We start from the raw sequence: 57,671 nt of genomic DNA, 5'->3' as shown, positions 1-57,671 counted from the left end.
GATGGTTTTGACTCCAGAGGATAGTTCATACTCATTTCAAGTAATTAGTTTTGATAGCTCTTCTAGCTCTACCAATGGTAGTAGTTCTTGGGATCTGCATGCTACAGGCAAGATTTCTCCTATTACGGAGTCCTCCCAGCATTCTCTAGAAACCATCAAAGAAATTCAATCTCGTTGTAGTCAAAAAGTTGAAGGCGCAGAAATTTACCAGGTTCTATGGGATAGACAAATTCACTTAGGGGATAGTTTTAGATGGATAGACCAAGTCTGGTTAGGAGAGGGAGAAGTTCTTTGTCAAATGAAAGTACCTGAAACAGTGTTAGATGCACTTCAGTATCAAATACATCCAGCCTTAATTGATTCATGTTTTCAGTCGTCATTGGCTGTATTTTACTTCGGTCTTTCTGGTGATGAAAGTGAGACTTTTGTTCCCTTCAGTATAGAGAAGTTTACTTTTTATCAGCGTCCTGAAAATCGTAGGCTTTGGTGTTATGGCCGTCAAGTTAAAGATGGAACATCAGAAGAAAAACTGCTTAAAACAGAAATACAGTTATTTGACCAAACTGGACAATTAGTGGCTCAGGTTGATGGTTTCAAAGCTAGGAAAGCGAATCCCAAAGCCTTACTAATGACTCTGGATTCAGATTTAAATGATTGGTTTTATGAAATTAACTGGCAAGCTCAACCCTTAACAAAAACTGCAAAATCTGATGAAAATATCTCTGGTAAATGGTTAGTCTTTGCACTTAATGATGAATTGATGGAGTCTGTTGGGAAGAATTTACAACAGAAAGGGGAGGACTATATTTGGGTCTCCCCAGGTTCAGAGTATAGGCAATTAGATGCTCAACATTATCAAATTAATCCCACTATTGCTGAACAATTTCTTAAATTGCTGCAAGATAATTCTGAAATTAAGGGAATTTTGCATTTATGGGGTATAAATGAAGTTGAAGATTTACAAACAGTTCAACAACTAGGTTGTGCGACAGGGTTACATTTACTGCAAGCTTTAATTGAGGCTGGATTAACCGATGTCATACCGATGTGGTTAGTTACTCAAGGGACTCAGAGTGTATTAGATGAGGCAGAAGTAGTACAACCAAAACAAGGAAGTCTATGGGGACTGGGGCGTGTTATTAGTTCAGAACACCCAGAGTTAAGATGTGGTCGAATCGACTTAGACCCTACATCCCAGATTTCGGAAGTTATCCCTAGTTTGGTAGATGAGATGTTTTCTGATAGTAATGAAGACCAAATAGCAATTCGTCAGGGGGTCCGTTATGTAGCCAGATTAGTACGACAAAAAAAATTGCCCATCTTAGAAAGTCAACAGTCTATCAAAGCAGAAGCAAGTTATTTGATTACAGGAGGTTTAGGAGCTTTAGGCTTGGAAGTAGCACAATGGATGGTGAAAGAGGGAGCCAAGCATATAGTATTAACTGGCCGTCGGAGTCCAAATGAAACTGCAGGAAAAATTATAGGGGACTTAGAAGCAGCAGGAGCGACGGTGAGTGTTTTGTTAGGAGATATTTCTACTCAGGATTCTCTTACCAAAATCTTGGAGGAAATATCTGGGTCGTTACCTCCACTTAAAGGAGTGATTCATGCTGCTGGAGTGTTAGATGATGGGGTATTACAAAAGATGAGCTGGGAGCGATTTACAAAGGTTTTAGCTCCCAAGGTGTCAGGAACTTGGTATTTGCATCAACTAACTCGGGATTTACCCTTAGATTTCTTTGTTTGTTTCTCATCTATAGCTTCGATGTTGGGGAATTCTGGTCAGGGAAATTATGCTGCTGCCAATGCTTTTATGGATGCAATGGCCCACTATCGCCGTGGTTTGGGTTTACCAGGGTTGAGTATTAATTGGGGACCATGGGCGTCTGGGGGCATGGCTGCTCGTTTAGGGACTCAGCATCAAAATCGCTCAGACATTAGTGGAATGAGGACAATTCAGCCAGAGCAGGGGATGGTGGCATTGGAGAATTTGTTATCAGTGTCTCAAAGCCAAGTAGGAGTGTTTCCGGTGAATTGGTCACAATGGTTCCAGGTACAGACAGGAACAACAGTACCAATGCTAACGGATTTAATGCCTTATAAGCCCAAACAATCTCAGGAAGGATGGTTGATTGAGCAGTTAGAAGCCGTACCCCCCGAACAGCGTCGCCAGCTTCTGACGAATGAAGTTCGCCGACAAGTAGCTCAAGTAGTTGGGACCGCAGATCCAGAGCGAATAGACACTGAGGCTGGATTCTTTGATATAGGAATAGATTCACTGATATTAACAGAACTCAGGAATAGACTGCAATCTATTTTAGGGTGTCCCTTGTCAGCAACCGTCTTGTTCAATTATGCCAACATAGATGATTTAGTGAACTACCTAGCCCAGGATGTCTTGGAGACTATCAGTTTTGAGGAATTGAAAGATACTTCTTCTGAAGAACTCAATCTTACTGAAGATCTAAGCGAACTTTCTACAGATGAACTAGCGACATTACTAGCAAATGAAATATACAATTAGGACTTACGCAACGGGACTAACTGTAGTGGCAATATATTGAAAATTGACAAATTTATGTCCTAATATATAGCGGTGCTGCCTAAGTTATGATATAAAAATATATAAAGAGGTTTAAAGGAAAATGAATACAAAAGTAGATCAATCTAAATTACTCAGAGACGCTTTGCTTGAGTTGCGGGAGAAAAAAGCTAAACTCAATGCTTTGGAGCAAACTAAGGCAGAACCCATTGCCATTATTGGCTTAGGTTGTCGTTTCCCAAAATCATTGAATACTGAAGCCTTTTGGCATTTACTGGAACAGGGGATTGATGGGGTTACTGAAGTGCCGAAAGATCGTTGGGATATCGATCAATATTACGATCCAAATCCTGATGCCACGGGTAAGATGTATACCCGCTTTGCCAACTTCATCACTGACGTGGATAAGTTTGAACCTGAGTTTTTTAAGATTTCCCCTCGGGAAGCCAAACAAATTGATCCTCAACACCGATTACTTTTGGAGGTCTCTTGGGAGAGCCTCGAAGACGCTGGTTTGTCTCCCCTAGCTCTCAGAGGTACTCCAACGGGAGTATTCATAGGTATGATGACCCATGACTACACGCAGTTGGCAACAAATCCTGCAGATTCGCACACTGCCTCTGGTACTGGCTCTGCCCTAGCGGCTGGAAGGATTTCCTATACCCTGGGGCTGACTGGACCGACGTTGACAGTTGAAACAGCTTGCTCTTCTTCCCTCGTAGCCTGTCATATGGCTTGTCAGAGTCTCCACCAGCAAGAGTGCAATATAGCTTTAGTTGGTGGGGTAAATCTCATGATCACTCCGGATATGAGTGTGCTTGAATCTAGAGCCCATATGAATTCACCAGATGGTCGTTGTAAAACCTTTGACGATAGCGCAGATGGCTATGGACGAGGAGAGGGATGTGGAATGATTGTTCTCAAGCGATTGTCAGATGCGCAAGCCGACGGAGACAACATTCTAGCTCTGATCCGAGGCTCTGCGGTTAATCATGATGGTCCTAGTGGTGGGTTGACAGTGCCCAATGGGTTAGCTCAGGAGGCCTTGATACGACAAGCCTTGGTTAATAGCAAGGTTGAGGCTTCTCAGGTGGATTACGTAGAGTGTCATGGAACTGGAACCCCCCTTGGAGATCCGATTGAAGTCGAAGCTTTAGTTAACGTATATGGTAAGAATCGTCCTCAAGATACACCCATTATTATTAGTTCTGTCAAGACCAATATTGGTCATACAGAGGGAGCAGCAGGGATTGCTGGATTAATTAAAGTTATTTTGTCTTTGCAGAACGAGAAAATTCCTCCTCATCTTCATCTAAAACAACCAAATAGACGAATTGCCTGGGAGGACATACCTATAGTAGTGCCGAGAGAGACAAGACTTTGGTTACGGAGTGATAAGGCTAGACTAGCGGGAGTCAGCTCCTTTGGTCTCAGTGGAACTAATGCTCATGTGATTGTGGAAGAAGCGCCTCTAACAACAATAGTTCCCAATAAGATAGAGCGTCCCTCCCATCTCTTCACTCTTTCAGCCAAAACTGAACCTGCTTTGCGAGAGCTTGTAGGAAAGTATGAGAATTACCTCAATAATCATCTAGAGTGTGCAATAGGAGATATTTGCTACACAGCTAACACTGGACGTACCCACTTTAAGCATAGACTAGCATTTGTTGCTTTTAACCAACAAGAATTAGAAGAAAAACTCCGACAGTACCAAGCAGAAGAGGAAGTAGCTGGAATCTTTTCAGGAGAATTGACAAACAATACTACGGCGACCTCAATTGCCTTTCTCTTCACAGGTCAAGGTTCCCAGTATATAAATATGGGAAGACAACTGTATGAAAAAGCACCAACTTTCCGTCAAGCTTTAGAGCAATGTGACCAAATTTTACAACCTTATCTAGAAACATCTATATTAGAAATCATCTACCCCAAAGATGCACAAGACTCAAGTATATTAGACCAAACAGCTTACACCCAACCGGCCATATTTGCCCTAGAATACGCCCTCTTTAAATTATGGTCGAGCTGGGGAATCAAACCCAATGTAGTCATGGGTCACAGTGTAGGAGAATATGTAGCAGCTTGCATTGCCGGAGTATTTAGCCTAGAAGATGGTCTAAAGTTAATAGCCATGCGAGGAAAATTGATGCAGCAGTTACCCTCCGGTGGTGAGATGGTATCGGTAATGGCATCAGAATCTCAGGTAACAGAGGCTATAAAAGAATATACTTCCCAAGTAACAATAGCAGCAGTTAACGGACCAGAAAGTATCGTAATTTCAGGTGAGAGTGGAGCTATAGCAACTATTTGTGATCAATTAAAAAATCTGGGAATTAAGACCAAACAATTACAGGTATCCCATGCTTTCCATTCCCCATTGATGGAACCAATGTTAACAGAATTTGAAGCAGTGGCTAAACAGGTCACCTATAAGGAACCCAAAATACCACTAATATCAAATGTTACAGGTACTGAAGTAGGTGCAGAAATAACCACTGCTGACTATTGGGTGGGTCATGTACGTCAACCCGTAAAATTTGCTCAGAGTATGAAAACTCTAGAAGAGCAAGGATATGAAACATTCCTGGAGATAGGCTCTAAACCGATATTGTTAGGAATGGGCAGACAATGTGTAACAGAAGACGTAGGAGAATGGTTGCCATCGTTGCATCCGGGAGTGGATGAGTGGCAACAAATGCTCTCTAGCTTAGGAAAATTGTATGTAAAAGGAGCCAAAATAGATTGGTCAGGATTTGACTCCGACTATAGTCGTCAGAAAGTAGCATTGCCCACATATCCATTCCAACGAGAAAGTTATTGGGTAGAAACAACAAAAAACAAACAGAAAATACATCAAAACACAGACAATATTCATCAGACTCCCATTTTCCAACTACTAACCCAAGGAAACACAGAAACCCTCACCCAACAACTAGAAACAGCAGCCAAACTTTCACCAGAAAAACTGAAACTCTTACCAGAACTATTAGACCTATTAGCCCAACAACATCAAGAACAACTAACAGCCGCAACCATCAAAAAATGGTTCTACGAAATTCAGTGGCAACCCCTAACTCAAACCAACTCAAACACAAACATTCAACCAACTCATTGGTTAATCTTAGCCGATACCACAGGAGTAGCCGAAAAATTCGCCCAAAAATTACAACAACAAGGTCATGAATACAGCCTAGTTGCTCGAGGCCAGAACTATCAAAAACAAACAGCAAATACTTATCAACTAAACCCTCATACTCCCCAAGAATTTGAACAACTGTATCAAGAAATTCAACAAAGTAGTGAAACACCCATTACAAAATTAATTCATTTGTGGAGTTTAGACGCACCCCCATCAAAAGACTTAACTGTAGAAACCTTAGAATCAACTCAACTATGGGGATGTGGCAGCGTAGTAAAACTGTTACAGACTGTACTGAAAAACAACAGCACTCCCCAACTATGGCTAGTAACCCGTGGTTCCCAGTCAGTATTATCCAAAACAGAAAATCAAATAACAGGACTAGCAGGCTCACCCTTGTGGGGATTAGGTAGAGTAGTATCCCTAGAACATCCCCAATTATGGGGAGGATTAGTAGATCTAGATCCACAAGCTCCAGTAGCAGACGAGACAGAAAAGTTATGGGAATTATTAGCTAACCAACAATTTGAAGAAGATCATCTAGCCTTACGGGGAGAAAACACCTATGTAGCTCGTCTAGTTAACAAAGATACTCCAGAATTTTATCAACCCCTATCCTTATCATCAGATAGTAGTTACCTAATCACAGGAGGGTTAGGAGCGTTAGGATTACATACTGCCCAATGGTTGGTGGAAAAAGGAGGGAAAAATATTGTTTTAACTGGACGTCGCCCTCCAACAGAAAAAGTGACTGAGTCCATAAAAAAATTAGAAGAAACAGGATGCCAAGTGAGAGTGTTGTTAGGGGATGTTTCTGTTGAAGCAGACATAGCCAAAATTCTGGAACAAATTCAGACATCAATGCCAACACTCAAAGGCATAATTCATGCGGCGGGAGTGACAGGAGAAATTCAACTGCTTCAGGAATTAGAATTTTCTCAACTCGAAGCCGTACTGCGTCCCAAAGTAGTAGGAGGATGGTTGCTACATCAACTAACTCAGAAGCTAGAGCTAGACTTTTTTGTGAATTTCTCCTCCATTGCATCAGTATGGGGTTCAAAAGGTCAAGCTCACTATGCAGCAGCTAACCATTTTCTGGATGGATTAACTTATTATCGCCGCTCTCTGGGAGCACCAAGTTATAGCATAAATTGGGGGCCTTGGTCAGGAGGAGGTATGGCAATGGGAGAGGCCATGGATTGGTTAAATAAAACAGGGGTGAAACCACTGGAGTCAGAAAAAGCAATAGTTGCTTTGGAGAAGGTGTTAGTAAGCAATAGTCCTCAGACAATAGTAGCAGATATGAATTGGAGGTTATTTAAGGAGCTTTATGAACTGGGAGGTAAACGCTCATTACTGTCAGAAATTTCATTAGACTTAGAAGCAACAGACGGGGAAGGCGCTGAGGAACAAGAGAGACAGAAACAGAAAGTCAAAACTGAATTGTTAGCCAAATTAGAGGCAGCATCAAATCAGAAACGTCAAGAAATTTTAAGGGAACACATTCGGGAGCAAGTAGCTCAGGTACTAGGTTTCAGTTCATCTAAATTACCAGAAGTCAATGTAGGCTTTGTAGAAATGGGTATGGACTCTTTGATGGCAGTGGAACTTAGAAATCAACTGCAAAAAAGCTTGAATTGTTCTCTGCCAACAACCTTAGCTTTTGAATGTCCAAATATTATTAGTTTAACCGACTACATTTATTCAAAAGTACTTGGTTGGCAGTTAAAGGAAAAGGAAGCTAAAACTAGAATAGAAGCACCAGAGTATACCACAGCAGAACCAATAGCAGTTGTTGGTATGGCTTGTCGCTTTCCTGGAGGAGCCGATAGCCCCCAAAAATTATGGCAATTACTGTCTGATGGAGTGGATGCAATTACAGAAATTCCTTCCCAACGCTGGAATGTAGATAACTACTACGACCCCAACCCAGAAACTCCGGGAAAAATGTTTACCCGCTTGGGAGGATTTTTACAGGAAGATATAGCTCGATTTGACCCTCTGTTTTTTGGGATTTCAGAGCGAGAAGCTATCACTATTGACCCACAACATCGCCTACTCTTGGAAGTAAGTTGGGAAGCACTGGAAAATACTGGATATATTCCTCGGAGATTAGATAATAGTGTAACAGGAGTATTTGTAGGTATCACTAATTGCGAGTATCAAGTGATTACCGGACAAGCGACAGACACTAATGTCGCCCCCTATGCAGTCACTGGCTTACCATTGAATGCTGCAGCCGGTCGTTTATCCTACACCTTGGGACTGACTGGCCCATCTATGGCAATAGATACAGCTTGTTCTTCTTCTCTGGTTGCTATCCATCAAGCCTGTCAAAGCTTGCGATTACAAGAATGTCAAATGGCTTTAGCAGGAGGGGTTAATCTCTGGCTATTACCGGACCCATTGATTGCGACATCCCAGGCCCAAATGTCATCTCCTGATGGCCGGTGTAAAACTTTTGACGAGGAAGCTAATGGAACAGCCTGGGGAGAAGGATGTGGTATGTTGGTGTTGAAACGTTTGTCTGATGCACAAGCCTCAAAAGATCAAATTTTGGCAGTGATTTCAGGTTCAGCAGTGAATCAGGACGGACCAAGTAGTGGGTTTACAGTTCCAAATAGTTCATCCCAGCAACAGGTAATTCGTCAAGCTCTGAAAATGGCGAAAGTTAAACCATCCCAAGTAAGTTATGTAGAAGCTCACGGTACAGCAACTTCTCTGGGAGACCCAATTGAACTTAGGTCTTTGGCAGAAGTATTTGGGGAAGAACGTTCTGCCCAAGAGCCGTTGATGATTGGCTCTATTAAAACTAACATAGGTCACCTAGCATCTGCTGCTGGGATATCTGGGGTCATGAAAGTCATATTGCAAATACAGCATCGACAGATAGTACCTCATTTGCACCTGAAAAATCCTACCGGTAAGTTCGACTGGAAGAACTCCCCAATTGTGGTAGCAACTCAACCAACTACTTGGGATAGGAATGAACCTAGTGTAATTGCAGGAGTAAGTTCCTTTGGAGCTAGCGGTACTAATGCTCATGTAATTATAGAAGAGGCTCCCGCAGAATTTAGAATTCAGGATATTACTGAACGTCCAATTCATCTATTAACTCTGTCAGCCAAAACAGAAAAGGCTCTGGATGAGTTAGTCAGTAATTATCAAAGTTATCTAGAAACTAATCCCGAGTTAGCCCTAGCAGATGTATGCCATACAGCCTCCACAGGCAGATCCCATTTTAACCATCGACTAGGGGTGATGGCATCTGAGCCCACAGAATTAATAGATAAACTGCTGGGGTGGAAAACTCAGTCAGAATTAGTAGGAGTATTTTCAGGACAACCAAATAATGAAAGTCCCAAAATAGCATTCCTATTTACAGGTCAAGGTTCCCAGTATGTGAATATGGGAAGACAACTGTATGAACAAGCACCAACTTTCCGTCAAGCCCTAGAGCAATGTGACCAAATTCTCCAACCCTATCTAGAAACATCCATATTAGAAATCATTTACCCCAAAGATGCAAAAAACTCAAGTATTTTAGACCAAACAGCTTACACCCAACCGGCTATATTTGCCCTGGAATACGCCCTCTTTAAATTATGGGATTCATGGGGAATAAAACCTTCGGTAGTCATGGGTCACAGTGTAGGAGAATATGTAGCAGCTTGCATTTCCGGAGTATTTAGCCTAGAAGATGGCCTCAAACTAATAGCCATGCGAGGAAAGTTGATGCAAAAATTACCCTCTGGTGGTGAGATGGTATCGGTAATGGCATCAGAATCTCAGGTAACAGAGGCCATAAAAGAATATACTTCCCAAGTCACAATAGCAGCAGTTAACGGACCAGAAAGTATAGTCATATCAGGTGAGAGTGGAGCTATAGCAACTATTTGTGATAAATTCAAGAATATGGGAATTAAGACCAAACAATTACAGGTGTCTCATGGCTTCCACTCCCCATTGATGGAACCAATGTTAACAGAATTTGAAGCAGTGGCTAAACAGGTCACCTATAAGGAACCCAAAATACCACTAATATCAAATGTTACAGGTACTGAAGTAGGTGCAGAAATAACTACTGCTGACTATTGGGTACGTCATGTGCGTCAACCCGTAAAATTTGCCCAGAGTATGGAAACTTTGCACAAACAAGGTGCTGAAATCTTCCTAGAAATAGGACCAAAACCGGTACTGTTAGGTATGGGTCGTGAGTGTCTCATGGGAGAAAAAAAACTATGGTTGCCAAGTTTACGTTCGGGGAAACCAGACTGGTTACAAATGCTGCAAAGTTTGGGGGAATTGTATGTACGGGAAATAAAAATTGATTGGTTAGGATTTGATCAAGACTATTCTCGTAATAAGGTGGCATTACCAACATATCCTTGGCAACGAAAAAGGTATTGGATAACAGATCCTCGACCACGAAAAAGTCAAGACAAAAAGAGTATAATATCTGAAGAAAAAGTACAAATCGATCGAGTAAATATCCAGCTACAGGAAAGACAAATGAACAAAGACAAAATATTACAGCAACCAAAACTAATATTATCAGATCCAGAATCACTATCTTTATCGAATGCTGAATCAACTATAGAGGTTCCACCAAAAGCAGTTCAAATAAAACCTGCTGCTGATATTGAATCTGAAAATATAACTCAATTGAATAGCCTTGATAGAAATGTGACTCAAATCAGAGAAACCCTCAAAGAAAGTCTGGCAGATGCTCTGTATGCGGATATCAGTGAAATTAATGAAGAAAAAAAGTTTGTTGATTTAGGTTTAGATTCCATTGTTGGAGTAGAATGGATAACTAAAATAAATAAAACCTACAATTTAAAAATAAAAGCGACTAAACTATACGACCACCCTACCTTATCAGATTTAGCCAAATATATCGCTCAGACCCTATCAACTCAGGGTATAAATATTGATGGGTCGCGATCGCCATCTTCCCAAACTGGAACAACTATCAGCCAACAATCTCTACCATTAACTGACTTCCAGAAAAATGTCTTACAAGTCAAGGAAATTTTGAAACAACAATTAGCAGATGCTCTGTATGCGGATATCAGTGAAATTAATGAAGAAAAAAAGTTTGTTGATTTAGGTTTAGATTCCATTGTTGGAGTAGAATGGATAACTAAAATCAATAAAACCTACAATTTAAAAATAAAAGCGACTAAACTATACGACCACCCTACCTTATTAGATTTCGCAAAATATATTACTCAGAAAATTGATTCTACAGGAGGAAATACATTCCCAAAAGCTCAGAAAGAATCTACTCAAAAAGACTACTTATCTGGAAATTCACAAGAGGAAATGAAACAAAAATTACGCTCAATATTAAATAAAGTAGCCAATGGAGAATTAACAGTCCAAGAAGGAAATAAAATGATTCAAAAAATCAAAAAATGAGTTAAACTATAGTATAGGTTTTTAGGAGAATTTTATGAACAAAGAACAAATATTTAATATCATCAAAAAACATACTTGTGAAATAGCACCCGAATTAGAAAAAGTACCTATATCACCAACTGATAGTCTAAAAAATTTAGGCATTGATTCAGTAAATAGGGCAGAAATTATAATGATGGTAATGGAAGATTTATCCTTAAATATCCCACGCATTGAATTAGCTGGATCCCAAAATTTAGGAGAACTGGCTGATATATTTGCAAGTAAATTATCAGGAAGTAATTAACAAAACTAGAGGGCTTATAAATGAGCAGCATAGAGATAACAGGTATGGGCATTATTACTTCCATTGGTCAAGGAGTTGCTAATTTCAAAAAAGCTCTGTTATCAGGGGAAACTCAATTTGCTTATCTAAAACAGCCTGGACGTGAAAGCATCAAACCATTTATTGGTGCCGAACTTCCCGATATTGACGCCAGACCTCTATTTCCTGAGTACAGTGGACTGTTACGTACTGCTACTAAGAGTGCCCAAGTAGGAGTAGTCGCCGTTGCTGAAGCCTGGCAAGATGCTCAACTTAACTCTAGCCAAGTTAACCCAGAACGAGTAGGATTAGTTGTAGGTGGTTCAAATTTTCAACAACGTTATCAGCAGCAAACCTGGCAACGTTATAACTCACGTCAGGAGTTTATACGACCAACTTATGGTCTGACCTTTTGGGATACAGATATATTGGGTCTCATTTCCCAGTGTTTTCAGATACAAGGGGAAGGCTATAGCGTTGGTGGAGCTTCGGCCAGTGGAGCAGTTGCTATAATTCATGCTGCCCGTCAAATTTTAATGGGGAACAGTGATATTTGCATTGCCCTGGGAACTTTATCCGATTTATCAGGGTATGAATTCCAAGCACTAATGAATTTAGGCGCAATGGGGAGTGAACGTTTCGCCGATCGCCCAGACCTTGCTTGTAGACCATTTGACCAAGACCATGATGGTTTCATTTATGGAGAGGGTTGTGGAGCATTGATTTTAGAGAGAACTGACCACGCTCAACAACGAGACGCTCAATCCCATGGCCAACTTAAAGGTTGGGGATTTGCTTTAGATGGAAATCGTAGTCCCGAACCTTCTCAGAAAGGGGAAGAACGAGCTATAAATACTGCTTTAGCCATGGCAGACCTCCAGCCAGAGAGTATTGATTATGTGAATACCCACGGTACTGCTTCCCCCCTTGGTGATAAAACAGAAGTGGCAGCTTTAAAATCTGTGGGACTTCAGCGTGGCCTACTCAATTCAACAAAATCTTTAACTGGTCATTGTTTAACTGCTGCTGGTGTCTTGGAAGCGATCGCTACCATATTACAAATGAAGTTTGGTTTTTGTCATCCAACTAAAAATTTAGTTAATCCAATTGATACTACTCTAAATTGGGTGAAAGAAACTTCTGTTGAAGCTGAGATTAAATATGGTATCAGCAACAGTTTTGGTTTTGGGGGGATAAATACAGCTTTATTAATTGCACGGGAGTAAACTTATGCAACAAGTTGGAATTGAAGCACTAAATGTATATGGGGGTTCGGCTAAAATAGATGTCCGAATGTTAGGACAAGCACGTCAGTTGGACATGACTCGCTTCGATAATCTTCTGATGAAAGAGAAGGCAATTGCTATGCCTTATGAAGATCCAGTTTCTTACGCTATTAATGCAGCCAAACCTATTATTGATAGACTCAGCGATCTGGAAAAGCAACAAATCAAAATGGTGGTAGCTTGTACTGAATCTGGCATTGATTTTGGCAAATCTATGAGCACTTATATCCAGGATTATTTGGGGCTAAGTCGTAACTGCCGAATGTTTGAGATTAAGCAAGCTTGCTACTCAGCTACAGCAGGTTTACAGATGGCATTCAATTTAATTTTGTCCCAAACCTGTCCAGGGGCTAAAGCTTTGGTTATAGGAACTGATATATCCCGGTTTATTCTTGCAGAGGGAGGAGAAGCTCTAACCGAAGATTGGTCTTTTGCAGAATCAAGTAGTGGTGCTGGAGCAGTGGCTATTTTGGTCAGTGATGTGCCTAAAATTTTCCAAGCTGATGTAGGATGTAATGGTTACTATGGCTATGAGGTTATGGATACTTGCAGACCTAACCCAGACTCAGAAGCAGGAGATGCAGACTTATCATTGCTATCTTACCTAGATTGTTGTGAAAATGCCTACCAGCAGTATCAAGAATTAGTAGAAGGAGTAGATTACCAAAATACTTTTGATTACTTGAGCTTTCATACTCCTTTTGGAGGCATGGTTAAAGGGGCTCACAGAACTATGATGCGTAAGTTAAAAAAGGCAAAACCTTTAGAGATTGAAGAGGACTTTCAAAAGCGGGTGATGCCAGGGTTAGTCTATTGTCAGCAGGTAGGGAATATAATGGGAGCGACGGTGTTTTTATCCTTAGCTAGTATCATTGACAATGCAGATTTTAGCAAACCTCGACGAATTGGTATATTCTCCTATGGTTCCGGTTGTTGTTCGGAATTTTACAGTGGAGTTGCCTTTCCACAAGGAAAAGAAATTCAAGCTCAACAAAACATTTCATCACAGTTAGCAATGCGCTATTCCTTAAGTATGGAAGAATATGAGCAGTTACTAAATTATAGTTCGACAGTTGCCTTTGGCACTAGAAATGTGACTTTAGATTACAAAATCTTTCCTGGTGTGTGGAAACAAATTGAAGGCCAAGGTCGCTTAGTTCTGAAAAAAATCAAAGAATTTCACCGAGAATATGAATGGGTATAGCTATGAATTATCAAACTCTAAAAGTCAGTTATCAAGATGTTGTACAAAGGATTCAGATATATCGACCTGAAGCTAACAATAGCATCAATAGTCAGTTAACGATGGAATTGTTGTCAGCTTTCCAAGCTGCTGAAGCAGAAGAAGTTGTTAAAGTAGTGATATTAGAAGGACTACCTGATGTATTTTGTACAGGCATGGATTTTGAAGAAGTGGCAACAGGAAAACAACTCGATCCCAAAGCAAGTAATCATGGTTACTACAATATTTTGAAACAAATGTCTCAAAGTAGCAAAGTAATTTTGTCATTTGTGCGTGGTAAAGTCCAGGCGGGAGGGGTGGGTTTAGTAGCAGCAAGCGATCTAGTTATTGCTGATGAAACGGCAACTTTTGTTTTATCAGAATTATTATTTGGGTTATTACCAGCTTGTGTATTGCCTTTTTTGATTCGCCGAGTGGGGTTTCAAAAAGCCTACCGTTTAGCACTAACGACTCAAGCTATTTCAGCATCAGAGGCTGATAAGTGGGGATTAATTGATGAATATGGCAGTAATACTAATCAGTTAATAAGTAAATATATTCGACGTTTAAAGTATTTACCCTCATCAGGGGTGAAAGAATTAAAAAATTATATTAATCAGTTATGGATTATTCAATCAGAAACTCAAGATTTAGCTGTAAATAAGATTTCTAGTTTAATAGCAGAACCTACGGTTCAAGAAAAAATTCAACGTTTTCAAAAAGAAGGATTATTTCCATGGCAAACGTAAATCTTAATTTGGACTTAGTAAAGGGTAACTCCGATGTAGTGGAACTGGTGGAGTTGGGTAATGGTGTGGTGCAAATCACGATGAAGGATGAAGAAAACCGCAATACCTTTTCTCCCGGAATAATTGAGGGATTACACAAATGTTTTGGTGCAGTTGCTGAAAACAAAAGTTATAAAATAGTAATTTTGACAGGTTATGAAAATTATTTTTGTTCGGGAGGAACAAAAGAACAGTTAATCAGTATTTGGAAAGGAGAAAGTAAATGTACTGATTTAGATATTTTTAGGATAGCACTAGATTGTGAAATACCCGTAATTTCAGCTATGCAAGGTCATAGTATGGGTGGTGGTTTGGTGTTTGGATTGTATGCAGATTTAGTTGTGTTAAGTCAAGAAAGTATTTACACTACTAATTTTATGAAGTATGGTTTTACTCCAGGTATTGGATGCACGTTAATTGTCCCTGATAAATTAGGTGGTGTAGGGTGGGAAATGATGTACACTGCCCAAAACTATCGAGGTAAAGAATTGGCTGAACGGGGTGTTTATTTTCCAATTGTACCGAGAAAAGATGTGCTAAAAGTTGCTCAAAAGATTGCCTATGAAATGTCGGAAAAACCGAGACTATCTTTAATAACTTTAAAGGAACACTTAACCTCAAAAATCCAGAAAAAGCTGCCTGAATTTATAGACAAAGAATTAGCTATGCATGAAATAACTTTTCATCAACCAGAGGTAGGAAGTAGAATTGAGCAAATTTTTGACAAAATGACAATGGTAAGCAGTAACCCTCAAAATTTAAGTCAAGAGCCTGTAAGACAAGAAATAAGAACAGATTCATTGAATGGCCAACCATTTCAGTTGAAGACATCTAGTTATGGTTCGCTAAACAATTTAACTTTGGTCCCTCTGGGACGTCGAATTCCAAAACCAACTGAAGTTGAAGTTCAAATCAAAACTGTACCAGTTAATTTTCGGGATATACTCAATGCACTTGGTATGCTCCAAGAGTATTACGAAAAAACATTTGGCATTGCTAATGCTGAAGATCTCACTTTTGGTTTTGAAGGTGCAGGTACTATCGTAGCTGTTGGGGCAGAAGTATCGCAGTGGCAAGTCGGCGATGAAGTAATGGTAATGAGAATTCATAATGGATTTAGTAGCTTCATTACATGCTCGCCGAACAACCTAATGGCTAAACCTTTGAATCTGAATATGGAAGGTGCAGCTACTATTTTGGGGCCTTTTTCGACTGCATATCACGGGTTGCTTAACTTAGCCAAAATTCAGCCAGGAGAAAGAGTATTAATTCATGCTGCTTCAGGTGGGGTTGCACAAGCAGCAGTTCAGTTAGTTCAACTTTTTGGGGCAGAAGTATTTGCTACTACTAGTCCAGGTAAGATGACTTATCTCCGGGAACAGGGAATTAAGCATGTGATGAATTCTCGAACTATGGAGTTTGTAAATGATGTGATGGAAGTCACTCAGGGGCGTGGGGTAGATGTTATTCTCAATAGCCTGACTCATGGAGAATACATCCAGAAAAATATAGATATCCTTGCCGATGGAGGACGATATGTTGAAATTGGTAAGCTTGGTATTTGGAGTCACGAGCAAGTCTCTCAGAAACGCCCAGATATCCAATATTTTCCTTTTGATTTGTTAGAAGAATGTGCCAAAGATAATCAATTGCTTTCCCAGATATGGGGTAATTTGGCACTTAAATTTGATCGTGATCTCCTGAAGCCACTACCTTACAAAACATTTCCAATAGAAGATGTTATTAAAGCCTTCCGCTATATGCAGCACAGCCAGCATTTCGGCAGGGTAGTGGTAGTTATGCCTGACTCCTATTCTGGAAAGGAAAAAGAATTGGATGCTCGGCTATCCATTGAAAACCAAATGACTAAAGAGGAAAAGATATTACTTCAATTGCAATCTGGTCAACTTTCCTTAGAAAATGCGGAAGAACTCTTGTTAGGAAAGACGGAAATAGAAACACAAGAGAAAGCTATAGCAGACAATCAAATAGATAATATTCAAAACAAGTTAATTAACATGGATAGCTCAGAGCAAATCTTATCTTTAATTAGTGCAGGAGAAATATCTTTAGAAACAGCAGAAAAATTATTATTAGAAGAAGTAGTAGAACCAGAAATTAAGACAGAGGTTAATGATGGGCTTAACCCTAGTCAAAATGATATACCAACTACAGATATAGCGATTATTGGTATGTCATGTCGATATCCAGGAGCAAAGAACTGGAAGGAATTTTGGGAAAATTTAAAGAACGGAGTTGATAGTGTAACAGAACCACCTCCTGGAAGATGGGAAGAAAAAAATTGGTATCATCCAGATCCGGAGCATCCAGGTACTTCCTATTCAAAATGTGCCGGTTTTTTAGATGAAATTGATAAATTTGACCCTTTATTCTTTCAAATTTCTCCGGAAGAAGCTCGGTTTATGGAGCCTGAACAAAGAATATTTTTAGAAGAAGCTTACCACGCTATAGAGGATGCTGGATATGCTACTGACTCTCTCAGAGGTAAACAATATGGAGTATTTTGTGGGATCGCGGTAAACGGTGGTTATCTCAAATTGTTGTCAATGTCAGGAGATCTTCATAGAATGGCAATGACAGGAAATACTCCGTCAATGATACCAGCAAGAATTGCCTATTTTCTTGACTTTAGAGGACCAGTAATAGCTATTGATACTGCCTGCTCGTCGTCATTGCTAGCTGTTCATCAAGCTTGCGAAAGCATACAACGAGGAGAGAGCGAAATGGCGGTCGCTGGAGGTATTACTCTTATGCCAACAGCAGACTTTCAAATAATATCAAGTCAGTTTCAAGTGGTATCTCCTGATGGACGTTGTAGGACTTTTGATGCTTCAGCATCAGGTACAGGTTGGAGCGAAGGTTGTGGCGTTCTCTTGTTAAAAAGGTATAGTCAAGCAATTCAAGACAATGACCATATCTATGGAGTGATCAAGGCAACAGGAGTCAATTATGATGGTAACACTAACGGCATTACTGCCCCTAGTAGTCAATCTCAAGCCAGCTTACAAGAAGCAGTTTATCGGAAATTTGGAATTAACCCAGAAACTATTAGTTATGTAGAAGCTCACGGTACAGCAACACCTCTGGGAGATCCAATAGAAGTAGAAGCTTTAACAGAAGCTTTTTCTAAATGGACGAACAAGAAACAGTTTTGTGCGATCGGCTCGGTAAAGACTAATATTGGTCATTCAGCAGCGGCTGCCGGAGTTTCTGGTTTGATCAAGACAATTTTGTGTCTCAAAAAGCAAAAATTAGTTCCATCATTACATTTTAATCAACCAAACCCACATATTGACTTTGAAAATAGCCCTTTTTATGTCAATACAGAATTCAAAGATTGGGAAGTGTTTGAAGGCCAACCAAGGCAAGCTGCAGTTAGTTCTTTTGGTTTTAGTGGCACTAATGTTCATGTAGTTATAGAAGAAGCTCCCTCTCAAGTCAAAAGTCAGAATAATGTTGAACGTCCAGTTCATCTATTAACTCTGTCAGCAAAAACAGAAAAGGCTTTAGAAGATTTAGTCAGTAATTATCAAAATTATCTAGAAACTAATCCCGAGTTAGCCCTAGCAGATGTATGTTATACAGCCTCTACAGGCAGAGCCCATTTTAATCATCGACTAGGGGTTATTGCTTCCGATCCCAAGGAATTAATGGAGAAACTACTTGGATGGAAAACTCAGTCAGAATTAGTAGGAGTGTTTTCAGCACAACCCAATAGGGAAGGTCAGAAAATAGCATTTCTATTCACAGGCCAAGGTTCCCAGTATGTGAATATGGGCAAACAACTATATGAACAAGCACCAACCTTCCGTCAAGCCTTAGAACAATGTGACCAAATTCTCCAACCCGATCTGGAAACATCCATATTAGAAATCATATACCCTAAAGATGCACAAAAGTCAAGTCTTTTAGACCAAACAGCTTACACCCAACCCGCTATATTTGCCCTGGAATACGCCCTCTTTAAATTATGGGATTCATGGGGTATCAAACCGTCGGTAGTCATGGGTCACAGCGTCGGAGAATATGTAGCAGCTTGCATTGCCGGAGTATTTAGCCTAGAAGACGGCCTCAAACTAATAGCTATGCGAGGAAAATTGATGCAACAGTTACCCTCCGGTGGTGAGATGGTATCGGTAATGGCATCAGAATCAGAAGTAACAGAGGCTATAGGCGAATATACTTCCCAAGTAACAATAGCAGCAGTTAACGGACCAGAAAGTATAGTAATATCAGGTGAGAGTGGAGCTATAGCAACTATTTGTGATCAATTAAAAAACCTGGGAATTAAGACTAAACAATTACATGTATCCCATGCTTTCCACTCCCCATTGATGGAACCAATGTTAACAGAATTTGAAGCAGTGGCTAAACAGGTCACCTATAAGGAACCAAAAATACCACTAATATCAAATGTTACAGGTACTGAAGTAGGTGCAGAAATAACCACTGCTGACTATTGGGTAGCTCATGTGCGTCAACCAGTAAGATTTGCTACTAGTATGAAAACTCTGGAAGAGCAAGGATATGAAACCTTCCTGGAAATCGGAGCCAAACCAATATTGTTAGGAATGGGAAGGCAATGTGTAACAGAAGATGTGGGAGAGTGGTTGCCATCATTACGTCCAGGAGTGGATGAATGGCAACAAATGCTATCGAGCTTAGGACAATTATATGTAAAAGGAGCCAGAATAGATTGGTCAGGATTTGACTCCGACTATAGTCGTCAGAAAGTGGCATTGCCCACATATCCATTCCAACGGAAACGTTATTGGGTGGAAAACTATTCGCCGATGTCAAATTCTGTTTCAGTCAGTAGGAATGATGGTTTTGTTACTCACGAGGGAACATCAAATTCTTTGTTAGGTCATAAATTACCTTTACCGTTGGCAAAACAATTCCGCTTTCAGACTAAATTAACTCCTGAGTTTCCTTCTTATGTGAAAGACCACAGATATTACGGCAAAATAGTTGTTGCTGGTGCGTCTCACATTATTTCTGGTTTGCTTGCTGGTCAAGAAGCACTAAACAGTGAGTCTTGTGTTGTCGAAAATATTGAATTTTTGCAGATATTGGGAGCAGATGAAACTTCTAGTCGTACAGTGCAAATACTCCTAGAGCCAGAAAAAGAAACAGAATATGCTTATCAGTTGATAAGTTGTGAAGCAGGAAAAGAATACGATACATCAACATCTTGGACAGTTCACGCTAAGGCAAGGGTTCGCTCTGTTAATAACTCAGAGTTACCGGAAGAAAATATTGATATTGCAGCAGTAAAAAAACGATGTATTAAGTCTCTTTCCGACGATGAATATTATTCAACTATACTGGAACCAATGAAAGGAAATTTTCACCTGGGACCAACATTTCAATGGACGGAAAAAGCTTGGATATCTGCTACAGAAGGCTTGGTAAAACTAAAATCCGGCCCAAATCATGAAGAGATGCAGGAATATTGGCCTCATCCAGGTATGGTTGATTCTGGAATTGTGCCAGTAGTTCTGTTGTGGGAGTTTTCTCAGAATGCTAAGAATAATGATAACAGCGAAAAACCTGTCATTGATAGTGAAAGAGAAGTTCTCACCTACGCATTTGCTGGAGGCAAGAGCTTTAAGTTTTTCGATAATTTTGATATTGAAGATGAACTGTGGTACTATACCAGAATTGACGAGTCAAGTTCTTACAATCAAGAAGAACTTCGAGGTAATACTTACTTGCTCAATGGAGATGGCAAAGTATTAGCAGAATATACTGGTATAAACTTCCGTCCACTAAGTAGCAAGTTATTGTTGAGGAGCTTCGGGTTAGATTTCAGCGAGTGGTACTATCAAACAGAATGGCAACCTGCTGCTTTGATACCTAGTGAGAAACAGGAAGCAGGAACTTATCTGCTATTTTGCCCTACAGGAAAATCAAATACTAAGTTAAAAGAATGGAGCGATCGCCTAAAATCCCAATTATTAGAACAAAGTCATCAGTGTATTGTTGTTTATCCAGCAGATAATTACAAAAAGTTATCCTCGGAAGATAAATACCAGACAATTCAATTATCTCCAACAGAACCAGAACATTTCCAAAAGTTACTGCATGAGGTAAATGAATCATCAATAGAGAAGTTACCTTTGAAGGGTATTATTCATCTGTGGAGTTTAGAGACAGATGTTGAAGAGTTGACAAAAACAGAAGAGATAATTTGTGGTAGTATCATTAACTTATTAAAAGGGATGCGATCGCTAGAAAAATCGCCTCATCTGTGGTTAGTTACTCAAGGTGCTTCATTAGAATTCAGAACTCAGGGATCAATAGTCAGTAGTCAAGCTCAACCCCAACAAGCTCTTTTATGGGGGTTAGGCAAAGTCATAACTATGGAATATCCCCAGTTAGACTGTCGTTGCATAGACCTAGATCCTAATGCTGATGAACAAGAAACTTTAAAAGTTTTACTGGATGAGGTAGCTAACCATCAGACATCAACCAGTGTGGAAAATGAAATCCGCTATTGTCAAGGAGAACGTCAAGTGGCAAGACTAACTCAAAAAAGGTTAGATACTGATAATAGCCAATTAACTATTAAGACGGAAGCAAGTTATTTGATTACAGGTGGTCTAGGTGCTTTAGGTTTAGAGTTAGCTCAGTTCCTAGTACAACAAGGTGTTAAGAGTATAGCCTTGCTTGGGCGCAACTCTCCATCGGAAACGGCCCAGGAAAGAATTGAAAAATTAGAAGCTGCAGGAACTCAAATTTCAGTATTCTTAGGGGATGTCTCTGTGGAGAAAGATATGGTTGATATTTTCCAAAAGATACAGACATCCTTACCTCCCCTTAAAGGTATAATTCATGCTGCTGGAGTTTTAGATGATGGGTTCATAGAACAAATGAGTTGGCAACAATTCACAAAAGTTACAGCTCCCAAAGTTGCTGGAACTTGGAATCTACATAAACGAACAAAAGATATACCATTAGATTTCTTTGTTTGCTTCTCCTCCCTTGCATCAGTGTTAGGTTCCCCTGGTCAAAGTAACTATGCTGCAGCTAACGCCTTTATGGATACAGTTGTTCAATATCGTCGAAACTTAGGATTACCAGGATTGAGTATTAACTGGGGACCCTGGGCCAACGTTGGCATGGCAGCTCGGATGGGGACACAACAACAAGGTCGTCTACAAAATCAAGGTCTAGAAGGGATTAAAATAGAGCAAGGGTTACAAGCTTTAGAAGAAGTATTGGCTACCGAGGAAGCACAGATAGGAATATTTAATATTGACTGGTCACGCTTTTTGAGTCAATTGGGAGCCAAGATTCCAGCATTTCTATCGGAAATAGCAAGTCAGCATCCACTGCAAGGTCAAGCAAATAAGGGGCCAAAACAACAGAAGTTACTGGAAAAACTGAAAGTAGTAACAATTGACCAACGACAAAGGTTAATAGTTGACTATTTGATTGGTGTTGTTGCTAAACTATTGAGGCGGAGTAAAAATGATTTACCAGACCCAGAGGAAGGATTCTTTAATTTAGGAATGGATTCACTGATGGCATTGGACTTAGGACGAATGGTTCAGGCTGATTTAGGTATTACTTTGTCCTCAACTGTTACTTTTGAGTATCCAGATACTCAGGCACTAGCTGAGTATCTAGAAGAAATAATTCCGAAAATGGATCAGACAGAGGATGAGAAGGAGGCTAAGTCTGGGGCAACTAATGCTGCGGTTGATTCAGAAAATATAATTGCAGAGATTAGTCAGCTTTCAGAGGACCAAATGGATGAAGCTATTGAGCAAGCTCTGACTCAATTTGATCAGTTTACATAGAAAGTTCAGGAAACCCCAAGTAGGGACTTTGCATGGCACTTCCCTAAAGATACTGAGGGAGCAAGATACTCCCAGTACTTAAAACCTACCCACCAAAAAAGGAATTAAACATGGAACCGATATCGAAAACTACTCAACTCTCAAATCAGAAACGTCTTTTGTTAGCATTTAAACAAGCAACTGCCAAACTAAATGAAATTGAAACAGCGACCACTGAACCAATAGCAATTATTGGTATTGCTTGTCGTTTTCCAGGAGGTGTTGATACCCCGGAATCTTACTGGGAATTTCTCAGAGAATCAATAGATGGCAGAGTAGAGATTCCCAAAGATCGATGGAATAACGACCACTACTACAACCCCGACCCAGAAGCACCAGGCAAAATATATGTTCGTCATGGTTATTTTCTCCAACAACCAGTAGACCAATTTGATCCTGCCTTTTTCGGCATTTCTGGGACAGAAGCAAATAAGATGGACCCATCACAACGACTTTTGTTGGAGGTTACTTGGGAAGCATTAGAAAATGCAGGTATTTCACCCAGGAGTTTGAGAAATACGGAAACGGGAGTATATATAGGTCAATGTTTTAGTGATTATGGCTGGATTGGTATAGATCCCCTATCTAATAACTTAACTGATTTTTCTTTAGGTCTAGGTACGTCAATGAGTATCTCCTCGGGTCGGGTGGCTTATGTTTTTGGGTTACAGGGGCCGACTTTTACTCTGGATACAGCTTGTTCCTCGTCCTTAGTTGCTTTGCATACAGCTTGTCAGAGTTTACGCAGTGGAGAATCTAACCTGGCTTTGGCGGGTGGGGTAAATTTAATGCTTCATCCTAATGTAACTCATTCATTTTGTAAAGGTCGAGCATTGTCCCCTGATAGTCGCTGCAAGAGTTTTGATGCTAGTGCTGATGGTTATGCCCGTGGAGAGGGTTGTGGTATAGTTGTACTTAAACGTTTTCGGGATGCTGTAGCAGATGGCGATCACATTTGGGCTCTTGTCAAAGGTTCTGCTATTAACCATGATGGCCCTAGTAGTGGATTAACAGTTCCCAATCAACAAGCACAAAAGAAGGTAATTCGGCAAGCTTTGGCAAATGCTAAGGTAGACCCGTTAGCAGTTGACTATATTGAGTGTCACGGTACGGGAACTTCTCTAGGAGACCCTCTGGAGGTTAAAGCTATTCGTGAGGCTTATTGTCTAGAAAGAAGTAAGGAAGACCCTCTGATTTTGGGTTCAGTTAAAAGTAATGTGGGGCATTTGGAGGCTGCTGCAGGAGTTACAGGTTTAATTAAGATTATTTTGGCTATGCAGAATAAGGAAATTCCGCCGAATCTTCACTTTAATAAACCTAACCCTAAGATTGATTGGGAGAGAATTCCGGTACAGGTGGCAACAAGTGTTGTACCTTGGGAAAAACCAGGTAAGCCTCTTTTGGCGGGAATTAGTGGATTTGGTATGAGTGGTACTAATGCTCATGTTATCTTACAAGCAGCAGCAGAACAAGTTAAAGGTAAAAATGAGACAGAGCGATCGCTTCATTTATTAACTCTGTCAGCTAAAACAAGAAAAGCTTTGGAAGAGTTGGTTGTGCGCTATCAAAATTATCTGGGAAAAGAAAGCAGTAAGGATGAATTAGTCGACATTTGTTATACAACTAACACAGGACGCACCCATTTTAATTACAGGTTAGCAGTTATCGCTGCTAATCAAGCAGAGTTATTGGAGAAATTAAGCGCTGGTTTAAGTGGAGAGGAAATATTTTCTGGACAGGTGTCTAGTAGTAATTTATTAGCATTCCTCTTCACAGGTCAAGGTTCCCAGTATATAAATATGGGAAGACAACTGTATGAAAAAGCACCAACTTTCCGTCAAGCCTTAGAGGAATGTGACCAAATTCTCCAACCCTACCTGGAAACATCTATATTAGAAATCATCTACCCTAAAGATGAACAAAAGTCAAGTCTAGTTGACCAAACAGCTTACACCCAACCTGCCGTATTTGCCCTAGAATACGCCCTATTTAAATTATGGGATTCATGGGGAATCAAACCCAATGTAGTTATGGGTCACAGTGTAGGAGAATATGTAGCAGCTTGTATTGCCGGAGTATTTAGCCTAGAAGACGGTCTCAAACTAATAGCCATGCGAGGAAAGTTGATGCAACAGTTACCCTCTGGTGGTGAGATGGTATCGGTAATGGCATCAGAATCTCAGGTGACAGAGGCCATAAAAAAATATACTTCCCAAGTAACAATAGCAGCGGTTAACGGACCAGAAAGTATCGTAATTTCAGGTGAGAGTAAAGCCATAGGAAATATTTGTAACAAATTAGAATCAGACGGAATTAAGACTAAGCAGCTACAGGTATCCCATGCTTTCCATTCCCCATTGATGGAACCAATGTTAACAGAATTTGAAGCAGTGGCCAAACAGGTCACTTATAATCAACCAAAAATACCACTAATATCAAATGTTACAGGTACTGAAGTAGGTGCAGAAATAACCACTGCTGAATATTGGGTAGCTCATGTGCGTCAACCAGTGAGATTTGCCCAGAGTATAAAAACTCTAGAAGAGCAAGGATATGAAACCTTCCTAGAAATAGGACCCAAACCAATATTGTTAGGAATGGGAAGGCAATGTGTAACAGAAGACGTAGGAGAATGGTTGCCCTCATTGCGTCCAGGAGTGGATGAATGGCAACAAATGTTATCGAGCTTAGGACAGTTGTACGTAAAAGGAGTCAAAATAGACTGGTCAGGATTTGACTCTGATTATAATCGTCAGAAAGTAGCATTGCCTACATATCCATTCCAACGGGAACGTTATTGGGTAGAAACCAACAACAACTTCTGGCCTCAACGGCAATTTTCCCAAGGGGAAAACCTCCATCCCCTATTAGGTCAAAAGCTAAATTGTGCAGGGGAACAACAAATATTTGCATCACAAATAGGAGAAAACTCACCCAACTATCTGAAGGACCACCGAGTATTTAATCAAGCACTATTTCCCACATCAGGCTACCTAGAAATAGCAATAGCAGCAGGAAATTACCTATTAAAAACACCCCAGATAGTAATAGAAGACCTAACCGTAACTAGAGGATGGATACTACCAACAGGAGAATTGACAAATGCCCAAACTATACTCACCCCAACAGACAACCAAAGCTATAAGTTTCAAATATTTTCTCAACTTGAACAACAGGAGTGGAGACTTCACACCACAGGAAAAATCAGAAAAGAGTCAACCCCTCCTATTCAGGGAAAAATTGACCTAGAAAAATACAAGATTGAATGTAATCAAACAATAGAATTCAAACAGCATTATCAAAAATGTCAACAAATAGGAATAGACTTTGGAAAGAGCTTCCAAGGCATTCAACAATTGTGGTCAGGTTCAAACCAAGCATTAGGTTATATCAAACTCCCCGAAGAATTTATAACACAAACAAACGACTATAATTTCCATCCAGCACTATTAGATGCAGCCTTGCAAGTAATGTTTCATGCACTGCCAGAAACAGATAATGACAAAACTTATCTGCAAGTAGGAATAGAAGAATTCAGAGTATATAAGAATCCAGGGCTGAGTATATGGGCCTACGCATCAGTAATCAGTCGAGAAGTGGAAACTCCAGAAAGTTTGACTACTATTGTCACCATAGTAACTCCTTCAGGAGAAATAATTGCCAACCTCAAAGGTTTACAAGTCAAACTAGCAACAAAACAGACCCTACTGGGAACAGAAACCGAATCAATAGAAAATTGGTTGTATGAAGTAGAGTGGAGAAACAAAGGTATTTTAGGTAAACTACTACCACCAGATTTCCTCATACCTCCTATAGAAATCAACCAAAAATTAACTCCTACTCTGACAGAATTAGTAAATCATGTAGATAATGAAACAACAGCGTCTTTTGAAACAAGCTTAGAAGAATTAAGCAGAGATTATATAGTACAAGCATTACAGGAGATGGGTTGGTCATACAAACCAGCAGAAAGCTTTGCATTTGATGTAGCAGCCCAAAAATTAGGTGTAGTTCCTACCCATCGACCACTGTTTAAGCGTTTGCTGCAAATATTAACAGAGTCAGGAATACTCAAATATAATAATCAGCAGTGGGAAGTAGTACAAACCTTAGCTGAAGTCAAGCCGACTGAAAAAATTAGCAGTTTACAGAAGAAATATCCAGAAGAAACAGCAGCATTGACACTACTGGAGCGTTGTGGCTCTAAACTAAGTGGGGTATTACGGGGAGCAATAGACCCAGTAGAGTTAGTGTTCCCCCAAGGAGATTTGACGGCAGCGACTCAACTTTATGAAGAGTCAACAGTAGCGAAAGTGATGAACACAATAGTAGAAAAATCTATCACCGAAGCGATAGAAAAATTACCCAAAAGCCGAGGGCTCAGGTTGTTGGAAATAGGAGCGGGAACAGGAGGGACTACAAGCTATATCCTACCTCATCTAAATCCTCAGCAAACCGAATATACATTCACGGATATAGGGGCATTATTTACAGCCAAAGCTCAAGAGAAATTCCGGGATTATAAGTTCATAAAGTATCAAACTTTAGATATAGAAGTAGACCCGACAACTCAAGGATTTGAGGCTCATCAATATGATGTAATTATTGCAGCTAATGTACTTCATGCAACGACAGATATGAAGCAGACGTTATCTCATGTGCGAGAACTGTTAGCAGATGGGGGAATGTTGGTGTTATATGAAGCAACAGCTAAAACAATATGGGTAGATTTAATATTCGGACTGTTAGAAGGATGGTGGAAATTCAGGGATTATGAATTACGACCAGATTATCCTTTGTTGAGTAGAGAGAAATGGCATCATGTTTTGAGAGAAACAGGTTTTACTGAAGTAGTTACAATGCCAGAAGTCGAGGGAATGGCAGAAACATTTTCAGAGCAAACGGTAATTGTAGCTCAAGGCTCTCAAAGGAAGTTAGAACCAAGCAATGATGGTTCTAAGAGTTGGTTGATACTGGCAGACAAAAAGGGAGTAGGGCAACAGTTAGCGACCTTACTCCGTTCATTAGGAGAGGTTTGTACTTTAGTATTTGCAGGGGAAAAGTATCAACAGATAGCTCCGGGAGAATTTAGTATTAATCCTAATCAAGCTAAAGATTTTGAGGAGGTAATAGAGACAGTGGCGCTTAAGTCACCATCATTGTATGGAGTGGTACAATGTTGGACGACTGAAGCCGGAGTGGTTCAAGGGATTAATTCTGAGGAGTTAGGAAGTTTGTCGAAGTTAGGGTGTGGCACAACTCTATCTTTAGTACAAGCATTGGTGAAAGGCGGGTTATCAACTGTCCCTCGATTATGGTTAGTGACAAATGGTGCTCAGGCGGTGCCCGATAATCATCCGGTGATATCAGGAGTAGCTCAATCTTCGGTGTGGGGAATGAGTAAAGTGATTAGCTTGGAACATCCAGAGTTGAACTGTACTCGTATAGATTTGGGTCCAGAGGAGACTTTAGAGCGTCAGGCTGATGCCCTATTTAAAGAAATTTGGTCGGAGGATAGGGAAGACCAGGTAGCATGGCGTGGGGATGATCGTTATGTGGCTCGGTTGGTGGGTAGTCATCATCGGGAAGCAGTCGCACAACAAGCTGATGGTGAGACTCAAAAGCCTTTAAGTTTCCGTTCTGAAGCCAGCTATTTGATTACAGGAGGTATGGGAGGTTTGGGTTTACTGGTAGCTAATTGGATGGTGTCAAAGGGGGCTAAACATTTGGTCTTGTTGGGACGCCGTTCACCGGATGATGTTGCTATCAAAAAAATAACGGAGTTAGAAATAGCAGGAGCCTCGGTGGTAGTGGAACAAGCCGATGTGACTGATTTGGAATCGATGAAAGGGGTGTGGCAGAGGATTGAGGAGTCAAACAGACCCTTAGCAGGAGTGATTCATTCTGTGATGGTGCTATCAAATGGAGTGCTACGAAATCAGACTTGGTCTAGTTTCGAACAGGTGATGGAACCGAAAGTTCAAGGTGCTTGGCACTTGCATCAATTGACTCAAAGTCAAACATTAGACTTCTTTGTGCTATTTTCTTCAGCAACCTCTCTGTTGGGTTCACCGGGTCATGGTATGGGAAATTATTCTGCTGCTAATGGGTTTCTTGATGGTTTAGCTCATTATCGTAGAACTATAGGATTACCGGCATTGAGTATTCATTGGGGTGTAGTTTCTCAAGTGGGAAAGGTGGCTGAACGGAGTGCAGATATGGCTGCTATACTCAGTAAAAATGGGATGGGTGTAATATCTCCGGCTCAGGTATTGGAGTCTTTGGAACTATTGATGAGTGGTTCGGATGTGGAAGTAGGGGTCGTACCTATTGACTGGTCAGGGTGGCAGGAGAGAGTGGCACAGTGGCCGTTTTTAGCGGATTGGCAGGAAACTATATTGGAGGTAGCCCAACCATCGAAGTCAGATTTTCTGTTAAAGTTGGAGGCTACACCACCTAGTGAGCGTCGCTTGTTGTTGGTAGCTCATGTGCGTCGTCAGGTGGCTCAAGTGTTGGGGATTAGTGATCCTGAATCAATTGCAATGGATACAGGTTTTTTTGATTTGGGTATGGACTCTTTGACTTCTGTGGAGTTGAGGAATAAGTTGCAAAGTAGCTTGAAGCTATCGCTTCCATCAACTATAGCTTTGGACTACCCTAAAATTAAAGATATGGTAAATTATTTTGCTAAAGATTTACTGATTTTAGAAGAGAATGACAGCGATAATGTCAACAGTGATTCCCAGCCAAATCTTCAAATAGATAGGATTGCTAAAGAACTCGCAGAAAAATTAGGAGGTATTTAAATGATTAGTAATCAGGAAAAAGAGTATGCCCAACTGATGCAAATGGCATTAAAAAAAATTAGTAAGTTAGAAGCTGAAGTTGATCGACTTAAAAATCAAGATCAATCTGAGGCGATCGCCATAATTGGAATGGGTTGCCGTATTCCAGGAGGCGCATCTACCCCTGAAGCCTTCTGGGAACTTTTACAAAACGGAGTAGATGCGATTACGGAAGTGCCACCAGACCGATGGCCTGTTGATGAATATTACGACTCTGACCCTAGCGCTCCTGGTAAGATGTCTACTCGTTATGGAGGCTTCATAGAGCGACTGCAAGAGTTTGATGCCAATTTCTTTGGTATTTCTCCCAAAGAAACAATTCATCTAGACCCTCAACAGCGATTACTTCTAGAAGTGAGTTGGGAAGCCTTAGAGCGTTCAGGAATAAATCCTCAAAAACTTAAAGGAAGCTCTACTGGTGTCTTTGTTGCTATTGGTGGTAATGACTATCTTCAAAAGATATTAACTCAAGGCATTGAACAAATTGATGCCTATATGGCTTCAGGAAATGCCTACAGTACAGCATCCGGGAGAATTTCTTACCTTCTGGGGCTAAAAGGTCCTAATTTAGCAGTAGACACAGGTTGTTCCTCTTCTCTAGTCAGCGTTCATTTAGCCACTACCAGTTTAAGAAATAGAGAGTCTAATTTAGCTCTAGCGGGAGGAGTAAATGTATTAATATCTCCAAAAATTAACATCGGTCTTTCTAAGGCAGGAATGTTATCTCCCTATGGCCGATGCAAGACTTTTGATTCTACCGCAGATGGATTTGTCGGTGGTGAAGGATGTGGGATGGTCATACTCAAGCGTCTGTCAGATGCTGTTGCCGATGGAGATAATATTCTGGCAGTGATTCGTGGAACTGCCATTAACCATGATGGTGATACCAGTGGATTGACTGTACCTAGTAGGCCGTCTCAACAAGCAGTGATTGGTCAAGCCTTGGAAAATGGAGGAGTAGACCCAGCTAGTATTAGTTATATAGAAGCTCATGGCACAGGCACATCTTTGGGAGACCCTATTGAAGTGGGAGCAATAGGAACGGTATTTGGTCCAACTCATTCTAAAGAGCACCCGGTAATAATTGGTTCCGCTAAGAGTAATGTTGGTCATTTGGCGTCAGCAGCAGGAATTGCAGGTTTGATGAAGGTGATTTTGCAACTGCAATATCGGAAAATAGCTCCATCACTACATTTCAAGCAACCAAATCCTTATATTAATTGGGCTCAACTACCAGTACAAGTCGCGACTAAGCTGACCTCTTGGCCGACAAATGGTAAAAGTCGCATAGCTGGGGTTAGTTCTTTTGGTATGGGTGGCACTAATGCTCATGTAATTATAGAAGAAGCACCTTCAATAGCAACAACTCAGAATGTTATTGAACGTCCAATTCATCTATTAACTCTGTCAGCCAAAACAGAAAAAGCAATAGATGATTTAGTCAGTAATTATCAAAATTATTTAGAAACTAACCCCGAGTTAGCCCTAGCAGATGTCTGCTATACAGCTAACACTGGACGCGCTCAGTTTAATCATCGATTAGGGGTGATTGCATCTGAGCCCAAGGAATTAATGGAGAAACTGCTGGGGTGGAAAACTCAGTCAGAATTAGTAGGAGTGTTTTCAGGACAACCAAATAGTGAAAGTCCCAAAATAGCATTCCTATTCACAGGTCAAGGTTCCCAGTATATAAATATGGGAAGACAACTGTATGAAAAAGCACCAACTTTCCGTCAAGCTTTAGAGGAATGCGATCAAATTCTCCAACCCTATCTGGAAACATCTATATTAGAAATCATCTACCCCAAAGATGCACAAAATTCAAGTCTACTTGACCAAACAGCTTACACCCAACCGGCTATATTTGCCTTGGAATACGCCCTCTTTAAATTATGGGATTCATGGGGAATCAAACCGTCGGTAGTTATGGGTCACAGCGTCGGAGAATATGTAGCAGCTTGCATTACAGGAGTATTTAGCCTAGAAGACGGTCTCAAACTAATAGCTATGCGAGGAAAATTGATGCAGCAGTTACCCTCCGGTGGTGAGATGGTATCGGTAATGGCATCAGAATTTCAGGTAACAGAAGCTATAAAAGAATATACTTCCCAAGTAACAATAGCAGCAGTTAATGGACCAGAAAGTATAGTAATTTCTGGTAACAGTGGAGCTATAAAAAATATTTGTAGTCAGTTTGAATCAATTGGAGTCAAGACCAAACAATTACAGGTATCCCATGCTTTCCATTCCCCATTGATGGAACCAATGTTAACAGAATTTGAAGCAGTGGCTAAACAGGTCACCTATAAGGAACCCAAAATACCACTAATATCAAATGTCACCGGTACTGAAATAGGTGCAGAAATAACCACTGCTGACTATTGGGTGGGTCATGTGCGTCAACCCGTAAAATTTGCTCAGAGTATGAAAACTCTAGAAGAGCAAGGATATGAAACATTCCTGGAGATAGGCTCTAAACCGATATTGTTAGGAATGGGCAGACAATGTGTAACAGAAGATGTGGGAGAATGGTTGCCATCATTGCGTCCGGGAATCCCCCTCCCGTCCCCCTTAGAAAGGGGGAAGTCAGAGGATGCTTCGCTTTTTCATAGTGAATGGCAACAAATGTTATCAAGCTTAGGAAAATTATATGTAAAAGGAGTAAAAATAGACTGGTCAGGATTTGACTCTGATTATAATCGTCAGAAAGTAGCATTGCCCACATATCCATTCCAACGAGAACGTTATTGGGTAGAAACAACAGACACAAAACAGAAACAACATCAAAACACAGACAATATTCATCAGACTCCCATTTTCCAACTACTCACCCAAGGAAACACAGAAACCCTCACCCAACAACTAGAAACAACAGGCAAGCTTTCATCAGAAAAACTGAAACTCTTACCAGAAATATTAGACATATTAGCTCAACAACATCAAGAACAACTAACAGCCGCAACCCTCAAAAACTGGTTCTATGAAATTCAGTGGAAACCTTTAGATCAAAGCAACTCAAACACAAACATTCAACCAACTCATTGGTTAATTTTAGCCGATACCACAGGAGTAGCCGAAAAACTCGCCCAAAAATTACAACAACAGGGTCATGAATACAACTTAGTTTATCGAGGCGAGAACTATCAAAAACAAACAGCAAATACTTATCAACTCAACCCTCATACTCCCCAAGAATTTGAACAACTGTATCAAGAAATTCAACAAAATACTCAAACTTCCATTACGAAGTTAATTCATTTGTGGAGTTTAGATGCTCCCGCATCTAAAGAGTTAACCGTTGAAATTTTAGAAGAAACTCAATTATGGGGATGTGGCAGCGTAGTCAACCTATTACAGACTTTACTCAAAAACTCTAGCATTCCCGAACTGTGGCTAGTAACCCGTGGTTCCCAGTCAGTATTATCGAACACAGAAAATCAAATAACAGGACTAGCAGCTTCACCCTTGTGGGGATTAGGTAGATTAGTATCCCTAGAGCATCCCCAATTATGGGGAGGACTAATAGACCTAGATCCACAAGTTCCAGCAGCAGACGAGACAGAAAAGTTATGGGAATTATTAGCTAACCAACAATTTGAAGAAGATCATCTAGCCTTACGGGGAGAAAACACCTATGTAGCTCGTCTAGTTAACAAAGATACTCCAGAATTTTATCAACCCCTATCCTTATCATCAGATAGTAGTTACCTAATCACAGGAGGGTTAGGAGCGTTAGGATTACATACTGCCCAATGGTTGGTGGAAAAAGGAGGGAAAAATATTGTTTTAACTGGACGTCGCCCTCCAACAGAAAAAGTGACTGAGTCCATAAAAAAATTAGAAGAAACAGGATGCCAAGTGAGAGTGTTGTTAGGGGATGTTTCTGTTGAAGCAGACATAGCCAAAATTCTGGAACAAATTCAGACATCAATGCCAACACTCAAAGGCATAATTCATGCGGCGGGAGTGACAGGAGAAATTCAACTGCTTCAGGAATTAGAATTTTCTCAACTCGAAGCCGTACTGCGTCCCAAAGTAGTAGGAGGATGGTTGCTACATCAACTAACTCAGAAGCTAGAGCTAGACTTTTTTGTGAATTTCTCCTCCATTGCATCAGTATGGGGTTCAAAAGGTCAAGCTCACTATGCAGCAGCTAACCATTTTCTGGATGGATTAACTTATTATCGCCGCTCTCTGGGAGCACCAAGTTATAGCATAAATTGGGGGCCTTGGTTAGGAGGAGGTATGGCAACGGGAGAGGGAATAAATTTGTTAAATAAAATGGGGGTTAAACCACTGGAGTCAGAAAAAGCAATAGTTGCTTTGGAGAAGGTGTTAGTAAGCAATAGTCCTCAGACAGTAGTAGCAAATATGAATTGGAGGTTATTTAAGCAAGTTTATGAACTGGGAGGTAAACGGTCATTACTGTCAGAAATTTCATTAGACTTGGAAGCAACATACGGGGAAGACGGTGAGGAGCAAGAGACACAGAAACAGAATAGTTTACGAGAACGCTTGGAGGCTGTAACCGAAACTCAGAGAAGGGAGTTGTTGCAAAAAATACTACAAGAGGAAGTTGCCCAGGTCTTGGGTTTACCCATCACAAACAGACCAAATCCAAAGGTGGGATTTTTTGACATGGGGATGGATTCGCTGATGAGCGTAGAGTTACAGAGGAGACTGAGCAAGCTTTTAGGAGTGAATTTATCTTCAACCTTGACCTTTGATTCGTCCAACATTGAAAAGTTGGAGAAATATATAATCGATCAGCACCTTGTCACAGTTGGCCTTTTCAAGCCAGAGACTGATAAAGATGAACAGAAAGGCGATTTTCTGGAAACTAACCTTCTAGCAGAGATTGAGCAATCATCTGATCGGGAACTTGAAGGCTCAATTGATCAAATATTAGAATCTATAATTGATTAAACAAAGTTATGTCGAATCAATTCACTCAAAAAGAGCAAATATTGACCGAAAAAGAGCAGATTAAGAAACTGTCTCCTTTACAACGAGCTACATTAGCTCTAAAGAAACTAGATACTAAGCTCAATAATACTTTGCATGAACCCATAGCAATTATTGGCATGAGTTGTCGGTTTCCTGGAGGTGCCTCTGATCCAGAAAAGTTTTGGCAGTTGTTGGAAGGGGGCATCAGTGCGAGATCAGAAATCCCACGAGAGCGATGGGACATTGAAGCCTACTATAACCCTGATCCAGATGCTCCGGGTAAGATGAGCACCCGTTACGGGCACTTTATTGACCATGTTGACCATTTTGATCCTGACTTTTTCAGGATTTCCCCCCGTGAAGCAGTAGCAATAGACCCCCAATACCGCCTACTGCTAGAAGTCAGTTGGGAAGCATTAGAGAAAGCAGGGCAAGTGTTAGAGCGCCTCGATGAAGCATCAGTGGGGGTGTTTGTCGGTAATGATGGTCATGACTACGAACAATTGCTCCAGCAGCACTTGCAGCATAACCCAGAGAGTCCATTAGCTACCTATGCCGGAACTGGTATTGTTTTATCTAGTGCCGCAGGTCGTTTGGCTTACACTTTTGGGTTCACCGGACCAACAGTAAGCATTGACACTGCTTGCTCCTCATCCTTAGTAGCGATTCATCAGGCCAGTAATAGTTTGCGACTGGGAGAGTGTCAGATGGCTCTAGCGGGAGGAGTGAAATTACATTTGACCCCATACTCCTATATTGGTGTCTCCATATCCAGAATGATTTCCGCCGATGGGCAGTGTAAGACATTTGATGCCTCAGCAGATGGTTATGGACGAGGAGAGGGCTGTGGTATGGTACTGCTCAAGCGTCTGAGTGATGCACAGCGTGATGGAGACACCATTTTGGCACTGATTCGGGGGAGTGCAGTTAATCAGGACGGACCAAGTAGTGGTTTGACAGTGCCTAATGGACAGTCTCAACAACGGCTGATCAAGCAAGCTCTGGCTCAAGCACAGGTCAAGCCTTCTGAGATTAGTTATTTGGAGGCGCATGGTACGGGGACATCCTTGGGAGACCCCATAGAGGTAAATGCAGCTATAGAAGTGTTGGGAGAGGATCGCACTGTAGAATCCCCATTATGGATAGCTTCGGTAAAGACTAACATTGGTCATTTAGAAGCAGCTTCGGGAGTATCGGGATTAATTAAGGTAGTCTTATCGCTACAGCATCGACTCCTGCCAGCCCACTTACACTTGCAGCAGCCTAATCCCAAGATTGACTGGCAGCCCTGGCTGCAAGTACCACAGCAACTGACACCATGGGAGGCATCGGGGCGTCGGTTAGCTGGGGTAAGTTCCTTTGGATTTACAGGAACGAACGCCCATGTGGTTCTGGAGGAAGCACCACCTCTACGAGAAAACCCTCAGGTAAATTGGGAAAGACCATTGCATGTATTGGGGTTATCCGCCAATAGCGAAGAAGCGTTGTACCAGCTAGCCCAAAGCTACAGTCAACACTTGGAGAACTACTCGGAGCAAGCACTGGCAAATATATGCTTCACAGCTAATACTGGAAGGTTCTCCTATAGTCATAGGTTGAGTCTAGTGGCAGGGACAAAAGAGGAGTTGCAAGAGAAGCTCAAGGCTTTTGACAAAGGGGAAGAAGCAACTGGTCTGGTGAATGGGGTCGTCGGTAACAATGAATTCCCCAAAGTGGCAATGTTGTTCACGGGTCAGGGTTCTCAATATGTGGGCATGGGTCAACAACTGTATGAGACTCAGCCTACTTTCAGAAAGGCAATAGAAAAATGTGCGGAAATCTTGCAACCCTATTTAGACAGATATCTACTCGAAGTTCTCTATTCGGCAGAAGCAAATGAGTCTGTCCTGGAACAAACAGCTTACACCCAACCCGCTATATTTGCCCTGGAATACGCCCTCTTTAAATTATGGGAATCATGGGGAATAAAACCTTCGGTAGTTATGGGTCACAGCGTCGGAGAATATGTAGCAGCTTGCATTACAGGAGTATTTAGCCTAGAAGATGGTCTCAAACTAATAGCTATGCGAGGAAAATTGATGCAAAAGTTACCCTCCGGTGGTGAGATGGTATCGGTAATGGCATCAGAATCTCAGGTAACAGAGGCCATAAAAGAATATACTTCCCAAGTAACAATAGCAGCAGTTAACGGACCAGAAAGTATCGTAATTTCAGGTGAGAGTAAAGCCATAGGAAATATTTGTAACAAATTAGAATCAGACGGAATTAAGACTAAGCAGCTACAGGTATCCCATGCTTTCCATTCCCCATTGATGGAACCAATGTTAACAGAATTTGAAGCAGTGGCCAAACAGGTCACCTATAATCGACCAAAAATACCACTAATATCAAATGTTACAGGTACTGAAGTAGGTGGAGAAATAACCACGGCTGACTATTGGGTAGCTCATGTGCGTCAACCAGTGAGATTTGCCCAGAGTATGAAAACTCTAGAAGAGCAAGGATATGAAACCTTCCTAGAAATCGGACCTAAGCCAATATTGTTAGGAATGGGAAGGCAATGTGTAACAGAAGATGTAGGAGAATGGTTGCCCTCATTACGTCCAGGAGTGGATGAATGGCAACAAATGCTCTATAGCTTAGGACAATTATATGTAAAAGGAGTAAAAATAGATTGGTCAGGATTTGACTCCGACTATAATCGTCAGAAAGTAGCATTACCCACATATCCATTCCAACGGGAACGTTATTGGGTGGAAACAGCAGACAAAGAACATAAAGAACATCAAAACACAGAAAATATTAGTGAGATTCCAATTATTAAACTACTGAGTCAAGGAAAAACAGAAGCTCTTACCCAACAACTAGAAACAGTAGTAAATTTTTCACCAGAACAACTTAAACTTTTACCAGAAATATTAGACGTATTAGCCAAACAATACCAGGAACAATTAGCAGCAGTAACTATATCAATAGAAAATTGGTTGTATGAAGTAGAGTGGAGAAACAAAAGTATTTTAGGTAAACTACTACCACCAGATTTCCTCATACCTCCTGTAGAAATCAACCAAAAATTAACTCCTACTCTGACAGAATTAATAACTCAGGTAGATAATGAAAAAAGTGCGTCTGTTCAAACAAGCTTGGATAGATTAAGCGTAGACTATATAGTACAGGCATTACAGTCAATGGGTTGGTCATACAAACCAACAGAAAGCTTTGCATTTGATGTAGCAGCCCAAAAATTAGGTGTAGTTCCCAGCCATAGACCACTATTTAAGCGTTTGCTACAAATATTAACAGAGTCAGGAATACTCAAGTCAAATAATCAGCAGTGGGAAGTAGCACAAACCTTAGCTGAAGTCAAGCCGACTGAAAAAATCAGCAGTTTACAGAAGAAATATCCAGAAGAAACAGCAGCATTGACACTACTGGATCGTTGTGGGTCTAAACTAAGTGGGGTATTACGAGGAGCAATAGACCCAGTAGAGTTAGTGTTCCCCCAAGGAGATTTGACAGCAGCGACTCAACTTTATGAAGAGTCAACAGTAACGAAAGTGATGAACACAATAGTAGAAAAATCCATCACCAAAGCTATAGAAAAATTACCCAAAAGCCGAGGAATACGATTTTTGGAAATAGGAGGGGGAACAGGAGGAACCACAAGCTATATCCTACCTCATCTAAATCCTCAGCAAACCGAATATACATTCACGGATATAGGGAGATTATTTACAGCCAGAGCTAGAGAGAAATTCCAGGATTATAAGTTCATAAAGTATGAAACTTTAGATATAGAAGTAGACCCGAAAAGTCAAGGATTTGAGGCTCATCAATATGATGTAATTATTGCAGATAATGTACTTCATGCAACTACAGATATGAAGCAGACATTATCCCATGTGCGAGAATTATTAGCAGATGGGGGAATGTTGGTCTTATCTGAAGCAACATCTAAAACCAAATGGGTAGATTTAGTCTTTGGAGTGTTAGAAGAACGGTGGAAATTCAGCGATCGTGAATTACGACCAGATTATCCTTTATTGAGTAGAGACCAATGGCATCAACTGTTGAGAGAAACGGGTTTTACGGAAGTAGTGACGATGCCAGAAGTGGAAGGAATGGCAGAAGCATTGTCAGAGCAAGCGGTAATTGTAGCTCAAGGGTCTCAAAGGAAGTTAGAACCAAGGAATGATGGTTCTAAGAGTTGGTTGATACTGGCAGACTCTAAGGGAGTAGGGCAGAAGTTAGCGACCTTACTCCGCTCTAAGGAAGAGGTTTGTACTTTAGTATTTGCGGGAGAAAAGTATCAACAGATAGCTCCGGGAGAGTTTAGTATTAATCCTCATCAAGCTAAAGATTTTGAGGAGGTAATAGAGACAGTGGCAGGGAAGTCACCATCATTGTATGGAGTAGTACAATGTTGGACAACGGAAGCTGGAGTGGGTCAAACGATTAATTCTGAGGAGTTAAGAAGTTTATCGAAGTTAGGCTGTGGCACAACTCTATCTTTAGTACAAGCATTGGTAAAAGGCGGGTTATCAACTGTCCCTCGATTATGGTTAGTGACAAATGGTGCTCAGGCGGTGCCGTCAAATCATCCGGCGATCCCAGGAGTAGCTCAATCTTCGGTGTGGGGAATGGGAAAAGTGATTAGCTTGGAACATCCAGAGTTGAACTGTACTCGTCTAGATTTAGATCCAGAGGAGACTCTAGAGGGTCAGGCTGATGCGCTATTTAAAGAAATTTGGTCTGAGGATAAGGAATACCAGGTAGCATGGCGTGGGGATAGTCGTTATGTGGCTCGGTTGGTGGGTAGTCATCATCGGCAACCAATTGTGGTAACTCAAACACAACAAGCCGATGCTAAGACTCAAAAGTCTTTAAGTTTCCGTTCTGGAGCTAGCTATTTGATTACAGGAGGTATGGGAGCTTTAGGCTTACTGGTAGCTAATTGGATGGTGTCAAAGGGTGCTCAACATTTAATATTGTTAGGACGCCGTTCACCGGATGATGCATCTCGGAAAAAAATAACAGAGTTAGAAATGGCCGGAGCGGAAGTGGTAGTGGAAAAAGCCGATGTATCTGATTGGGAATCGATGAGAGGTGTGTGGCAGAGAATAGAGGAGTCAAATAGACCCTTAGGAGGAGTGATTCATGCGGCAGGAATGTTATCGGATGCAGTGCTACAAAATCAGAGTTGGTCTAGTTTTGAGCGGGTGATGGCACCAAAAGTGCAGGGTGCTTGGCATTTGCATCAATTGAGTCAAAATCAATCATTGGACTTTTTTGTGCTGTTTTCTTCGGTAGCATCTCTGTTGGGTTCCCCTGGTCAGGGAAATTATTCTGCAGCTAATGGGTTTCTTGATGGTTTGGCTCATTATCGTCGAACTATGGGGTTACCAGGATTGAGTATTCATTGGGGTGCAGTTTCTCAAGTGGGATTGGCGGCGGAACGAGGAGTAGATGTGAGGGCAGGTAAGCAGGGGATCGGTGTAATATCTCCGGCTCAGGTCTTGGAGTCTTTAGAACTATTGATGAGTGGTTCGGATGTGGAAGTAGGGGTGGTGCCTATTGACTGGTCAGGGTGGCAGAAAAAAGTGGCGCAGTGGCCGTTTTTGGCGGATTGGCAGGAAACTATATTCGAGGTGGCAGAACCATCGAAGTCAGATTTTCTGTTAAAGTTGGAGGCTACACCTCCTAATGAGCGTCGTTTGTTGTTGGTAGCTCATGTGCGTCGTCAGGTGGCTCAAGTGTTGGGAATTAGTCATCCTGAATCAATTGCAATGGATACAGGATTTTTTGATTTGGGTATGGACTCTTTGACTTCTGTGGAGTTGAGGAATAAGTTGCAAAGTAGTTTGAAGTGTTCAGTACCTTCTACTCTTGCTTTTGATTATCCAAAGCTTAATAAGCTAGTAGATTACTTGGCCCAACAATTAAACTTAATAGATGTTCAACAAGAGAATACTGAGTTGCGATCGCCTAACTTACATGAAGAAAAGTCATCCGAGTTATCAGACCCTAGCTCACTGACAGAAGTTGAATTAGAAGCATCATTTATTAGAGAAATTGAAGAATTAGAAAAATTAATTTAAATAACAATAAATTTTGTGGATCAACCTGGAAATTATATCAAAAACCCACACAACTTACTAAAACTACTTGTAAACTTACCTTATTAAGACAACATGAAATACAACATGAATGAGAAACAAACACAAGAAAAAGAACGAAACTTACCTTTAGAAAGAGCGATTAAAGCCCTCAAAGATGCACGCTCCAAACTAGAAAGGTACGAAAATCAAAGCAAGGAACCAATCGCCATCATTGGAATGGGTTGCCGTGTTCCAGGAGGCCGATCTACCCCTGAAGCCTTCTGGGAACTTTTACAAAACGGAGTAGATGCGATTACGGAAGTGCCACCAGACCGATGGCCTATTAATAAATATTATGACTCTGACCCTACCGCTCCTGGTAAAATGTCTACTCGTTATGGATGCTTCATGGAGCGAATACAAGAGTTTGATCCCACTTTCTTTGGTATTTCTCCCAAAGAAACAATTCATCTAGACCCTCAACACCGATTACTTCTAGAAGTGAGTTGGGAAGCCTTAGAGCGTTCAGGAATTAATCCTCAAAAACTTACAGGAAGCTCTACTGGTGTCTTTGTTGCCATTTATAGTAATGACTATGCTCAAAAGATATTAACTCAAGGTTTTGAACAAATTGATGCTTATCTAGGTTCAGGAAATAGCCCCAGTGCAGCATCAGGAAGAATTTCTTACCTTCTGGGGCTCAAAGGACCCAGTTTGGCAATAGATACAGCTTGTTCCTCTTCCCTAGTGAGTGTCCATTTAGCTACGACCAGTTTAAGAAATAGAGAGTGTAATTTAGCTCTAGCGGGAGGAGTACATGCAATAATATCTCCAGGGTCTAGCATCTTTTTGTCTAAGGCACGAATGTTATCTCCCGATGGTCGTTCCAAGACTTTTGATGCTACCGCAGATGGATTTGCCCGTGGTGAAGGATGTGGTATGGTCATACTCAAGCGTTTGTCTGATGCTGTAGCCGATGGGGATAATATTCTGGCTGTGATTCGCGGAACTGCCATTAACCAAGATGGTGATACCAGTGGATTGACTGTACCTAATGGCCCGTCTCAGCAAGCAGTAATTCGTCAAGCCATGGAAAATGGAGGAGTAGACCCAGCTAGTATCAGTTATATAGAAGCTCATGGCACAGGAACTTCCTTGGGAGACCCTATTGAAGTAGGAGCAATAGGAGCAGTCTTTGGAAAAACTCACTCTCAAGAGCAACCTGTAATCATTGGTTCAGTCAAGACTAATATTGGTCACTTGGAGGGAGCAGCAGGAATTGCCAGTTTAATGAAGGTAGTTTTGCAACTGCAATATCGGAAAATAGCTCCATCACTCCATTTCAAGCAGCCAAATCCTTATATTAATTGGGACCAATTACCAGTACAAGTCGCGACTAAGCTGACCTCTTGGTTGACAAATGGTAAAAGTCGCATAGCAGGGGTTAGTTCTTTTGGTATTAGTGGCACTAATGCTCATGTAGTTATAGAAGAAGCTCCTACTGAAGTCAGAAGTCAGAAGTCAGAAGTCAGAAGTGAAAAGGCTCTAGAGCGTCCGTTGCATTTATTGACTCTGTCAGCCAAAACAGAAAAGGCTTTAGAAGATCAGGTCAGTAATTATCAAAATTATTTAGAAAAAAATACAGAATTAGAACTAGCAGATGTATGCTATACAGCTAACACTGGACGCGCTCAGTTTAATCATCGACTAGGGGCGGTCGCATCTTCACCCACAGAATTAATAGAGAAACTGCAGGGATGGAAAACTCAGTCAGAATTAGTAGGAGTGTTTTCAGGAAAACCAAATAGTGAAAGTCCCAAAATAGCATTCCTATTTACAGGCCAAGGTTCCCAGTATATAAATATGGGAAGGGAACTGTATGAACAAGCACCAACTTTCCGTCAAGCTTTAGAGCAATGTGACCAAATTCTCCAACCCGATCTAGAAACATCTATATTAGAAATCATCTACCCCAAAGATGCACAAAATTCAAGTCTACTTGACCAAACAGCTTACACCCAACCGGCTATATTTGCCCTGGAATACGCCCTCTTTAAATTATGGGAATCATGGGGAATCAAACCGTCGGTAGTTATGGGTCACAGTGTCGGAGAATATGTAGCAGCTTGCATTACAGGAGTATTTAGCCTAGAAGATGGTCTCAAACTAATAGCTATGCGAGGAAAATTGATGCAACAGTTACCCTCCGGTGGTGAGATGGTATCGGTAATGGCATCAGAATCTCAGGTAACAGAGGCCATAAAAGAATATACTTCCCAAGTAACAATAGCAGCAGTTAACGGACCAGAAAGTATAGTAATTTCAGGTGAGAGTAAAGCCATAGGAAATATTTGTAACAAATTAGAATCAGACGGAATTAAGACTAAGCAGCTACAGGTATCCCATGCTTTCCATTCCCCATTGATGGAACCAATGTTAACAGAATTTGAAGCAGTGGCCAAACAGGTCACCTATAATCGACCAAAAATACCACTAATATCAAATGTTACAGGTACTGAAGTAGGTGGAGAAATAACCACGGCTGACTATTGGGTAGCTCATGTGCGTCAACCAGTGAGATTTGCCCAGAGTATGAAAACTCTAGAAGAGCAAGGATATGAAACCTTCCTAGAAATCGGACCTAAGCCAATATTGTTAGGAATGGGAAGGCAATGTGTAACAGAAGATGTAGGAGAATGGTTGCCCTCATTACGTCCAGGAGTGGATGAATGGCAACAAATGCTCTATAGCTTAGGACAATTATATGTAAAAGGAGTAAAAATAGATTGGTCAGGATTTGACTCCGACTATAATCGTCAGAAAGTAGCATTACCCACATATCCATTCCAACGGGAACGTTATTGGGTGGAAACAGCAGACAAAGAACATAAAGAACATCAAAACACAGAAAATATTAGTGAGATTCCAATTATTAAACTACTGAGTCAAGGAAAAACAGAAGCTCTTACCCAACAACTAGAAACAGTAGTAAATTTTTCACCAGAACAACTTAAACTTTTACCAGAAATATTAGACGTATTAGCCAAACAATACCAGGAACAATTAGCAGCAGTAACTACATCAATAGAAAATTGGTTGTATGAAGTAGAGTGGAGAAACAAAGGTATTTTAGGTAAACTACTACCACCAGATTTCCTCATACCTCCTATAGAAATCAACCAAAAATTAACTCCTACTCTGACAGAGTTAGTAACTCAAGTAGATAATGAAAAAAGTGCGTCTGTTCAAACAAGCTTAGAAGAATTAAGCAGAGAATATATAGTACAAGCGTTACAGTTAATGAGTTGGTCATACAAACCAACGGAAAGCTTTGCATTTGATGTAGCAGCCCAAAAATTAGGTATAGTTCCCACCCATAGACCACTATTTAAGCGTTTGCTGCAAATATTAACAGAGTCAGGAATACTCAAATATAATAATCAGCAGTGGGAAGTAGCACAAACCTTAGCTGAAGTCAAGCCGACTGAAAAAATCAGCAGTTTACAGAAGAAATATCCAGAAGAAACAGCAGCATTGACACTACTGGAGCGTTGTGGCTCTAAACTAAGTGGGGTATTACGAGGAGCAATAGACCCTGTAGAGTTAGTGTTCCCCCAAGGAGATTTGACGGCAGCGACTCAACTTTATGAAGAGTCAACAGTAACGAAAGTGATGAACACAATAGTAGAAAAATCCATCACCAAAGCTATAGAAAAATTACCCAAAAGCCGAGGAATACGATTTTTGGAAATAGGAGGGGGAACAGGAGGGACAACCAGCTATATCCTACCTCATCTAAATCCTCAGCAAACTGAATATACATTCACGGATATAGGGGCATTATTTACAGCCAAAGCTCAAGAGAAATTCCAGGATTATAAGTTCATAAAGTATCAAACTTTAGATATAGAAGTAGACCCGACAACTCAAGGATTTGAGGCTCATCAATATGATGTAATTATTGCAGCTAATGTACTTCATGCAACGACAGATATGAAGCAGACGTTATCTCATGTGCGAGAACTGTTAGCAGATGGGGGAATGTTGGTGTTATCTGAAGCAACAGCTAAAACAATATGGGTAGATTTAGTATTTGGACTGTTAGAAGGATGGTGGAAATTCAGGGATTATGAATTACGACCAGATTATCCTTTGTTGAGTAGAGACAAATGGCATCATGTTTTGAGAGAAACAGGTTTTACGGAAGTAGTTACTATGCCAGAAGTGGAGGGAATGGCAGAAACATTGTCAGAGCAAGCGGTAATTGTAGCTCAAGGGTCTCAAAGGAAGTTAGAAGAAAGGAATGATGGTTCTAAGAGTTGGTTGATACTGGCAGACTCTAAGGGAGTAGGGCAGAAGTTAGCGAACTTACTCCGTTCTAAGGAAGAGGTTTGTAGTTTAGTATTTGCGGGAGAAAAGTATGAACAGATAGCTCCGGGAGAGTTGAGTATTAATCCTCATCAAGCTGAAGATTTTGAGAAAGTAATACAGACAGTGGCAGGGAACTCACGAGCATTGTATGGAGTAGTACAATGTTGGACGACTGAAGCCGGAGTGGTTCAAGCTATTAATTCTGAGGAGTTAAGAAGTTTATCGAAGTTAGGCTGTGGCACAACTCTATCTTTAGTACAAGCATTGGTGAAAGGCGGATTATCAACTGTCCCTCGATTATGGTTAGTGACAAGTGGTGCTCAGGCGGTGCCTGATAATCATCCGATAATACCAGGAGTAGCTCAATCTTCGGTATGGGGAATGGGTAAAGTGATTAGCTTGGAACATCCAGAGTTGAACTGTACTTGTATAGATTTAGACCCAGAGGGGACTATAGAGGGTCAAGCTGATGCACTATTTGATGAAATTTGGTCCGAGGATAGGGAAGACCAGGTAGCATGGCGTGGAGATAGTCGTTATGTAGCTCGGTTGGTAGCAAGTAGTCATCGGCAACCAGTGACACAACAAGCTGATGCTAAGACTCAAAAGTCTTTAAGTTTCCGTAGTGATGCTAGCTATTTGATTACAGAAGGTATGGCAGGTTTAGGTTTACTGGTAGCAAATTGGATGGTGTCTAAGGGGGCTAAACATTTGGTATTGTTAGGACACAGTTCACCGGATGATGCATCTCGGAAAAAAATAACAGAGTTAGAAATGGCAGGAGTGTCCGTGGTAGTGGAAAAGGCCGATGTGTCTGATGGGGAATCCATGAGAGGTGTGTGGCAGAGGATTGAGGAGTCCAACAGACCGTTAGCAGGAGTGATTCATTCGGGGGGGATGTTATCAGATGGAGTGCTAAAAAACCAGAGTTGGTCTAGTTTTGAGCGGGTGATGGCACCAAAAGTGCAGGGTGCTTGGCACTTGCATCAATTGAGTCAAAATCAATCATTGGACTTTTTTGTGCTGTTTTCTTCGGTAGCGTCTCTCTTAGGTTCTGCTGGTCAGGGAAATCATTCCTCTGCTAATGCTTTCCTGGATGGTTTAGCCCATTATCGTCGCGCTCAGGGATTACCAGGATTGAGTATTCATTGGGGTGGAGTTTCTCAAGTGGAAGAGGCGGCTAAGGGAGGATCAGATGTGAAGGTAAGTAAGCAGGAGATGGGTGTAATATCTCCAGCTCAGGTATTGGAGTCTTTAGAACTATTGATGAGTGGTTCGGATGTGGAAGTAGGGGTGATGCCTATTGAATGGTCAGGGTGGCAGGAGAGAGTGGCACGGTGGCCGTTTTTGGCAGATTTCTGGGAAAGAACTACTTCAAAAACTACAAAGGAAACTAAGGATAATCTGCTTTTAGAACAATTAAAATCAGTTTCCCAGAGCGAACGAGAAAAGATATTAATTGTTTATATCCAAAAAAAAGCAGCTCGAGTATTAGGCATAAAAAATCATCTAATCGTCGATATAGACAAACCACTAAATCAAATGGGACTGGATTCTCTAATGTCAATTGATCTAAGAAATCAAATTCAAAGTGACTTAGAAGTGGATGTTCCAATTACAACATTTATGGAAGGGATAAGCATTGCTACTATCTCAAATCAACTCAATGAACAATTAAATCAAAGCGATCGCAACCTATTCCAAACAACTGATAAAAGATTAACTATTCGTCGGATTAAGCCTATTTCCCTTTCGGAGCATTTGTTCCTATCCGAGGCTCAAAAATGGATGTACTTTTGGGATCAGTTCTCGCCGGAAACTCGATTAATATCCAATATATTAATGCTTATAAAAATAGAAGGTCTGCTCAATATAACAGCCTTAGAGCAAGCTTTCAACGAAATCATCCGACGACACGAAATCCTACGGACTAGTTTCCCCATCGTAGACGGAAAACCCATACCAGTAATTTCCACCGTTGCCAACATCAATCTGTCAATAGTAGAATTACCATCATCACCAGAACAAGCAACCCAACTCAAACAACTAGTCAGTACTGAAGCCAAAAAACCCTTTGACCTAGCCCAAGGCCCCCTGTTGCGTGCCACCTTAGTACAACTCAGCCCAGAAACTCATATATTAGTGTTATCCTTGCACCACATAATAGTTGACGGTTGGTCTGCTGGCATACTAAGCTCAGAACTATATACATTGTATGAAGCCTACAGCCAAGGAAAACCCTCCCCATTATCAGAACTACCCATTCAATATACCGACTACGCCCACTGGGAACGACAGACACTCACAGCAGAGGTATTAGAAGAACATCTGAGCTACTGGAGACAAAAACTAGCAGGAACTTTCTCAATATCACCTCTACTAACAGACCGCCGACGTCCAGAAATACAAAGCTTCCAGGGAGGAGCAGAAATATTTCAACTCAATCAGAACTTGATACAGAAACTCACGCAACTAGGTCAGGGGTCAGATACAACATTGTTTACGACTCTGCTGAGTGCATTTATTGTCTTACTGTATAATTATAGTAGAGAGCCTGAATTAATAATAGGTGCAGCAATTTCTAACCGTACCCAAGTCGAAATCGAACCATTAATTGGTATGTTTGCAGGAATGCTGGCAATTCGTTCTCAGTGCTCAGATGACTCTAGCTTTACCCAATTGTTAACTCAAGTCAAACAAACAACTCAAGAAGCATATAAACATCAGGATTTACCATTTAAAAAGCTAGTAGAGGAACTTCTTCCAGAAAGTAACTTCGGCGAAAACCCTCTGGTGCGAGTGTACTTTGACTTCATAAATTTAGGAACAATCAACTCTTGGAAACTACCAGGATTAAGGGTGACTTCGAGTTTTGAAATAGTTCAAGGCACTACTCAATATGATTTAACAGTGGTTCTGTGGGAAGCACAATCAGGATCGGGTATAGAATGCCATTTTGTTTACAACACAGACATATTTGACGGAGCAACCATCACTAGGATGATGGAAAATTTCCTAACTCTACTAAAAGCAATAGTAGCCAACCCCCAAGAAAAAATCTCGAAACTCCCCCTAATTACAGCAGCAGAAAAACAGAAAATTCTACAGGAATGGAACAATACCAAAACAGATTATCCAACAGACAAATGTATCCATCAGTTATTTGAGAACGTTGTTGAAAAGAACCCAGATGCAGTAGCCTTAATATTTGAGGATCGACAACTAACCTACGCACAGCTCAACGAAAAAGCTAACCAACTCGCCCACCATCTATTAAGTTTAGGCATAATCCCAGAAACACCAATAGGCATATATATTGACCCTACTGTAGAAAGAATAGTTGGTTTATTAGCAATACTCAAAGCAGGAGGAGCCTATGTAGCAATAGATCCAACAAACAGATCGCAGGATTTGCAGTCAATTTCGGTAATATTAACCCTAAACAACCTCAAATCAGAAATTCCTGAATCTAATGCTCAAATTCTGTGTCTAGACAATGAGTGGGAATTAATAGCCAAACAGAATACAGATAACCCAAATACAGCAACAACAGTCACTAATCTTGCCTATATCCTCAATCCAACTCCAACGCGAGCATCTTGCTTGCTAGTAGAACATCAGGCTGTAGTTCAACGCTTACAATGGCTACAAGAAACGTTGAAAACAACTAATCAAGACATTGTACTGCATAAAACATCTCTGAGTCAAGATGTTGCTCTTCTGGAGATAGTTTTACCTCTGATCGGTGGTGGTAGTGTAGTTATAGCTGCAAATAACGAACCAACAGAATTACAGAAATTAATCAGCCAGCACAAAATCACCATAGTTCACCTGTATCCGTCAGAATTACCCACTTGGTTAAATACAACTAAGGAGGCAGCATCTTTGAAGAGTTGGCATACACTACTATGCAGTGGAGAAACTCTATCCACAGAAATAGCAAACAAATTTATCGAAAGTTACCCAGTTTCATTACACAACTTCTACAGTCTCCCAGAAGCAGGAGGAGAAGTCACTCACTGGCAATGGCTAGAAGAACCTCCCAGAGAAAATGTACCCGTAGGCAAGCCTGGTCGGTTATCAGTTTATGTATTAGACAAACACCAAGACCCTGTTCCCACAGGAGTACCAGGAGAAATCTATATTGGAGGTTCCAGTTTAGCTAGAGGGTATCTGCATCAACAGCAACAGACATCACAGAAATTTATTGAACACCCACAATTAGGTAAACTATTCCAAACAGGAGATATAGGTCGTTATCACAACCAAGGTTATCTAGAAATAATCGATGCCAAACAACGGCATACATGGATTCAAGGAAAGCGAATAGAACTAGCAGACATAGAAACTGCCCTGTTATCAGTTGCCGGAGTAGAACAAGCTTATGTATTAGTTCCTCAAACATTCCTAGTAGCTTATGTTGTGGTGGCGGGAGTTTGGAACCCCCAACAATTACAATCCGAAATTCAACAGCAGTTACCTCCATACATGATGCCAGGAGCTTATGTTCCGGTATCAAGTTTACCTTTGACTCACGAAGGAAAAGTAGACGAAGTAGCGTTAGCGCATTTCCCAGTAAGTGATAATGAGACGGAGCGTAAAATTGCTCAGAAGCGATTGAGGGGCTCCCATGTATATTTATCGCCTGCTAATGATAACGGCAAATGCTAATCTATGCACAAGTCAGATAAAGTTTCATATCTTGATTTATCAACCCCTGATAAGGGACTCTATAGGTAATTCAAAGATAAAAAGTTGGACACAATCATGGCTTACGCTAAGGCACTATATATAGGGTATTGGTGCGTGAAGCTATAGAATTATATTACTCCAAAGCCACCCGATTTGATATGACCGAAAGCCCTGAGGGCGCAAGCCCCTAGATTCTATCTATGGGGTTAGCCCGAACGGGAATTTATTCCCTAAAAATCCGGAATTTTTGTCAGCAGATTGTAGACTATAATAGTATAAAATCAACCGAAAAAAGGAGGTGATTTTGAGTGCTGGTCATGGAGTTCAAAGCTATTCTAAAAGAGTCTCAAAAATTAGCAGTAAATGAAGCTATTATAACGGCTCGTTTCGTCCGCAACAAAGTACTTCGGTACTGGATGGATAATCGTGGGACAGGGAAGAAAGAACTCTATCGATATAACACTCAATTAAGAGAAGAGTTTGAATTCGTCAAAGACCTCAATAGTCATGCTTGTCAAGCCTCTGTAGAAAATGTAGAGCGTGCTATTAAGCATTTCTTTGATAACTGCAAAAAAAAGGTTCCTGGGAAAAAAGGCTATCCTCGTTTCAAGAAACATTCTAGGTCGGTCGAGTATAAGCAATCTGGATGGAAATTGTCCTCCGACAAGAAATCCATCAAATTTACCGATAAAAAAGGAATCGGGCAGATTAAACTCAAGGGTACCTGGGATTTGTGGCGCTTCGAGCAAAAGCTAATCAAGCGGGTTCGTATAGTAAAAAAAGCTGATGGATATTATGTCCAGTTCTGCGTCAAAGTAGATAACTCAGAGCCGTTAGAAGCTACAGGTTTTACCGTTGGTTTAGACGTAGGTCTCAAAGAGTTTTATACCGATTCGGATGGCTACTCAGAACCCAATCCCAGATTCTACCGTAAAGGCGAAAAACGATTAAAGTTTTATCAGCGTCGAGTTTCTCGAAAAAAGAAAGGCTCAGCTAACCGAAATAAGGCTATTAATAGGCTAGGTAGGACACACCTTAAAATAAGTAGACAGCGTGAAGAACATGCCAAGAGACTGGCACGTTGCGTAATCCGGTCTAACGACCTGGTAGCCTATGAAGATTTAAGGGTTAAAAACTTGGTTAAAAACCATTGTCTGGCTAAGTCTATTAATGATGCAGGTTGGTACAAGTTTCGGGAATGGCTAGAATACTTTGGCCAAAAGTTTGGTCGGATAACTATTGCAGTAAATCCGGCTTACACGAGCCAAAATTGTTCTAGTTGCGGCGAGGTAGTAAAAAAATCATTATCAACTCGAACCCATATCTGCAAATGTGGGTGTCGGTTAGATCGCGATCATAATGCTGCCAAAAATATCCTAACCAGAGCCTTGAGTACCGTAGGGCATACGGGAACTTATCAAAACGCTTGGGGAGATCTGTCCTCTACTCTTCCTGGTTCCGGCCTGGTTGAGCAAGACGGGTCTATGAACCAAGAATCCCCCTGATTCTATCAGTGGGGAGTGTCAATCTCTTGATTTTATTTTTTATGATTGGAGATGTCTAATTGATTGAAGTCCAGCTATTGAGCTAGGCTATTAGGAAAAAACGGAATAATGAATAACATTGAAAATATTAACAGGATAGAGGTGAAACTATGAAGCCAGATTATGTTCGTTGGCCAAAATAATTAGTAGAGGGAGAAAAAGGAGAAAAACTTTGGGAATACTGGCAACAAAAACTGGCCGGGGAGTTGCCAGTATTGAATTTGCCTAGTGATAGACCGCGATCGCCTCTATAAACTGATAACAGTGCTGCTTACCCTTTCAAGTTATCTGAAAAACTGACTCTGCAACTAAAGGAACTGGCTAAACAAGAAGAGGTAACTCTTAATATGGCTCTGTTGGCTGCTTTTCAAGTTCTGCTTTATCGTTACACTGGTCAAGATGATATTTTAGTAGGTTATCCTAAGTAGGTGGGCGTAATTAAGTGTAAAATAGCGATTGAAATTCAAAATCATGAAAACCCTATGAATACAGGATTCCAGCTTAATTTTCGGATTTTGAGTTTTAACGTTTATTTATGCCCACCTACTTACACATAACCATTTGAACACTTTTGATTTCACTTTTTGTCAGTCAACCAGGTAACAAACCTCTAGCAAATTAATCACAAGAAGGAAAATACATATGTATAAATGTCAAGTTTGTGGAAATACCGAAAACAATAAGCCCTTCTTTGCAAAAGAAATGATGTTTGGCTTTAGGGACAAGTTTGAGTATTTCGAGTGCCCGAATTGCGGTTGTGTCCAAATTGTGGAAATTCCAGCGAATCTCAGTAAATACTATCCCGAAGAATACTATGCCTATGGCGATCAGGAAAAATTACCCGACCCACCCAAACCCATTAATTTGGGGCCGCCAGTCAGGTATTGGGTTGAATTAGCTGGCGTGGGTCTTGATGCAGCAATTTTAGATGTGGGTAGCGGTGCTGGACGTATGCTCTTAGATCTACATGAAGCTGGATACTCTAATCTCACGGGAGTAGATCCCTACATCAAAGAAGACTTAAACCCTAAGCCTGGGGTAAGAGTACTCAATCGCACCTTAGATAGATTGGAAGGAAGCTATGACTTTATTATGCTCCACCACTCCTACGAGCATATCCCCGATCCAGTAGGAACCCTACAAAACCTCCACAAACTCTTGAAGCCTAACCAATTGCTGTTGCTACGCATACCCGTAGCTGGCTCCTATGCTTGGAAGAAGTATGGTGCACAGTGGGTGCAATTAGACCCTCCTCGCCACCTATTTTTACATACAAATAAGAGTATTCGCATTTTGGCAGAAACAGTGGGTTTTTCTATCGAAAAAGAGGTCTATGACTCCAATGGTTTCCAATTTTATGGCAGTGAGCTTTATCAAAAAGGTATAACTTTAATGGAATTTTTTTCAACCTTCATTCAAAATCCAGAGGAGTTTATCTTTTTTTCCTACGACGAGTTACAAGAATTTGAAGATCGCGCAGTAATACTCAATCAAAATAAAGAGGGAGATCAAGCCTGTTTTTACCTGCGCAAAGAGGGAGAGTAACCATGGCTCGTATTCTCATTGCCACAACTCCAGCCACCAGACATGTTAACCCCATGGCTGTCCTTGTGCCGGAATTAATTAATCGCGGTCATACAGTGTGGTGGTCACGGGTAAAGCATTTAAAGCCAAAATGGAGCTCCTGGGAGCCCGCTATCAACTTAATCTTTAATCAAGGTAATCTATTTTATTGAGGAAGTATTATGACTCATTTTGGCATCATGTGTCCTCCTATGTCTGGTCATATTAACCCTATGGCTACGTTAGGCTACGAACTGAAACAGCGTGGTCATCGCGTTACCGCATTAGGAGTTGAAGACACTCAACCAAAATTTATAGCAGCAGGATTAGAATTTCAGGTGATTGGCAAGTCTGATTTTCCCAAAGGAGCCACAAAAGATATATCTACTAAACTAGGTCATTACAGTGGAGTTAAGGGATTCCTGTATTCACTCAATTGGGCTGTCAATACAGCAAAAATAAATTTTCGGGATGCTCCAGACCTAATTAAAGCAGCAGGTATAGAGCTATTATTATTAGATCAAGCTACTCCAGAAGGAGCAACTATCGCTAACTATCTAGATATTCCTTTTGTAACTGTATCCAATGCCTTAATTTCCAATTGGGACATGAGCGTTCCTCCCTTAATCACGTCCTGGAATTATGACCCTTCATGGCGGGGAATTATACGCAACCGAGTGGGTTATGCACTGTTTGAGCTGGTGAATAAATATATTGTAAACATTCTTAATTACCATCGTCAGCAGTGGAATTTATCTCCCTATAATCACTTCAATCAATCCTTTTCCCAATTGGCTCAAATTTGTCAACAACCTGCTGAATTTGAATTTCCTAGAAGAGAGCTACCTTCTTGTTGTCATTTCACCGGTCCGTATCATTATCCAAGTTCAGTTAGTCAAGAATCAATTCCCTTTCCTTATGAAAAATTAACTGGACAACCCTTAATTTATGCTTCTATGGGAAGTTTACAAAATCGGCTCGTTTGGGTTTTTAAAATGATAGCAGAAGCTTGTGTGGGATTGGATGCTCAATTAGTAATCACTTTAGGTTGGGGAGTTAATCCAGAATATTTGCCAGACTTTCCAGGCAATCCCATAGTTGTTGGCTATGCACCTCAATTAGAACTCTTACAAAAAGCGACTATGACTATCACTCACGCCGGAATGAATACGACTTTACACTCTTTAAGTAATGGAGTACCAATGGTAGCTATTCCCATTACCAACGAGCAACCTGCAATAGCAGCCCGTATCGCTTGGACAGGAACAGGAGAGGTCATACCTTTGAAAAAATTGAGTGTAGAGAAGCTACAAAAGGCTATCAAACGGGTCTTAAGCGAAGATTCCTATAAAAAGAATGCCTTGAGGCTACAAGAGGCAATTAAACGAGCAGGGGGAGTGAGTCGAGCAGCTGATATTATTGAAGAGGTTGTTGTTACAGGTAAACCAGTTTTGACTTCAACAAAACAATAATATAATTCTTAAAAGGAATAATTTTGGTTCTTCAGTACCTGGGACTGGTTCAGTCTAATACCTACATTCCGCACGACAAAATGTAGTATAAAAAATAGGAGACAGGAGACAGGAGACAGGAGACAGGAGATTATAGTGGTCAATAGGAGTAAGTAATTGAGTATTTATGCTTAATATTTTCCTGAGAATTTGACTCCTCAGAAACGTCAATGAATCGGAGCTACATAGTATAAATACCTACCAAGCTGCCGTTTTTATACTACTTTTAATGCTACAACTTGACGTGCGGAATGTGGGTTTGAAACTGTAACTTAATGGAAGCATGAACATTGTCCGAAAAGTAATTCCCAATCAAGAAAAAATTGAAAATCAAAAAGTCCGGCTAATAAAGCCTGGGGGAGGTGCTGGACAAAAATTATCAATTGAAGACCAAATAGTTGGTATAGGTCAATTACTAAGCTGATACGCATTTAAATTGGTTTTTCCCGATTCCCGATTCCCGATTCCCGATTCCCTTTGAGCAATTTAGGTATCCCAATCTAAATACTGAACAGCTTATAGGTCAATTCATAGCAGATTACTTGAACTAGTGAGGCAATAATTATGGGTGAGTCTACTGTTTGTAATGTTTGTGACAATCCTGGAACTTTTAAACAGGCTAAAGATGTTAGACAAATTTCTTCTAATGTCCGAAAGTTTAAAGAGCAAAAGTTTACCGTCTGGCGATGTTCATCTTGCCATTCTCTACATTCTAAAGACTCAGTAGATCTAGACTATTATTATGCAGACTATCCCATCAACAATCTACGGTTCAATAATTTCATCAGTCGTCTGGCTTATCAAGGTCCGCTTAAACTCTTACTTAAACATGGATTTAAAAAGAATCATAAGCTTCTAGATTTTGGGTGTAACCAAGGATTATTCCTTTCGTTCTTACATCAGCTAGGTTACAACAATGCTTTTGGTTACGATTCCTATATTCCCAAGTACTCTGACCAAAGTGTTTTAGATCATGAATACGATATAATTTTCACCGATCAAGTAATTGAACACCTCAAGGAACCACGGAAAGTTTTCGGTCAATTGGTTAGCTGTTTGAAAAAAGGTGGGTTGTTGGTCGTAGGAACACCCAATGCCGATGAGATTGAATTGTCTGACTCATACCTCACCATGTTACACCAACCTTACCATCAACATATTCTCTCAGAGAAAGCGCTATTGAATTTGGGGTTAAGTAATGGTTTAGAAGTCGTAAAAGTCTACAAACGGTGGTCAGGCAACAGCTTGTATCCCACGCTGAATCCCAGATTTATTTTTACTTATGTTCGTTGTACGGGAAACATGATTGATGTTGCAACTGAACCGCCTCGCCTAGGAACTATATTAACTTCCCCGCTACTGATGTTTTATGCTTTTGCCGGTTACTTTTTCCCACATCCGGGAAATATGATAGTTGTCTTCCGTTGTAACTGAACCGCGCTGATCGCTCATCCTTATCTGTTCAAACAATGGCAGTGATTAGGGCGAGTACTGTCCATCAGCTGAGTGAGTCGAATCTGCTGAATTACTCCAGAACCTTGTTAGTACAGAGGCACAGCTGTACACCTCTAAAGTTGGTAGCAGTACCCACTAACCACTAACCACAGACAGACCCTCAAGGGGAAATTACCGAAAAAAAAATGCAGAAGTAATTGTGTCAATCTACTTCTGCCTGAACCCTTTCAAGACCCTTGACTAGACACCCATAGAGTCTACATCCACAGTCTTGACCTTAGGATCTTGAGTGTCATTGGCAATTTTTTCGCTTTGGCGGGTTTTGGCAAAGTCAATTAGCCACTGAGACAGCTCCGAAACCAGCAGGGTTATAACTGCGATATCATCAATTTGCCCAATGATGGGAATAAAGTCTGGGGAAATATCAATGGGGCTGGGAGCCCGCTATCAACTTAATCTTTAATCAAGGTAATCTATTTTATTGAGGAAGTATTATGACTCATTTTGGCATCATTTGTCCTCCTGGATCTGGTCATATTAACCCTATGGCTACGTTAGGCTACGAACTGAAACAGCGTGGTCATCGCGTTACCGTATTAGGAATTGAAGACACTCAACCAGAATTTATAGCAGCAGGATTAGAATTTCAGGTGATTGGCAAGTCTGATTTTCCCAAAGGAGCCACAAAAGACATATCTACTAAACTAGGTCATTACAGTGGATTTAAGGGATTCCTGTATTCACTCAATTGGATGGTCAATACAGCAAAAATTTGTCTTCGGGATGCTCCAGACCTAATTAAAGCAGCAGGTATAGAGCTATTATTATTAGATCAATGTACTACAGAAGGAGCAACTATCGCTAACTATCTAGATATTCCTTTTGTAACTGTATCCAATGCCTTAATTTTAAATTGGGACATGAGCGTTCCTCCCATAACCACGTCCTGGAATTATGACCCTTCATGGCGGGGAATTATACGCAACCGAGTGGGTTATGCACTGCTTGAGCTGTTGAATAAATATGTTGTAAACATTATTAATGACCATCGTCAGCAGTGGAATTTATCTCCCTATAATCACTTCAATCAATCCTTTTCCCAATTGGCTCAAATTTGTCAACAACCTGCTGAATTTGAATTTCCTAGAAGAGAGCTACCTTCTTGTTGTCATTTCACCGGTCCGTATCATTATCCAAGTTCAGTTAGTCAAGAATCAATTCCCTTTCCTTATGAAAAATTAACTGGACAACCCTTAATTTATGCTTCTATGGGAAGTTTACAAAATCGGCTCGTTTGGGTTTTTAAAATGATAGCAGAAGCTTGTGTGGGATTGGATGCTCAATTAGTAATCACTTTAGGTTGGGGAGTTAATCCAGAATATTTGCCAGACTTTCCAGGCAATCCCATAGTTGTTGGCTATGCACCTCAATTAGAACTCTTACAAAAAGCGACTATGACTATCACTCACGCCGGAATGAATACGACTTTACACTCTTTAAGTAATGGAGTACCAATGGTAGCTATTCCCATTACCAACGAGCAACCTGCAATAGCAGCCCGTATCGCTTGGACAGGAACAGGAGAGGTCATACCTTTGAAAAAATTGAGTGTAGAGAAGCTACAAAAGGCTATCAAACGGGTCTTAAGCGAAGATTCCTATAAAAAGAATGCCTTGAGGCTACAAGAGGCAATTAAACGAGCAGGGGGAGTGAGTCGAGCAGCTGATATTATTGAAGAGGTTGTTGTTACAGGTAAACCAGTTTTGACTTCAACAAAACAATAATATAATTCTTAAAAGGAATAATTTTGGTTCTTCAGTACCTGGGACTGGTTCAGTCTAATACCTACATTCCGCACGACAAAATGTAGTATAAAAAATAGGAGACAGGAGACAGGAGACAGGAGACAGGAGATTATAGTGGTCAATAGGAGTAAGTAATTGAGTATTTATGCTTAATATTTTCCTGAGAATTTGACTCCTCAGAAACGTCAATGAATCGGAGCTACATAGTATAAATACCTACCAAGCTGCCGTTTTTATACTACTTTTAATGCTACAACTTGACGTGCG

Annotated in this window: 17 protein-coding genes and 2 pseudogenes (1 of these 19 running past the window's edge); 18 read left to right on the top strand and 1 reads right to left on the bottom strand. The window is 40.7% G+C overall.

Features of this window, described 5'->3' with window-relative positions; translation table 11 throughout:
• From F6K46_RS12230 to F6K46_RS12150, 17 genes and pseudogenes are all read left to right on the top strand, one after another.
• A protein-coding gene (locus tag F6K46_RS12230) for a type I polyketide synthase (protein WP_293058615.1) crosses the window boundary here: on the top strand, positions 1-2,524 show its end. It extends 2,972 nt beyond the left edge of the window; only the last 2,524 of its 5,496 coding nucleotides appear in the window; its start codon lies off the left edge, out of view; its stop codon occupies positions 2,522-2,524.
• A gap of 121 nt (positions 2,525-2,645) precedes the next feature.
• The gene (locus F6K46_RS12225; RefSeq protein WP_293117060.1) at positions 2,646-11,105 is read left to right on the top strand and encodes a type I polyketide synthase; all 8,460 of its coding nucleotides are present in this window, start codon (positions 2,646-2,648) and stop codon (positions 11,103-11,105) included.
• A 34-nt stretch (positions 11,106-11,139) separates the two neighbouring features.
• A complete protein-coding gene (locus tag F6K46_RS12220; protein ID WP_293062785.1) occupies positions 11,140-11,391 on the top strand; it encodes an acyl carrier protein in 252 nt (83 codons plus the stop codon).
• Between the two features lie 20 nt (positions 11,392-11,411).
• Positions 11,412-12,635, top strand: coding sequence for a beta-ketoacyl synthase N-terminal-like domain-containing protein (locus tag F6K46_RS12215; protein ID WP_293062779.1), 1,224 nt, complete (start codon positions 11,412-11,414; stop codon positions 12,633-12,635).
• A gap of 4 nt (positions 12,636-12,639) precedes the next feature.
• Positions 12,640-13,899, top strand: coding sequence for a hydroxymethylglutaryl-CoA synthase family protein (locus F6K46_RS12210; RefSeq protein WP_293062777.1), 1,260 nt, complete (start codon positions 12,640-12,642; stop codon positions 13,897-13,899).
• On the top strand, positions 13,890-14,666 hold the full coding sequence (locus F6K46_RS12205; RefSeq protein ID WP_293062775.1) for an enoyl-CoA hydratase/isomerase: 777 nt from the start codon (positions 13,890-13,892) through the stop codon (positions 14,664-14,666). The genes F6K46_RS12210 and F6K46_RS12205 overlap by 10 nt, the downstream gene beginning before the upstream one ends.
• Positions 14,654-22,534 carry a type I polyketide synthase gene (locus F6K46_RS12200; protein WP_293062773.1) on the top strand — a complete coding sequence of 2,627 codons (7,881 nt, stop codon included), beginning with the start codon at positions 14,654-14,656 and terminating at the stop codon, positions 22,532-22,534. The genes F6K46_RS12205 and F6K46_RS12200 overlap by 13 nt, the downstream gene beginning before the upstream one ends.
• A 110-nt stretch (positions 22,535-22,644) precedes the next feature.
• The gene (locus tag F6K46_RS12195) at positions 22,645-29,379 is read left to right on the top strand and encodes a type I polyketide synthase (RefSeq protein WP_293062771.1); all 6,735 of its coding nucleotides are present in this window, start codon (positions 22,645-22,647) and stop codon (positions 29,377-29,379) included.
• Positions 29,380-34,344: a type I polyketide synthase gene (locus tag F6K46_RS12190; protein ID WP_293062769.1), complete on the top strand. Its 4,965-nt coding sequence runs from the start codon at positions 29,380-29,382 to the stop codon at positions 34,342-34,344.
• An 8-nt stretch (positions 34,345-34,352) separates the two neighbouring features.
• The gene (locus tag F6K46_RS12185) at positions 34,353-40,463 is read left to right on the top strand and encodes a type I polyketide synthase (protein WP_293117057.1); all 6,111 of its coding nucleotides are present in this window, start codon (positions 34,353-34,355) and stop codon (positions 40,461-40,463) included.
• A 93-nt stretch (positions 40,464-40,556) separates the two neighbouring features.
• Complete coding sequence (locus F6K46_RS12180; protein ID WP_293117053.1) at positions 40,557-49,505, top strand: type I polyketide synthase; 8,949 nt, start codon at positions 40,557-40,559, stop codon at positions 49,503-49,505.
• A gap of 329 nt (positions 49,506-49,834) precedes the next feature.
• The gene (locus tag F6K46_RS12175) at positions 49,835-51,031 is read left to right on the top strand and encodes a transposase (RefSeq protein ID WP_293065121.1); all 1,197 of its coding nucleotides are present in this window, start codon (positions 49,835-49,837) and stop codon (positions 51,029-51,031) included.
• 323 nt (positions 51,032-51,354) lie between these two features.
• Positions 51,355-51,498, top strand: a pseudogene (locus F6K46_RS12170) (condensation domain-containing protein); the annotation flags it as partial.
• A 214-nt stretch (positions 51,499-51,712) separates the two neighbouring features.
• Positions 51,713-52,615 (top strand): class I SAM-dependent methyltransferase, encoded by a 903-nt coding sequence (locus tag F6K46_RS12165; RefSeq protein WP_293065118.1) that lies wholly within the window; start codon positions 51,713-51,715, stop codon positions 52,613-52,615.
• 2 nt (positions 52,616-52,617) lie between these two features.
• The gene (locus tag F6K46_RS12160) at positions 52,618-52,806 is read left to right on the top strand and encodes a hypothetical protein (RefSeq protein ID WP_293065116.1); all 189 of its coding nucleotides are present in this window, start codon (positions 52,618-52,620) and stop codon (positions 52,804-52,806) included.
• A gap of 9 nt (positions 52,807-52,815) precedes the next feature.
• On the top strand, positions 52,816-54,105 hold the full coding sequence (locus F6K46_RS12155) for a glycosyltransferase (RefSeq protein ID WP_293117050.1): 1,290 nt from the start codon (positions 52,816-52,818) through the stop codon (positions 54,103-54,105).
• A gap of 603 nt (positions 54,106-54,708) precedes the next feature.
• Complete coding sequence (locus F6K46_RS12150; protein ID WP_293065110.1) at positions 54,709-55,578, top strand: class I SAM-dependent methyltransferase; 870 nt, start codon at positions 54,709-54,711, stop codon at positions 55,576-55,578.
• 261 nt (positions 55,579-55,839) lie between these two features.
• Here the strand turns inward: F6K46_RS12150 and F6K46_RS12145 are convergent.
• A pseudogene (locus tag F6K46_RS12145) lies at positions 55,840-56,034 on the bottom strand (DUF1232 domain-containing protein); the annotation flags it as partial.
• 59 nt (positions 56,035-56,093) lie between these two features.
• On the opposite strand from F6K46_RS12145, the gene F6K46_RS12140 reads away from it, so the two are divergent.
• The gene (locus F6K46_RS12140; RefSeq protein ID WP_293117047.1) at positions 56,094-57,383 is read left to right on the top strand and encodes a glycosyltransferase; all 1,290 of its coding nucleotides are present in this window, start codon (positions 56,094-56,096) and stop codon (positions 57,381-57,383) included.
• Positions 57,384-57,671 lie beyond the last annotated feature (288 nt).

The organism is Moorena sp. SIO3E8 (assembly GCF_010692445.1).
GTDB classification, from domain to species: domain Bacteria; phylum Cyanobacteriota; class Cyanobacteriia; order Cyanobacteriales; family Coleofasciculaceae; genus Moorena; species Moorena bouillonii.
Note: the sequence above shows the minus strand (reverse complement) of the source record. Positions and strands in the feature narration are given on the sequence as shown.

Bases quoted from the DNA above. Each gene is read 5' to 3' on its own strand.
- F6K46_RS12225 (WP_293117060.1), top strand. From the start codon at position 2,646: ATGAATACAAAAGTAGATCAATCTAAATTACTCAGAGACGCTTTGCTT.
- F6K46_RS12220 (WP_293062785.1), top strand. From the start codon at position 11,140: ATGAACAAAGAACAAATATTTAATATCATCAAAAAACATACTTGTGAA.
- F6K46_RS12215 (WP_293062779.1), top strand. From the start codon at position 11,412: ATGAGCAGCATAGAGATAACAGGTATGGGCATTATTACTTCCATTGGT.
- F6K46_RS12210 (WP_293062777.1), top strand. From the start codon at position 12,640: ATGCAACAAGTTGGAATTGAAGCACTAAATGTATATGGGGGTTCGGCT.
- F6K46_RS12205 (WP_293062775.1), top strand. From the start codon at position 13,890: ATGGGTATAGCTATGAATTATCAAACTCTAAAAGTCAGTTATCAAGAT.
- F6K46_RS12200 (WP_293062773.1), top strand. From the start codon at position 14,654: ATGGCAAACGTAAATCTTAATTTGGACTTAGTAAAGGGTAACTCCGAT.
- F6K46_RS12195 (WP_293062771.1), top strand. From the start codon at position 22,645: ATGGAACCGATATCGAAAACTACTCAACTCTCAAATCAGAAACGTCTT.
- F6K46_RS12190 (WP_293062769.1), top strand. From the start codon at position 29,380: ATGATTAGTAATCAGGAAAAAGAGTATGCCCAACTGATGCAAATGGCA.
- F6K46_RS12185 (WP_293117057.1), top strand. From the start codon at position 34,353: ATGTCGAATCAATTCACTCAAAAAGAGCAAATATTGACCGAAAAAGAG.
- F6K46_RS12180 (WP_293117053.1), top strand. From the start codon at position 40,557: ATGAAATACAACATGAATGAGAAACAAACACAAGAAAAAGAACGAAAC.
- F6K46_RS12165 (WP_293065118.1), top strand. From the start codon at position 51,713: ATGTATAAATGTCAAGTTTGTGGAAATACCGAAAACAATAAGCCCTTC.
- F6K46_RS12160 (WP_293065116.1), top strand. From the start codon at position 52,618: ATGGCTCGTATTCTCATTGCCACAACTCCAGCCACCAGACATGTTAAC.
- F6K46_RS12155 (WP_293117050.1), top strand. From the start codon at position 52,816: ATGACTCATTTTGGCATCATGTGTCCTCCTATGTCTGGTCATATTAAC.
- F6K46_RS12150 (WP_293065110.1), top strand. From the start codon at position 54,709: ATGGGTGAGTCTACTGTTTGTAATGTTTGTGACAATCCTGGAACTTTT.
- F6K46_RS12140 (WP_293117047.1), top strand. From the start codon at position 56,094: ATGACTCATTTTGGCATCATTTGTCCTCCTGGATCTGGTCATATTAAC.